Source organism: Flavobacterium jejuense (assembly GCF_006491595.2).
GTDB classification, from domain to species: domain Bacteria; phylum Bacteroidota; class Bacteroidia; order Flavobacteriales; family Flavobacteriaceae; genus Flavobacterium; species Flavobacterium jejuense.
Window position 1 is genome coordinate 171479 of the sequence record NZ_VEVQ02000004.1, and the last position, 57671, is coordinate 229149.

51 protein-coding genes and 1 tRNA gene (1 of these 52 cut by a window edge) are annotated in these 57671 nt (G+C 27.9%); 27 read left to right on the forward strand and 25 right to left on the reverse strand.

Annotated features, from left to right (window positions below; all coding sequences use genetic code 11):
• From FIA58_RS21875 to FIA58_RS07735, 4 genes are all read right to left on the reverse strand, one after another.
• A partial coding sequence (locus FIA58_RS21875; RefSeq protein WP_140961840.1) for a PorP/SprF family type IX secretion system membrane protein occupies window positions 1–2051 on the reverse strand: 2051 nt, incomplete at its 3' end.
• Window positions 2052–2068: 17 nt separating this feature from the next.
• A complete protein-coding gene (locus tag FIA58_RS07725) occupies window positions 2069–3556 on the reverse strand; it encodes a T9SS type B sorting domain-containing protein (protein WP_165928880.1) in 1488 nt (495 codons plus the stop codon).
• A 182-nt stretch (window positions 3557–3738) separates the two neighbouring features.
• A complete protein-coding gene (locus tag FIA58_RS07730; protein WP_140961844.1) occupies window positions 3739–5010 on the reverse strand; it encodes a hypothetical protein in 1272 nt (423 codons plus the stop codon).
• A gap of 26 nt (window positions 5011–5036) precedes the next feature.
• Window positions 5037–5471, reverse strand: coding sequence for a hypothetical protein (locus FIA58_RS07735; protein ID WP_140961846.1), 435 nt, complete (start codon window positions 5469–5471; stop codon window positions 5037–5039).
• A 552-nt stretch (window positions 5472–6023) separates the two neighbouring features.
• Here FIA58_RS07735 and FIA58_RS07740 point away from each other — a divergent pair.
• Window positions 6024–7172, forward strand: coding sequence for a DNA polymerase III subunit (locus FIA58_RS07740; RefSeq protein WP_140961848.1), 1149 nt, complete (start codon window positions 6024–6026; stop codon window positions 7170–7172).
• 4 nt (window positions 7173–7176) lie between these two features.
• On the forward strand, window positions 7177–7560 hold the full coding sequence (locus FIA58_RS07745) for a DoxX family protein (protein WP_140961850.1): 384 nt from the start codon (window positions 7177–7179) through the stop codon (window positions 7558–7560).
• Here FIA58_RS07745 and FIA58_RS07750 read toward each other — a convergent pair whose 3' ends face one another.
• The 6 genes from FIA58_RS07750 to FIA58_RS07775 all read right to left on the reverse strand — a co-directional run bounded on the left by FIA58_RS07750 (window position 7561) and on the right by FIA58_RS07775 (window position 18119).
• Window positions 7561–9837: a helix-turn-helix domain-containing protein gene (locus FIA58_RS07750; RefSeq protein WP_140961852.1), complete on the reverse strand. Its 2277-nt coding sequence runs from the start codon at window positions 9835–9837 to the stop codon at window positions 7561–7563.
• 94 nt (window positions 9838–9931) lie between these two features.
• Entirely contained in the window at window positions 9932–10528 is a 597-nt protein-coding gene (locus FIA58_RS07755) for an OmpH family outer membrane protein (protein WP_140961854.1), read from the reverse strand.
• A gap of 877 nt (window positions 10529–11405) precedes the next feature.
• Window positions 11406–12257: a class I SAM-dependent methyltransferase gene (locus FIA58_RS07760; RefSeq protein WP_140961856.1), complete on the reverse strand. Its 852-nt coding sequence runs from the start codon at window positions 12255–12257 to the stop codon at window positions 11406–11408.
• A 117-nt stretch (window positions 12258–12374) separates the two neighbouring features.
• Window positions 12375–14252, reverse strand: coding sequence for a tRNA uridine-5-carboxymethylaminomethyl(34) synthesis enzyme MnmG (gene mnmG, locus FIA58_RS07765; protein WP_140961858.1), 1878 nt, complete (start codon window positions 14250–14252; stop codon window positions 12375–12377).
• Between the two features lie 158 nt (window positions 14253–14410).
• Window positions 14411–14830 (reverse strand): rRNA maturation RNase YbeY, encoded by a 420-nt coding sequence (ybeY, locus tag FIA58_RS07770; protein ID WP_140961860.1) that lies wholly within the window; start codon window positions 14828–14830, stop codon window positions 14411–14413.
• Window positions 14823–18119, reverse strand: coding sequence for a hypothetical protein (locus FIA58_RS07775; RefSeq protein WP_140961862.1), 3297 nt, complete (start codon window positions 18117–18119; stop codon window positions 14823–14825). The genes ybeY and FIA58_RS07775 overlap by 8 nt, the downstream gene beginning before the upstream one ends.
• 172 nt (window positions 18120–18291) lie before the next feature.
• Between FIA58_RS07775 and gltX the strand changes: the two genes are divergently transcribed.
• Window positions 18292–19794, forward strand: a complete 1503-nt coding sequence (gltX, locus tag FIA58_RS07780; RefSeq protein WP_140961864.1) for a glutamate--tRNA ligase — start codon at window positions 18292–18294, stop codon at window positions 19792–19794.
• A 33-nt stretch (window positions 19795–19827) separates the two neighbouring features.
• On the opposite strand, the gene FIA58_RS07785 is transcribed toward gltX, so the two are convergent.
• Window positions 19828–20478, reverse strand: coding sequence for a PorT family protein (locus FIA58_RS07785; protein WP_140961867.1), 651 nt, complete (start codon window positions 20476–20478; stop codon window positions 19828–19830).
• Window positions 20479–20575: 97 nt separating this feature from the next.
• Between FIA58_RS07785 and FIA58_RS07790 the strand changes: the two genes are divergently transcribed.
• Window positions 20576–21553 (forward strand): SPFH domain-containing protein, encoded by a 978-nt coding sequence (locus tag FIA58_RS07790; protein WP_140961869.1) that lies wholly within the window; start codon window positions 20576–20578, stop codon window positions 21551–21553.
• A 451-nt stretch (window positions 21554–22004) separates the two neighbouring features.
• Here the strand turns inward: FIA58_RS07790 and FIA58_RS07795 are convergent, their stop codons facing one another.
• Window positions 22005–23687 (reverse strand): glutamine--tRNA ligase/YqeY domain fusion protein, encoded by a 1683-nt coding sequence (locus FIA58_RS07795; RefSeq protein WP_140961871.1) that lies wholly within the window; start codon window positions 23685–23687, stop codon window positions 22005–22007.
• Window positions 23688–23802: 115 nt separating this feature from the next.
• Here FIA58_RS07795 and folB point away from each other — a divergent pair, with 115 nt between their 5' ends.
• Together folB and FIA58_RS07805 are read left to right on the forward strand one after the other, a co-directional pair.
• Window positions 23803–24159 (forward strand): dihydroneopterin aldolase, encoded by a 357-nt coding sequence (gene folB, locus FIA58_RS07800; RefSeq protein WP_140961873.1) that lies wholly within the window; start codon window positions 23803–23805, stop codon window positions 24157–24159.
• 112 nt (window positions 24160–24271) lie between these two features.
• Window positions 24272–24342 (forward strand) — tRNA-Cys (locus FIA58_RS07805).
• 52 nt (window positions 24343–24394) lie between these two features.
• On the opposite strand, the gene FIA58_RS07810 is transcribed toward FIA58_RS07805, so the two are convergent.
• From FIA58_RS07810 to rnr, 4 genes are read right to left on the reverse strand one after another with little or no spacing between them, the layout of a single operon-like run.
• On the reverse strand, window positions 24395–25054 hold the full coding sequence (locus FIA58_RS07810) for a GldM family protein (protein WP_140961875.1): 660 nt from the start codon (window positions 25052–25054) through the stop codon (window positions 24395–24397).
• Between the two features lie 2 nt (window positions 25055–25056).
• Window positions 25057–25743, reverse strand: a complete 687-nt coding sequence (locus FIA58_RS07815) for a LysE family translocator (protein ID WP_140961877.1) — start codon at window positions 25741–25743, stop codon at window positions 25057–25059.
• Between the two features lie 45 nt (window positions 25744–25788).
• Window positions 25789–26454 carry a head GIN domain-containing protein gene (locus tag FIA58_RS07820; RefSeq protein ID WP_140961880.1) on the reverse strand — a complete coding sequence of 222 codons (666 nt, stop codon included), beginning with the start codon at window positions 26452–26454 and terminating at the stop codon, window positions 25789–25791.
• Window positions 26455–26505: 51 nt separating this feature from the next.
• Entirely contained in the window at window positions 26506–28683 is a 2178-nt protein-coding gene (rnr, locus tag FIA58_RS07825; protein ID WP_140961882.1) for a ribonuclease R, read from the reverse strand.
• Between the two features lie 115 nt (window positions 28684–28798).
• On the opposite strand from rnr, the gene FIA58_RS07830 reads away from it, so the two are divergent.
• The 6 genes from FIA58_RS07830 to FIA58_RS07855 all read left to right on the forward strand — a co-directional run bounded on the left by FIA58_RS07830 (window position 28799) and on the right by FIA58_RS07855 (window position 35381).
• Window positions 28799–29038, forward strand: a complete 240-nt coding sequence (locus FIA58_RS07830; RefSeq protein WP_140961884.1) for a DUF2007 domain-containing protein — start codon at window positions 28799–28801, stop codon at window positions 29036–29038.
• Between the two features lie 647 nt (window positions 29039–29685).
• The gene (gene rpiB / locus FIA58_RS07835; RefSeq protein WP_140961886.1) at window positions 29686–30117 is read left to right on the forward strand and encodes a ribose 5-phosphate isomerase B; all 432 of its coding nucleotides are present in this window, start codon (window positions 29686–29688) and stop codon (window positions 30115–30117) included.
• Between the two features lie 56 nt (window positions 30118–30173).
• A complete protein-coding gene (locus FIA58_RS07840; protein ID WP_140961888.1) occupies window positions 30174–31076 on the forward strand; it encodes a cation diffusion facilitator family transporter in 903 nt (300 codons plus the stop codon).
• A gap of 30 nt (window positions 31077–31106) precedes the next feature.
• Window positions 31107–32159, forward strand: coding sequence for a hypothetical protein (locus tag FIA58_RS07845; protein ID WP_140961890.1), 1053 nt, complete (start codon window positions 31107–31109; stop codon window positions 32157–32159).
• A 201-nt stretch (window positions 32160–32360) separates the two neighbouring features.
• Window positions 32361–33179, forward strand: a complete 819-nt coding sequence (locus FIA58_RS07850; RefSeq protein ID WP_140961892.1) for an NAD(P)H-hydrate dehydratase — start codon at window positions 32361–32363, stop codon at window positions 33177–33179.
• 78 nt (window positions 33180–33257) lie between these two features.
• A complete protein-coding gene (locus FIA58_RS07855) occupies window positions 33258–35381 on the forward strand; it encodes a Tex family protein (protein ID WP_140961894.1) in 2124 nt (707 codons plus the stop codon).
• Between the two features lie 3 nt (window positions 35382–35384).
• Here FIA58_RS07855 and FIA58_RS07860 read toward each other — a convergent pair whose 3' ends face one another.
• The 6 genes from FIA58_RS07860 to tatA form a co-directional block, all read right to left on the reverse strand.
• Window positions 35385–36212: a hypothetical protein gene (locus FIA58_RS07860; RefSeq protein WP_140961896.1), complete on the reverse strand. Its 828-nt coding sequence runs from the start codon at window positions 36210–36212 to the stop codon at window positions 35385–35387.
• A 55-nt stretch (window positions 36213–36267) separates the two neighbouring features.
• Window positions 36268–37314, reverse strand: coding sequence for an RNA polymerase sigma factor (locus tag FIA58_RS07865; protein WP_140961898.1), 1047 nt, complete (start codon window positions 37312–37314; stop codon window positions 36268–36270).
• A gap of 5 nt (window positions 37315–37319) precedes the next feature.
• The gene (locus FIA58_RS07870; protein ID WP_140961900.1) at window positions 37320–38306 is read right to left on the reverse strand and encodes a hypothetical protein; all 987 of its coding nucleotides are present in this window, start codon (window positions 38304–38306) and stop codon (window positions 37320–37322) included.
• Between the two features lie 136 nt (window positions 38307–38442).
• Window positions 38443–39129 (reverse strand): hypothetical protein, encoded by a 687-nt coding sequence (locus FIA58_RS07875; protein ID WP_140961902.1) that lies wholly within the window; start codon window positions 39127–39129, stop codon window positions 38443–38445.
• A 2-nt stretch (window positions 39130–39131) separates the two neighbouring features.
• Complete coding sequence (locus tag FIA58_RS07880; protein ID WP_140961904.1) at window positions 39132–39590, reverse strand: hypothetical protein; 459 nt, start codon at window positions 39588–39590, stop codon at window positions 39132–39134.
• Between the two features lie 132 nt (window positions 39591–39722).
• Window positions 39723–39923 (reverse strand): twin-arginine translocase TatA/TatE family subunit, encoded by a 201-nt coding sequence (tatA, locus tag FIA58_RS07885; protein ID WP_140961906.1) that lies wholly within the window; start codon window positions 39921–39923, stop codon window positions 39723–39725.
• A 131-nt stretch (window positions 39924–40054) separates the two neighbouring features.
• Between tatA and FIA58_RS07890 the strand changes: the two genes are divergently transcribed.
• The 12 genes from FIA58_RS07890 to FIA58_RS07945 are packed head-to-tail and all read left to right on the forward strand — an operon-like array spanning window position 40055 to window position 52166.
• The gene (locus FIA58_RS07890) at window positions 40055–40921 is read left to right on the forward strand and encodes a murein hydrolase activator EnvC family protein (protein ID WP_140961908.1); all 867 of its coding nucleotides are present in this window, start codon (window positions 40055–40057) and stop codon (window positions 40919–40921) included.
• A 4-nt stretch (window positions 40922–40925) separates the two neighbouring features.
• Window positions 40926–42413, forward strand: coding sequence for a GH3 auxin-responsive promoter family protein (locus tag FIA58_RS07895; protein ID WP_140961910.1), 1488 nt, complete (start codon window positions 40926–40928; stop codon window positions 42411–42413).
• 9 nt (window positions 42414–42422) lie between these two features.
• Window positions 42423–43340, forward strand: a complete 918-nt coding sequence (locus tag FIA58_RS07900) for a carboxypeptidase-like regulatory domain-containing protein (RefSeq protein WP_140961912.1) — start codon at window positions 42423–42425, stop codon at window positions 43338–43340.
• A gap of 1 nt (window position 43341) precedes the next feature.
• Window positions 43342–44211 carry a carboxypeptidase-like regulatory domain-containing protein gene (locus FIA58_RS07905; RefSeq protein ID WP_140961914.1) on the forward strand — a complete coding sequence of 290 codons (870 nt, stop codon included), beginning with the start codon at window positions 43342–43344 and terminating at the stop codon, window positions 44209–44211.
• Between the two features lie 44 nt (window positions 44212–44255).
• Window positions 44256–45947 (forward strand): DUF6909 family protein, encoded by a 1692-nt coding sequence (locus FIA58_RS07910; RefSeq protein WP_140961916.1) that lies wholly within the window; start codon window positions 44256–44258, stop codon window positions 45945–45947.
• A gap of 7 nt (window positions 45948–45954) precedes the next feature.
• Complete coding sequence (locus tag FIA58_RS07915) at window positions 45955–46923, forward strand: hypothetical protein (protein ID WP_140961918.1); 969 nt, start codon at window positions 45955–45957, stop codon at window positions 46921–46923.
• Window positions 46923–47936 (forward strand): dTDP-glucose 4,6-dehydratase, encoded by a 1014-nt coding sequence (gene rfbB / locus FIA58_RS07920; RefSeq protein ID WP_140961920.1) that lies wholly within the window; start codon window positions 46923–46925, stop codon window positions 47934–47936. The genes FIA58_RS07915 and rfbB overlap by 1 nt, the downstream gene beginning before the upstream one ends.
• A gap of 29 nt (window positions 47937–47965) precedes the next feature.
• Entirely contained in the window at window positions 47966–48829 is an 864-nt protein-coding gene (rfbA, locus tag FIA58_RS07925) for a glucose-1-phosphate thymidylyltransferase RfbA (RefSeq protein ID WP_140961922.1), read from the forward strand.
• On the forward strand, window positions 48829–49380 hold the full coding sequence (rfbC, locus tag FIA58_RS07930; RefSeq protein ID WP_140961924.1) for a dTDP-4-dehydrorhamnose 3,5-epimerase: 552 nt from the start codon (window positions 48829–48831) through the stop codon (window positions 49378–49380). The genes rfbA and rfbC overlap by 1 nt, the downstream gene beginning before the upstream one ends.
• Entirely contained in the window at window positions 49374–50291 is a 918-nt protein-coding gene (gene rfbD / locus FIA58_RS07935; protein ID WP_140961926.1) for a dTDP-4-dehydrorhamnose reductase, read from the forward strand. Before rfbC ends, rfbD begins: the two co-directional genes overlap by 7 nt.
• 4 nt (window positions 50292–50295) lie before the next feature.
• The gene (locus FIA58_RS07940) at window positions 50296–51402 is read left to right on the forward strand and encodes an acyloxyacyl hydrolase (protein ID WP_140961928.1); all 1107 of its coding nucleotides are present in this window, start codon (window positions 50296–50298) and stop codon (window positions 51400–51402) included.
• On the forward strand, window positions 51402–52166 hold the full coding sequence (locus FIA58_RS07945; protein WP_140961931.1) for a GIN domain-containing protein: 765 nt from the start codon (window positions 51402–51404) through the stop codon (window positions 52164–52166). Before FIA58_RS07940 ends, FIA58_RS07945 begins: the two co-directional genes overlap by 1 nt.
• Before the next feature lies 1 nt (window position 52167).
• Here the strand turns inward: FIA58_RS07945 and FIA58_RS07950 are convergent, their stop codons facing one another.
• The 3 genes from FIA58_RS07950 to FIA58_RS07960 form a co-directional block, all read right to left on the reverse strand.
• The gene (locus FIA58_RS07950) at window positions 52168–53082 is read right to left on the reverse strand and encodes an NAD-dependent epimerase/dehydratase family protein (RefSeq protein ID WP_140961933.1); all 915 of its coding nucleotides are present in this window, start codon (window positions 53080–53082) and stop codon (window positions 52168–52170) included.
• 2 nt (window positions 53083–53084) lie between these two features.
• Window positions 53085–54017 (reverse strand): glycosyltransferase family 2 protein, encoded by a 933-nt coding sequence (locus FIA58_RS07955; RefSeq protein WP_140961935.1) that lies wholly within the window; start codon window positions 54015–54017, stop codon window positions 53085–53087.
• A gap of 92 nt (window positions 54018–54109) precedes the next feature.
• Window positions 54110–55591: a glucosyltransferase domain-containing protein gene (locus tag FIA58_RS07960; protein WP_140961937.1), complete on the reverse strand. Its 1482-nt coding sequence runs from the start codon at window positions 55589–55591 to the stop codon at window positions 54110–54112.
• Window positions 55592–55698: 107 nt separating this feature from the next.
• Between FIA58_RS07960 and FIA58_RS07965 the strand changes: the two genes are divergently transcribed.
• The 3 genes in view from FIA58_RS07965 to FIA58_RS07975 are tightly spaced (at most 43 nt apart) and all read left to right on the forward strand, a layout consistent with a single transcriptional unit that may run on beyond the window.
• Window positions 55699–56253, forward strand: coding sequence for a hypothetical protein (locus FIA58_RS07965; RefSeq protein WP_140961939.1), 555 nt, complete (start codon window positions 55699–55701; stop codon window positions 56251–56253).
• A 43-nt stretch (window positions 56254–56296) separates the two neighbouring features.
• Window positions 56297–57109, forward strand: coding sequence for an FkbM family methyltransferase (locus tag FIA58_RS07970; protein WP_140961941.1), 813 nt, complete (start codon window positions 56297–56299; stop codon window positions 57107–57109).
• Window positions 57110–57112: 3 nt separating this feature from the next.
• Window positions 57113–57671 carry the start of an oligosaccharide flippase family protein gene (locus tag FIA58_RS07975; RefSeq protein WP_140961943.1) on the forward strand. It continues 716 nt past the right edge of the window, so only the first 559 of its 1275 coding nucleotides appear in the window; it begins with the start codon at window positions 57113–57115; its stop codon lies off the right edge, out of view.

Below are 57671 nucleotides of genomic sequence, written 5' to 3' on the forward strand. Positions count from 1 at the left end.
TCTTTAGCTAACCTTTCTTTTTCTGCTTGCTCTCTTGCCAATCTATCCTTCTCAGCTTGTTCTTTAGCTAATCTGTCTTTCTCAGCTTGTTCTTTAGCTAGTCTATCTTTTTCTGCTTGCTCTCTTGCCAATCTATCTTTCTCGGCTTGTTCTTTAGCTAACCTTTCTTTTTCTGCTTGCTCTCTTGCTAATCTATCCTTCTCAGCTTGTTCTTTAGCTAATCTATCTTTTTCTGCTTGCTCTCTTGCCAATCTATCTTTCTCGGCTTGTTCTTTAGCTAACCTTTCTTTTTCAGCTTGTTCTTTAGCTAGTCTATCTTTTTCTGCTTGTTCTTTAGCTAGTCTATCCTTCTCAGCTTGTTCTTTAGCTAATCTGTCTTTCTCAGCTTGTTCTCTTGCCAATCTGTCTTTTTCTGCTTGTTCCTTAGCTAATCTATCTCTTTCGGCTTCTTCTTTAGCCAATCTGTCTCTCTCCGCTTGATCTTTAGCTAATCTCATTTTCTCAGCTTGCTCTCTAGCCAATCTGTCTTTCTCAGCTTGTTCTTTTGCTAGTCTATCTTTTTCTGCTTGCTCTCTAGCCAATCTATCTTTCTCAGCTTGTTCCTTAGCTAATCTATCTCTTTCGGCTTCTTCTTTAGCCAATCTGTCTCTCTCTGCTTGATCTTTAGCTAATCTCATTTTCTCAGCTTGCTCTCTAGCCAATCTGTCTTTCTCTGCTTGTTCCTTAGCTAGTCTATCTTTTTCTGCTTGTGATAAAGCAGCTAACCTATCTCTTTCAGCTTGTTCTTTAGCCAATCTGTCTTTCTCTGCTTGAGCTAACGCTGCTAATCTATCTTTCTCTGCTTGTTCTCTTGCCAATCTGTCTTTTTCAGATTGAGATAATGCAGCTAATCTATCTTTTTCAGCCTGTTCTCTTGCTAAACGCTCTTTCTCAGCTAATGCCAATGCAGCTAATCTATCTCTTTCGGCTTGAGCTAATCTTTCATTTTCAGCTCTTTCTATAGCTAATCTTTCTCTTTCTGCTTTAGCTTTATCTATACGCTCTTGTTCTAATTTAGCAAAAGTTGTATTGACAGCTCCTTTCTTTTTTGCATTCCTTTCTCTTAATTTTTGTGCTCTTTTTCTATAATTGAAAGAATCATCATAATCATCAAATCTATAAGATAAAGAAAACTCATGACTTGAACCAAAAAATAACGAATTACTAATTGATAAATTGTAAGCATAGCCAATTAAAAATTTACTTGAAATTGCTACTCCTATACCTGCATTAGCACCATATAATGAATTATAGCCAGCTTCCACCCAACCCATTTCCTTTTGATCTAATAAAAAGTTTCCTGCAAGTGCTGTAGTACCATTACTATTATGGACACGTACCATTGTAGAAAAGTTGGCTCCATCAAGAAGATTATAATAACTGTCTAATTCTTTAGTATACATTAAATGTCCAGAAAAAGAACTCGATTTATTTTCTTTTACAGACTCACTAGTTGATAAATTATAAGAGATTATATTATCTGCAGCGATACCAATATCAAAATTATTGAAGTTTAAATTAACTCCTGGTTTTACAGAAATTACTGTTGTTGCACTTAGATTTCCAAAAAGAGGTTCAGGAGATTCTGTGATTGCTTTATTGACATCAATACTATTACTTGAAAAATAAGTATTAATACCAAATGTAAAATTAGCTTCTTTTTGTAGTGGTACATTTAAAGCATAATTTAAAAAACCTCCTGTGTTTTTTGAAATTCCAATGGATTGAGAATACCCACCAATACCAAATCTTGATTCGTTACTTAATCTTCCTTGGTAGTTTATTAAATATAAAACAGGAGCGTCTTCAAATTTCACCCATTGCCTTTTATTAACTAGATTTATAGTAGGAGCTGTTTCTCTTACATAACTAAAGGTAGGGTTTATAAGAAATCTATTTAATCGTATAGAATTATTTAACGATACATCAAAAGAAGTGTAAGCATTTTCCTGTGAGAATGCCGTTGTTGTAAAAAATACACATAAAATTACACTTAAGTACTTGCTTTTCAATTGATTTGTTTGTAGGGTTATTTAATGACAGTTAAAATTCCTTCTTTTATTACTTGACTATCTTTTGACATTTTATAATAAAAAAATGCTTTGGATTGAAAAGCTTCATCTACATTCTCAGGCCATGTATTTTGATAATTTTCAGTTACATAGACTTGTTTTCCGGAGGAATTATATATTTCGAGGCTTAGGTTATTAGAACTTGTTAAGTTGTAAGGAACTTTAAATTTATCGTTAACTCCATCATCATTGGGACTAATTAAATTAGGTATTTCGTCCACACTTGGTTCGATAACAAGTAAATTCAATTCAATTGTTGAAATACAACCTGAGTTTTCAGTTACTATTACTGTATATTGACCAGCAGCAGCTATGTTTAGAGTATTAGTTGTTTCTGTTAAAACAGTTCCATTAAATGACCATACAAAAGAAGGTGATATTGCATCTGTTGTTACAATTGCATTAAAATTTTCACCTAACTCTAACTCATAGGGTGTTCCTACATTTAATGTAGCATTAAAAGTTATATCATCTAAAATGTAAGCTTGACTATCAGGAACACTCACGGTACATGAACCATTATTTAATGATGCTGTATATGAACCCCCTTGTGTTGCTAAATAGGTATTTGAAGTTGCGTTTGGTATAAGTTGACCACCTAAATACCAACTTATAGGAGAACCATTAGCTACAGGATCACCTGAACTATCTTGTAAAAGTAATTCAACTCCTATTGATTCACATACTTCTGTCTCTCCATTTATAGTGTTAATTTGTAAAGCATTTCCTCCACTAGCGACTGAGACAGTAACTTGAACTGATTGTGCAAATGTATTAGGTGATGCCGAACTGGAACATTCTGAACCATAATTAACTTCAACATAGTACACACCTGCAGCAGAAACCGTTAAGTTAGGCCCTGTTTGATTTGCTATTATATCAAAAACATTACCATTCTTTTTTCTCCAAATATATGTTAAATATGGATAAGCTAATGGCGTTGAGTTTGGAGTTCCAGGATCTGTAATAGAAATTGTAAAACTAGAACCAGAACAAATTATCACATTTCCATTAGTTACATTTAAAGGTATACCTGCATTAAAAATTAGATCATACGCAGAAAATACTTGTGAAGTAGCAAAACTAGAAAGTGTAGTGCTTTTTACTCTTATTTTATAATTTCCACCATAAGTTTGTGCAGGAAAACTAAAAGTAGCTGAATAATTACCTGTTGTTGTTACAGCACCAGTAAAACTAATTGTTGGATTCAAAATCTGAACCTCTGTATTAAAATTATCATTAGACAAAAATAATTGAAACTGATTACTTCCACTTAAATTGGCATAATTAGTAACACTAAAGGTAAGTGTACGTGTAGGATTAGCAGCACTTTGGCAAAATGTTACATTTGGGTCAGTTAAGCTAAATCCAGGAAATTTAACATTAGAAATATTAGGTGTTTGAAAAAATAAATTAGCATTTTCATCAACGGTATTCGCATTCATATTGAATACAAATAAAATTGAAAAAACAAGTACAAACTTTATGTTATTGATCCACATCATTTACTAAATATTATTAATCATTTTATATTCGTTTATAATAACTAAACTGTTAAAATTGTAATTTATCAACTACAATTTTAACAGCTCTAAAATAATTTATTTTGTAACCTGTATTTATACTTTTAATTAATGCTACCTATTTTAATTCTAAAATCTGGAGTTTTTGGATTATTTGCATCTACAAACAAATCTTGAGAAGGTGTTTTGGAATATCTATTTCCGTAAGACTTTTTCCCATAATATCTTTCTAGGTCATCATTCGTTACTCCACCATTCTCTGAAACAATATTGTTTTTACAATTATTTATAAATATTTTTTGTAGTTGAATTTTAGATAATCCTTCTTCTTCGATAGGAATTTTACCATCAAGATATAATGCAGAAGCAAAACCCGTTACTACACTATTTTTAAAATCGAAAAGACAATCTTTGTGAATATAAATAGCTTCTTTAACAAGCCCATCTGCAACTTTACCATCAGATTCATTTACTATTGTAAAATTATCTAAACTTACATTTGTTACTGGTTTTGAAAAATCCGTTAAATCTTTGTTTATGAATGAATTAATAGTAACTGCTCTATAGTTTGAACTAGCAGAGAAATAAGGATTTCTTATAGCTAAACCGTTATTCACTTTAGCAATCGTTCCTTGTGTAAAATCAAAATCGCTACTCTTAGATCTATAAGATACTAACTTAGAGGCTTTAGGGTTTCCTCCTATAAATTTAAAGGCATTACCATTAGACATACTAATTTGGATTGATTCGAAAATAGTTCCAGATCCTACACCAACCAAAGTTAGTGCATCATATACTGCATACCTGTCTTTTCCTTTACCAGCAAATTCAATTCTTACATTTTTCATAACACCAGAATTATCTGCTGCGTTATCTCCACCACCTACAACAAAGTTACTTGGAATATTACTCTCTATACGAGACATACTTCCAAAAGTGTTTATTGGTGCATTCCCTAAGATAAAAATTCCTCCCCAATCTCCTGATTTACGAGCATTTACTGGCTTATCAGATGTGAATACGATAGGATTTATTACTTGTCCTTCAGCAACTATTTTTGATCCCTTTGTTATGATTATTGCACTAAACTCACTTGAACTTGCTCTAATTACAGTTCCTGGTTCAATTTTTAAGGTAGCATTATTAGTTACATACACTTCACCAACGAGGCTATATGTTTCAAGATTTGTTAGTGTTAAATCTGAAGATATATTACCTGTTAAGATTTTTGTTGTTTGTGGATAGTCTTTTCCAACTGGGTTAAAAGATGACCATCCATTTAACCAATTATTACCACCCACAATTCCCCAATTATCTTGAGCCTGTATTGAAAGTCCTGATAGGACTAGTGCAATTAATAAAATAGTTTTTTTCATAACTTAGATTTTGTTTTTTTTGTTGTCTACTCTACTTGAACTTGATGAACAAGTTTTAATACTTCTTCATAAAATAGAATGGCAGTAATTATATTACTAGTATCTGAGTAAGGCAAAATACCTTTTAAAAACTCAGCATTGTTTTTTAAAAATTCTTCTCTGTTTTCAGATTCAGTGTCCAACAATTTAATGTTTTCTTTTGAAGCTGGTATACCCAAATCTGTAAAAGTTACTCCTGATTTATTTGTTACTCCAAAATATTGAATGACACTAAATAAAATTTTAACCCTTTCCAAATACAACGGCATCAATTGTCCTTTTGTCATTGCTTCTAAATCTTTTCGATCATGATAAGAACCGATACCTCTGATATCAATAATAACTTTTTGGCCGTTTTGAGCTACCACATCAACTGATGCTAGTAAAAATAATGCAACTATGCATACGTAAAATTTTCTCATAATAAATTTTGTTAATTTTTCAGTAAATAGGCAAAACAACTACAAATATATGTATTTAAATGTTTTAACAAAATATTTTGATAAAAATGTTGATAAATATTTTAAAAAAAAATTTATCGTAACCCTTTTTTATTCATAATTATATTTGCCGTTAATTAATTTTTTAATCAATATATCAATTAATATCTAGGTATTCAAAATGCGTGCCAAAGTTTTTAAACTCATATAATTCAACTATATAATTGCTATAAAATATTTAAAATAAATATAAAACATTAACATATGAGCTTAAAATCCTTTTAATAATCCTAGATAAAAAGCAAAATTCTTAGATAATCATCAATGTACCTTTTTATAAAGTTACAAAATAATTTATATTGTTTTAGAATTAAATTGTTAAAAAAACTTTCTCTGTTTACCAATAAAAAAATAAAAAAAAGTCATTTAATTAAAAAACAGATTGTTAAAAACTTATTTTAAAAACTACGACTAAAAAAGCTCCATTTACGATAATAGTAGGTTTCTTAATAATGTTATTATTATATTTGTTTCATGCTTTTTAAAGATATTTTAGGACAAGATCATATAAAAAATCACTTAACCAAAAGTGTTTCTTTAGGTAGAATACCTCATGCTCAATTATTTGTGGGTCCAGAAGGTTCTGGAACATTAGCTATGGCAATTGCATATTCCCAGTATATATTGTGTTCTAATTCCAATAATGAAAACAATACGGGTAATCCAAGTTGTAATTTAAAGTTTGAGAATTATTCTCATCCTGATTTACATTTTGTATTTCCTGTTGCTACAAATGATAAAGTTAAATCTCATGCCGTAAGTGGCCATTTTTTGCAAGAATGGAGACAATTTTTAAAAGATACTCCTTACGGAGGTTTATTTGACTGGTTTAAAAGCATTGGTATTCAAAATAAACAAGGTCAAATAGGGGTTGATGAAGCTGCAGAAATAAATAAAGCTTTATCGTTGAAGTCTTATGAAGGAGGTTATAAAATTATGATTATCTGGATGGCTGATAAGATGAATACTGCAGCTTCCAATAAACTATTAAAGCTTTTAGAAGAACCACCTAATAAAACTGTTTTCTTATTAATAACAGAATCAGTTGATGATATTTTACAAACTATACTATCTAGGTGTCAAGTACTAGATTTTATTGGTTTAAGTGAAAGTGTTATTACTGAAGCCCTTGTTAATAAAGAAAATTGTGCCGAAAAAGAGGCACAGAAAATAGCCCATCAGAGTGAAGGAAATTTTAATAAAGCGATGCATTTATTAAAAAATGATACCGAAGATTTTCCTTTTGAATCTTGGTTTATTGAATGGGTGAGAAGTGCTTTTAAAGCCAAAGGAAATGCAGCAGCTATTCAAGATTTGATTACTTGGAGTGAAACTATAGCCTCATTAGGTAGGGAAGTTCAAAAGCAATTTTTACATTATTGTATTCATTTTTTTAGACAAGCTTTACTGTCTAATTATCAAGCTACTGATTTAGTTTTTTTAGAACCCAAAGAAAATAATTTTGATTTGAAAAAATTTGCTCCTTTCATAGATGGAACCAATATTACTCTTATATTTAATGAATTAGAACAAGCTATATACCAAATAGAAAGGAATGGTAATAGTAAAATTATTCTAACAGATTTGTCTATTAAACTAACCCGTTTATTACATAAAAAATAAAATTATGATACAAGTTACCCCTATTTTACTACTATTGTTATTGACTATTACTTTTTTACAATCTGGTTATGATAAAATTAAGGATTGGAAAGGTAATGTTTCTTGGCTAAAAGGTCATTTTACAGGAACTATTTTTGCTAATTATGTTCCGTTAGCCTTGTTTACTATTTTAATTTTAGAAATATTTTCTGGTGTCCTATGCATTTCTGGAATCATTGAATTATTTTCAAATACGACTTCTCAAATAGGGTACTATGGAGCTATTTTATCTTGTATAACTCTTTTATTTTTACTTTTTGGACAACGTATTGCAAAAGATTATGATGGAGCAAGAACTATTGTTATTTACTTTATTCCAGCTATAATGGCTGTATATCTTTTAGGGTAGTTATTTTAAAGTAGCTCTAAATAATTTTAATTCATCCCAAGAAAAAGCCTCTCCATAAGCTTCTTTTAATTGGGCCAACCCTTCATTTTCATAACTTTTAAAAGCTTTTGTTAATGCTATGATTTTATCATTAGAAAGAATTTCTGAAATTTCAATGACTTCCATTTGAATCAATTTGGTAAAATGGTTGTATATAGTAGCTTCAGTAAGCTTTCTTTTTTTAGCAATTTCAGGAATTGATAAATGTTCTTTAAATAACTCCAATGTTTCTTCAATAGTAGATTTTTTATCCTTTTTAGTTTTCTTTTTCTTTGGTCGTTCGTAATAAGATACTGAATGTTCCTCATCATCTATTAAAGTACTATTTTCCTTCTTAAAACGTTCTTTTACAAGTTCTAATTTATCAGATTTATAGTTTTTTATTTCATTCGAATATAAATTTTCTTTATTTATTTCTTTTTCTTCAAAGAGCAATTTTGCAATGATTCTTGCTTTCGCTAATTGTATAATAACAGAAAGTAATAATTCTTCTAGAACTATTAATTCGTTAAAATAAGCTTTAGCATTTTTTGTTCTTTTAATTTCTTCAATTTTAAATAACAAATCTTCAAAAATTGTATCTAAAGGTTTAAAGAAATAATTAAAAGCTGCATCACATCTTTCTTTAATAAATTCATTATCAATTATTTCCTTATTAAAAATGGATTGTAATTGCAGAAGGAATTTTTCTGAAGGAATTTCCAAAACTATGATTTTCTCATATTGAATAGTCACCCAATCTAAATGCTTTGCTTTAATTGATTTCGATTCTTCTGATTTATAGCTATAAAAATGATTTCTCCATTCTTGGATTACTTCTTTAAATTGAAAACCTTTACTCAAATATTCTAATATAAAGTATTGTTTTTCAATAACTAAAGAATTCTTCAAATCATCCTCAGTTGCTTTGTTAGAAGCATAATTAAGTACATTTTCATCGCTAGAAATTCCGTTCATTTGTAAAGGAGACAGTAAAACTAAACCTTCTAAAGATCGCAATCTAGAAAGTGCTACATAAGCTTGTCCTGGAGCAAAAACTTGTGAAACATCAAGTGCTGCTTTTTCAAAAGTTAATCCTTGACTTTTATGAACTGTTATTGCCCATGCTAATTTAATAGGGTAGTGGACAAAAGTACCTATAACCTCTTCTTCGATTTCTTTAGTACTTTCATTTACTTTAAACCGTACGTTTTCCCACTCATACTTTTCAACCTCAATTGTTTTATTCTCCTCAGGAAAATGAATTAAAATTTCTTCCTTTGATAAAGATTCAATAACACCCATTTTTCCATTAAAGTATTGTTTATCAATACTTAAGTCGTTTTTAATAAACATGACTTGAGCTCCAATTTTAAGTTCTAACTTTTCATCAATAGGAAATATTTTCTCAGGAAAATCGCCAACAATATCTGGTAAATAAGTATATAGTTTCCCTTTTAAATCCTGCAAAGATTGTTGATTGATCTCGTTCGCTTTTGCATTATGTGTTGTTAATGAAATATAACCTTTATTTTCCTTAGCATTAAAATTAGGCTCTACATATTTATTTAATAAAACAATATTTTCTCTTGTAATTTTATTCTTACGTAAGTTGTTTAATAATTCAATAAAAACAGTATCAGACTGTCTGTAAATTTTACTTAATTCTATGTACAAAGGAGGAAACTGTTGCATTACCTGAGCATTAAAGAAAAACATACCAGAGTAATAGTTTCTTAAAACTTGCCATTCAACTTGTTTTACTACTGGTGGCAGTTGCAATAAATCTCCAATGAAAATAACTTGAACACCTCCAAAAGGTTTTTCTATTTTTCGTGTCTTTCGCATCATAAAATCAATGGCATCAAGCACATCTGCTCGTAACATAGAAACTTCATCGATGATTAACAACTCCATATTTCTTATCACAGACCTTTTTATAGCATTCATTTTAAAATGACGTAATAAAGAAGATCTATTTTCGATTTTTATACTAGAAGAAAAACTTGTAATGTCTTTATGATCAGGAATAAAAGTAGCAAATGGAAGTTGAAACATCGAGTGAATAGTTACTCCTCCTGCATTAAGAGCAGCAATACCTGTAGGAGCAACAACAACTGTATTTTTATGTGTAGTATTAATAATTTCTTTTAAAAGCGTAGTTTTTCCAGTTCCTGCTTTTCCAGTTAAAAAAATAGATTTTTTAGTTTGATTTACAAATTGTAAAGTGTAAATGGCTTCAATAGATAAAGTATTCATATGGCTTATAATTTAAAAAACAAATATAAAGAAATGAAAATCAATAAAAAAGCCCCAATAAGGGGCTTATTCATATAATTAATTAGAAAAAAGACTATTTTTTTTCAGTTTCTTTTTCATCATTTTTTTCAGCTTCTTCCTTCTTAGCTTCACCACCATTTTTAGCAGTAAATTCGTCGTTTAATTTCTTTAAAACTTTTTCAGTAATATCATATGGATCTTTTGCAAATAAAATAGTAGCAGCATCACCTGTACCATAAATATAATCGTATCCTTCTTTTTTACCGTAATCTTTGATATAGTCTTTTAATTCTTTAACGATGGTTGTTCTAATACTATCACTTTCCGATTGAATTTGTCTTAATAAAGCATCTTGCTCCATAGAAAGTTCTTGTTCTCTTTGCTGTAATTCAGCACCCTTTTGTTGCGCCCAAGCCATACCTTTAATTTGTGCGTTTCTTTGAAAACCTGAAGCTTCTGTTTGAAATGCTTTTAATTTAGCCTCTAAAGGACGACCCATTTCTTGCGATTTCACTTTAAACTTTTCATCTTCATCTTTAAACTTCGCATAATCCTGAATTAATTTTGCAGTATCTATATAAGCAGTTTTAAAACTTTCTTTGTTATCTTCTTTTTTGTCGCAAGAAATTAGTGCAATTGCAACTCCTAAAATCAATAAGGCTTTTTTCATTTTTAATTATTATTATTTGCTTTAAAATATATATTTTGAAATTTTTGGTAAAAATAGTAATTCCTTGCTAAGTACCAAACTATGTGCTTTTTTTAATTATAACTAAAATTTATAAGATTTTACCTTTTTAATAACAAACAACTATTAAAAACAAGTTAAAATAAAGCGATTTAAGCAATTATTTTTTAAAAGTAATATACTTTGTTATTTTATTACAAAACACGTATTACCAATCTTTACAGTTCGTTTTAATGCTTTTTTAGACTTGTTTTTGGCAATAATTGTAGATTTTTAAGTTTATCAAAAGTTTTTACATAAAAAACAATAAAACTTTTACAAAATTATTTTCAATACTATCTAAAATTTAAAACAAAAAATCACACAAGAATTCTGTAAAAAGTTTTTTATGATACTTCTTTTTTTGCAATAAAAAAATAGAGTAGCGCTTTTATTCGATAATCATTAACTAATTTTTTGGAAGACATTTCTAAAGAAAACAAAAAAATGTATTCACGAAAAATTCGATTCTTTTATTTAGAAGCAGAAAAATATTTCTTCAAAACAAAATCAAACCTGCTTTCCACTATATCTTTTCTTTTTTTTAAGAAAAGGTTCAATAGTAAAAAAGAAAAGGATGTCGTTACTATCAGGGCTATTAAAAATGTTATGAATTTAATAGGCACTTTTCCAAATCTTTCAAATGAAATTTACATCAAATAACAAGTACTAGAACTTATTTAAAGCTTAATTTTTAAAAATAATTTCAGAGAATAAAAATGCTACAAAAATTGATAAATTATTCTGAATAATTAATAAAATAAAATTATCAGTAAAATATGAATTAGTTACTAAAAAAGTTAAAAATTGTGTATCGTTTTTATTTAGTATTATTTTTTAATAAATAAATATGAGAAGAAAATTCTCTTCTAAAAATTCCTAAACAATTAGAAGAAAGTCCTATAAGGAATCCTTTTATAAAATTCATTTTTCCATTTTTATATTTTTCTGATAGTAGAGAAACATAAAAACTATCAAACCACATAGGTTTCACGTGAAACAATTTTATATGCTGTTTCTGGAAAAGTTTTTGAATAGCAGTTCTAGAGAAATGCCAAAGATGTCTTGGTACATCATAAGCGGCCCAAAACTCTTTATAATATTTTGCGTCAAAAGAATTATAGTTAGGAACAGCAATAATTATTGTTCCATTTGGTTTTAATAATCTTTTCAATTGAATGATTTGATATTCTAAATTTGGTACGTGTTCTAAAACATGCCACATTGTTATTACATCAAATGAATGATCCTCTAATTTTTCTAATGAATCTGAAAAAGTCACTTTTTTTGAAATAGCAATTTCTTTCGCTTTTGAATTTGGCTCAATTCCAGTTATTAACCAACCTTGCTTTTTTGCTGCTACTAAAAAGTCACCAGTTCCGGCACCAATATCTAAAACAGTTCCTTTTTTATTGTATTTTGAAAGTAGACTGACTTTTTTTTGAATAGCATTTTTTTTGACTAATTGGTAAACTTTTTCAAATACTGTTCGTGTACCATCTGTGTGAGAAATATAATCTTCACTTTCATAATAGGAATCTAAATTATCTAAAGTAGGTTGTGGAACTGTTTTTAATAATTGCAATTCTTCATCCATAATCAAAGAAAAAGATTCTCCTGAAACAGAAAAATCTTTAACTTGAATATATTTATTATTGTCTTCGAAATTCATTTTTAATAAAAACTCAAAAGAGTAGTGGTAATAAGGTTTAACAAAGTTGTTTCACGTGAAACATTATTTTTAAACTTTTAGTAATTGCATCAAAATTAATAATTACTAAAAAGCTTTTTATCGTCCCATATAAATTAATAAGACTGAAATATCACTTGGAGAAACTCCACTTATACGAGAAGCCTGTGCTATCGTCTTTGGACGAATTTTATTTAATTTTTGTTTTGCTTCAATAGAAATGGATTTAATTTTATTGAAATCGAAATTATCTGGAATAATAGCATCTTCTAAACGATTCAATTTATCAGCATGATTTTTCTCCTTTTCAATATATCCAGAATATTTAACTTGGATTTCCGCTTGTTCTATAATTTCATTATCTAATTCATGATCTTCAATATAGCGTTTTACTTTTTCAAATTTGACAATATCTTCTAAATCAATTTGTGGTCTAGAAAACACTTTAAACATTTTATCAGGTTGTGACATTGGACTAGATCCTTTTTCTTCTAAAACAAGATTGGCTTCTTCTGGTTTCAAACTAGTTTCTCTAAAGAAAGTTACCATAGCTTCTGATTTAGAAAATTTCTCTTCCATTCGAATTAAACGTTCATCACTTGCTAAACCAATTTCATGACCTTTTGGAGTTAAACGAATATCTGCATTATCCTGACGTAATAGAGTTCGATATTCTGCACGAGAAGTAAACATGCGATATGGCTCTTCGGTACCTTTTGTAATAAGATCGTCAATTAAAACACCAATATAAGCTTCATTCCGTTTTAAAATAAAAGGTTCTCTTTCTTGTACTTTTAAAGCAGCATTTATACCAGCCATTAAACCTTGAGAAGCAGCTTCTTCGTAACCTGTAGTACCATTAATTTGTCCAGCAAAATACAATCCATCAACTAGTTTGGTTTCAAGAGTGTGTTTCAACTGTGTAGGAGGGAAGTAATCGTATTCAATTGCATAACCAGCTCTGAAAAACTTTACATTTTCAAAACCAGCAACAGAACGCATTGCTTTGAATTGAACATCTTCAGAAAGTGAAGTAGAAAAACCATTTACGTAAACTTCAACAGTATTCCATCCCTCTGGTTCAACAAATAACTGATGACGTTCTTTATCAGCAAAACGATTAATCTTATCCTCAATAGAAGGACAATATCTAGGACCAATACTTTTTATACGACCATTAAACATTGGACTACGATCAAACCCTTCTCTTAAAACATCATGAACATCATTAGAAGTATATGTCATCCAACAAGAACGTTGGACAGCTAATGGTTTTGTAATATTTGAATAAGAAAATTTATCTGGAACAGCATCTCCAGGTTGTTCTGTCATTTTTGAATAATCTAAAGAACGACCATCTACACGAGGAGGTGTTCCGGTTTTCATTCTACCAGATTCAAAACCTAATTGTAATAAATCTTCAGTTATACCAAAAGAAGCACTTTCTCCTGCTCTTCCACCACCAAATTGTTTATCACCAATATGTATTAACCCATTTAAAAAAGTACCATTAGTAAGAACAACACTCTTTGCTTTTATCTCAATACCCAAAGCTGTTTTAACACCAACAAGTTTTCCGTTTTCAGAAATAATACCAGAAACCATTTCTTGATAAAAATCTAAATTAGGAGTTTGCTCTAACATTAATCTCCATTCTTCTGCAAAACGCATTCTATCACTTTGTACTCTTGGGGACCACATTGCTGGTCCTTTTGATTTATTAAGCATCTTAAATTGAATTGCTGTTTTATCAGAAACAATTCCTGAATAACCTCCTAGTGCATCAATTTCTCTTACAATTTGACCTTTAGCAATTCCTCCCATAGCAGGATTACAAGACATTTGTGCAATATTTTGCAAGCTCATTGTAATCAATAGGGTAGAGCAACCCATATTTGCAGCAGCAGCAGCAGCCTCACAACCAGCATGACCACCACCAACAACAACAACATCGTATTTGTTTTGAAATAAACTCATTTATATTATAAACATTAAAGGTAAAATTAGATTACATTTATCTAAAATCGAAAGCAATTAAGTAATTAAAAATATTTTTAAATTTATGTTCCACGTGAAACATAACTCTATAGGTTTATATAATAGTTCCACGTGGAACTATTATATAATAAGTAAAATTAAAGTTCCACGTGGAACAAATTAATTTTTTCATCTTCTTTTTGTCTCATTAAAACAGTGTCTTTTTCTGTTTTATCTTTATAACCACAATAATGTAAAACACCGTGAGCCATAACTCTTTTTAACTCGTGCTCAAATGATACATTAAAATCATTAGCGTTATCTTGAACACGTTCAATAGAAATAAAAATATCTCCTTGAATTAGATTAGCTTCTGAGTAATCAAAACTAATAATATCTGTTAAAGTATCATGATTTAAATATTCAATATTTATTTTTAGAAGTTGTTCGTCATTGCAGAAAATGTAATTTATATCTCCTAAGAATTTGCTTTCTGATTTAATTATTGAAGCAATCCATGATTCATAAACATTTTCTTCTTCTAAAACAAAATCTATCTCGTAGTTAAAACTAATCATTGGTCTTGAAATATTGTTGTACTTTTTGATTATAATTCGGTTGCAAAGGTAAACTTTGTCTGTTTAATATTTCTATACTATTTAAATATTCTTTAAATTCTTTTGATAACTCTTTATTAGAACCATTGTAGTCTATAATATTTGATTTAGATTTACGTTTATTATCTTCTCCTTGCTGTTGAATTGCATTTTCTAATTTAAGTAATTCATGTTTTAAATTAAGCATCTTATTCAAGGTCTCGTTCTTAAAACCTTTATTAATTAATTGCTTTTCGATATCTTTCATTTGCTGTAAAGCGTTTTGCCCTAAACCAGACATTCCTTCTTTATCTAAAGCTTTTTGCAATGCATCTCTAAGTTTTTGTTGTTCCTTAATGATATCTAATACTTTTCCAGCATCTCCCTCTTGACCATTTTCTCCTTCACCTTCTCCAGATTTATTTCCATTATCACCATTATTTCCTTCTTTTAAACCAGGCTTTTCTCCTGGTTTATCACCTTCCTTCATTCCTTCTTTCATCTTTTCTCCTAAACCTTCTTGTTTTTTTATAATATCAGGAAGTTGCATTCCTTGACCTTCTCCTTTCTTTGGCTTTCCTGAACCACTTCCTTGCATTTTCATTTGATCACGAACGTTACTTAAAAAATCAGCTAAAGTATTTGCACCAGTTAAAACATATTGTTGATGAGAAGCTCCTTTGTAAATATTATTATCAGCTAACACTTCTAAAGATTTATCTAGATTATAATGTATATTTCCTATTTCATTTAAAATAGTTTCAGTAATCATTGGATTACGTAAAGAGATTGCAAACAAACTATCGTCTATATGTTTAAATTGGTTCTTTAAATCTTGTTGTTCTTTTAAAAGCTTGTTAAATTGTAAAGATTTTATAGCGACTTTCTTAGTTTGATTTAACAATTTCTCTTCATCAAAAGAAAAAGAAAGTAAGTTGTCTAAAATTTGACGTAATAATTTAGCATCTTCTTCCATTTGTTCACTTTCTCCACCAGACATAGACATGGTCATTTTCTGAGCCATTTCCTTCATTTTTTCACCACCTGATTTCTGTTTTTGTTGTGCTTTACTATTGTTTTCTTTTTGTAATTCTTCCTCTGATTTATCTAAATCATTTTGAACATCTTCTTGTTCGTTTTTATCATTCGGAATATCTAAGGGAGATTTTAAATCTTTATTTTCTTTGTCTAAATTCTCTAATTCTTTCTTAATAGCTTCAAATTGTTTAGTTAATTCTTTTTGTTTTTCTAGAGAATTATTCTTGTCTTTAGCTAAATTTTCTTCTTTATTTCCTAGTTCGTTTAATTTCTCGGAGATTTGTTCAGCTTTCTTTTCAACATAAAATCGTTTAGTCAATTCTACTAATTGTTCTAAATTTTTAGTTTGATTTTTACTGTTTTGTTTTAATTTATCAGCTTTTTCAAAAAGCCTGTCTTTCTCTAGTTTCTTAGATAATTCTTCTAATTCTTTAAGAAGCTTTTCATTCTCTTTGGATTGTTTTTCCGCTTCATCTAGACGTCTTATTAATTCCTCTTTATCTTTGTCTAATTCTTTAGGATTAAAATCTTCTAAATTCTCAGAAAGTTTTTTAGTGAATTCTTTCATCATTTCATCTTGTTCTTTTTGATGATTAATGAAATCTTCAACCTTCTTTTGATCTTTAAAATCTAAGTTTGATTTTTCTTTATTTATCTTTTGAAGTTTGTCTAATTCTTTAATTTGCTTGTCTTGATTATGTAATGATTTTTCTAGACTATTAATATTTTCATTCTGTTCTTTTAATAAATTATCTTCTAATTCTGTTTTAGTAAGCTCATAATGTTTAAAAATGGAAGATTTAGTACTTTTGTAGTTATTAATTTGGTCATTATCAAATACTTCAAAATAATATTCATAATTAATTCCTTCTTTTAATTGGATTCCATTTGGAAAACTATAAACAAAACGATCTACGGCTTCTTTATTAATGCTTAAACTATATTTATTTAAAACAGAAGGAATGTTTTTATCATAATAAACTAACTGCAATTTTGATAAACCATAATCATCAGCAATTTGACCAATGATAATTTTTTCTTTAATTCTTAAACTATCAGGAGCAAATTGAGTTGTAATTGTTGGAAATTGATCTTTTATAATATTAATTTGATATTGTAATCTTTCAAAATTAGAAATATTAGAATTAGAAGTTACAATTTCATAATTAGTGGCATTATTTACTCGCATTGAATAAGTGAAAAGATTATCTGAACTCTTAAAAGAATTACTTTTTGAAGCAGAAATAAAATCAATTTCTGAAGTAGAAGATGAAGCAATTTTCCAATTAATTAAAGTTCCTTCAGGTACAATAGCATTTCCAGAACCTTCAATAATTTCTGCATTTTTCTTTAAATAAGAAGGGTATTGCAAAAACATCTGGAAATTTGAAATAGATGGAACATCAATAACTTTTAAAATATGTTCTTTACTAACAATATTATTTGATTGTAAATAAAAACTGATATTAGTACTTACATTTTTAAAAGTAAAATTAAAAAAACCATTACCTCTATTTTCTAAAAAATATTCTTCATCTCCAATTACTATAGAAGCATTTTCTGGAACAATAGTCCCAATTGTTTTTACTGTTAAAGTAAAATCATTATTCTGTTGGGTTGATAATTTATCATTAATGATTACAAATTGGAATGGAGCGGGAGGAATGTATTGTGTTTGAAAATGAACTACTCTATCAAAACTATTAGAGATAATATTAGAGTTACCTGAAATAAAAAATAATACTAAGAGTAAAACAGGAACTATTACATAAGGCAAGAACTTTTTATTATTTGAAAAAGAAATAGCGTTTGAAAAAGGTATTGGTTTTAAATTATTTGCTTTTTGTTCTATAGAAGCAATCGCTAATTCAGAAGGAGTTTCAATAGAAGATAATTGCAAAAAATTTAAAAGAGAATCCTTAACATCATCAAAATGATCACCAATAATTTTAGAAGCTTCCTTATAATTTAAACCATGAGTTAATTTGAATAGTTTAAAAAGTGGAAAACAAATAAAACGAAATAATAAATACAATTCAACTAAAACGAATAACCAAAAAAGTAACGTTCTACCAATAATAGATAACCAAAGAAAATGTTCAATTAATAGAGTAAGGATAAAGTACAAGAGTCCTAAACCAATAAAAAGCAACGTTCCCTTTATTAATTCATTATAATAGAATTTTTTTATAAATAATTCGAGCTTACTGTAAATAATAGATTTTGCTTCCAATGTAACAAGAGTTTATAACCGATAAATTTACAAAAATTTAATTTTCAAACTGTTAATATTAATCAAATTAAAAATAACAAAATTTATTTATAATTTAAAAACATGAACTTAGATTGGTATTGTATCTTTGCTTAATATATTTTAAACAAAATTAAAATCAATTTTTTAAGAAATGTCAAAACCAGTTAGAGTACGATTTGCTCCAAGTCCAACAGGTCCATTACACATAGGTGGTGTAAGAACGGCTTTATTTAATTATTTATTTGCTAAAAAAAATGGTGGTACTTTCTATATACGAATAGAAGATACAGATCAAACCCGTTTTGTAGCCGAAGCTGAATCTTATATATTTGAAGCTTTAGAATGGTTAGGAATTGCACCTGATGAAACCATTGGAAAAAATGAAAAATTTGGTCCTTATAGACAAAGTGAAAGAAAAGATATTTACAAACAATATGCTGATCAATTAGTAAATTCAGGTTGGGCATATTATGCTTTTGATACAGCAGAAAAACTAGATGAATTAAGAAAAGAAGCAGAAGCTAATAAAAAAACATTTATTTATAATCATACTGTTAGAGAAACTTTAGATACATCCTTATTATTATCAAAAGAAGAAACAGAAAAAAGAATAGCAAATGGAGAACATTATGTTATTCGATTTAAAACACCAGTAAATGAGGTTTTAGAAATTGAAGATATTATACGTGGAACAGTAAAATTTGATACCAATCTTTTAGATGATAAAGTATTATTTAAAAGTGATGGAATGCCTACTTATCATTTGGCAAATATTGTAGATGATCATTTAATGGAAACTTCACATGTAATACGTGGAGAAGAATGGTTGCCAAGTGTTCCCTTACATTATTTATTATATAAAGCTTTTGAATGGGATGCACCACAATTTGCACATTTACCATTAATATTGAAACCTGTAGGAAACGGAAAATTATCAAAACGTGATGGAGATAAAATGGGCTTTCCAGTATTTCCTCTTGAATGGAAAACCGCAGAAGGAACCTCTATGGGTTACAGAGAAAACGGATTTTTCCCTGAGGCTGTAGTTAATTTTTTAGCCTTATTAGGTTGGAATGATGGAACAGAACAAGAAATTTTTTCTTTAGAAGAACTAATAGAAAAGTTTGATTTAAACCGAATTCATAAAGCAGGAGCGAAGTTTGATCCCGATAAAAATAAGTGGTTCAATCATCAGTATTTACAAAAACAAAATGATGAGCATTTAGCTGAGTTGTTTAAAATTGAATTGGATAAAAAAGAAATTTCAACTTCACTTGACTTAACAAAAATTGTTTCATTAGTAAAAGAGCGTGCTAATTTCGTTACAGAATTATACGATTTATCAGATTATTTTTTTGAAGCACCAACTTCCTATGATGAGAAATCGTCCAAAAACTGGAAAGAAGAAACTCCTGAATTAATGCAAAAAGTGATAGAGGAATTAAATAAAATAGAAGATTTCATTTCAACAAACATAGAAACTGTTTTAAAAGAATGGATGACAATAAATGAAATAGGAATGGGGAAAGTAATGCAACCGCTTCGTTTAAGTCTTGTAGGAGCTTTAAAAGGACCTCATTTATTTGATATTATTGAAATGATTGGTAAGGAAGAAACAGTCAAAAGGATAGAGAAAGCAATTGAAACTTTATAAAACAAGAAACCCAGCGATTTGCTGGGTTTTCTCTTAAAGATAAAAAGTAATCATACCACTTAGAATTCCATAATTAGCTTTGAATTTTTTGTCTCCATTTAATAATTTTAAATCGTCCTTTTTATTTAAATTATTCATAAAATTATTAACTCCATACTGATAAGCCACATGTAAACGCACATTTTTTATTCCAGCAGTAATTCCAGCATAAATATTTCCATTTATTTTGGTAACATCCACAATATCATTTGCTGTTAATAGAGGGCTATCCTTTAGAAACTTCAATTTATCTTTTTCATCAATACCTAATTTTCCATTCACTTGAAGTACGGGTCCAATTTCAACAGTCAAATGATTTTCAATAATCATATAACTACCAGTTAAAAAAACTTGCACTCCAGATAAAGTATACTTAATATCTTCAGCTCCTACTAATGGTTGCAAAGAAAAATTACTTTGAGTAAAGTGCATTCCAAAAGCCATTTGCCAGTCATTATAATAATTTCCTCTTAAAGAAAAACCAGCAGTCCAACCCATTTCTGGTTTTGCATTAAATTGATCAGAGAACAAATCCATTTGGGTTATACCACCCGAAATACCAATCTGGTTGCTATCTCTTCTCCCATATTGAGCGTGAATAGTGAAACAAAAAAATAGGGTTAATAAACAAATAATTTTTTTCATGTTATAAATTTTTAATAAAATTAAGGTTATTAATTAAATCGTGTAACTTTTTTCGATAAAAAGCGTATAATAACTATAAACCAATTAAACATTCATTATGAATCCCATTTTAATTATTTTCCTTGTTATAGGATTATTCATTTTATTAAGTTCATTCTTTACTGTAAAACAACAAACTGCTGCAATTATAGAGCGCTTTGGTAAATATGCAAGTACTAGAACTTCTGGATTGCAATTAAAAGTTCCAGTTGTAGATAGAATTGCTGGAAAAGTTAATTTAAGAATTCAACAATTAGACGTTATTATTGAAACAAAAACAAAGGATAACGTTTTTGTTAAACTAAAAGTTTCTGTTCAATTTAAAGTATTACAAGAAAAAGTGTATGAAGCTTTTTACAAATTAGAATATCCTCATGATCAAATTACTTCTTATGTATTTGATGTAGTACGCGCAGAAGTTCCAAAATTAAAGTTAGATGATGTTTTTGAAAGAAAAGATGATATTGCTGTAGCTGTAAAAAGAGAATTGAACGAAGCGATGTCTACTTATGGATATGATATCATCAATACGTTAATTACAGATATTGATCCAGATATTCAAGTTAAAAATGCTATGAACCGTATTAACGCTGCTGATCGTGAAAAAACTGCTGCTGAATATGAAGCAGAAGCTGGAAGAATCAGAATTGTGGCAAAAGCCAAAGCAGAAGCAGAAAGTAAAAGATTACAAGGGCAAGGTATTGCAGACCAAAGAAGAGAAATTGCTCGAGGTTTAGTAGAATCAGTTGATGTACTGAATAGAGTAGGTATTAATTCTCAAGAAGCTTCTGCACTAATAGTTGTTACTCAACACTATGATACACTTCAAGCTATCGGTGCAGATACAAATTCAAACTTAATTTTATTACCTAACTCTCCACAAGCTGGTAGTGAAATGTTAAATAACATGGTAGCTAGCTTTACAGCGAGTAACCAAGTGGGAGAAGCTATGAAAAAAGCAAATAGCAATAAAAGAATAAAATCTGGTAAAAAAGATATTTTTGGAGGAACAGAAGAAAATGAATCTGAAGAATAGATATTAAATTCTAAAAAAAATTCTTAACGACTACTTTGAAAAAAGTGGTCGTTTTTTTATAATCTACTTTTTAAATCATTAAACAAAAAAACTATAAATTAAAAAAAATGCTTTTTAAACTTTAAATAAAATAAAAAATAAAAATATTCTTTTTCATCCTTTAAAAAATGTAAAAATTAAATATTTTTTTATTAAAACTTAAAATAAAGCTATTTAAACAATTATTAAAGTATATAATATAAAAATACTAAGGGTAAAAAATAAAATAGATTTAAAACAAGATATGAAAGTTAATTTTAAAAGTAAAAATCTATTATTTTTATAAAACTAATAGATTTTTTATATAATTATCATTTACTATAAATTATAAAATAAACATCAGATAAAACTATTTAAATAAAAAGACTGCTAGATTTTTATTTAGCAGTCTTTTTTATTTAATGGGATAAAATTATTGAACACTAACTTTTGCCCAAGTATCACGTAAACCAACTGTTTTGTTAAAAACTAATTTTTCAGGTGTTGAATCTCTATCCACACAGAAATAACCTAAACGTTGAAATTGAAAATGATCTAATTCATTAGCGCTTTGTAAACTTGGTTCCACAAAACCAGTAATTACCTCTAATGAATTTGGATTAATATATTCTTTAAAATCAACATCTTTATTTCCATCAGGATTTTCATGTGTAAATAAACGATCATAAACACGAACTTCAGCTTCAATAGCATGATTAACCGAAACCCAGTGAATAGTTCCTTTTACTTTTCTTTTACTTGCTTCAGTTCCACTTCCAGACTTTGAATCTACATCATAAGTACAATGAATTTCAGTAATATTTCCTTTTGAATCTTTTATAACAGATTCACCTTTTATGATATAAGCGTTTTTTAAACGAACTTCTGTTCCTAATGTTAATCTAAAGAATTTCTTATGTGCTTCTTCTTGAAAATCTTCTCTTTCTATATATAATTCTTTAGAAAAAGGCAATTGACGATAAGTCATTACTTCATCTTCAGGATTATTTTCTGCTTCTAAAAACTCTTCTTTTCCATCTGGATAATTAGTAATTACCAATTTTACTGGATTTAAAACAGCCATTACACGTGGTGCTACTTTGTTTAAATCTTCACGAACACAAAAATCTAATAATGAAACATCTATTAAATTATCTCTTTTAGCAATCCCAATTGTATTTGCAAAATTACGAATAGCTGTTGCTGTAATACCTCTTCTTCTCATTCCTGAAATGGTACTCATACGAGGGTCATCCCAACCCGTAACATGCCTTTCTTCCACTAATTGTAATAATTTACGCTTAGAAACAACTGTGTGGGAAAGATTTCTACGAGCAAATTCACGTTGTTTTGGTCTAACCTTAGAATCATCATAAATTTGATTTAAAAACCAATCGTATAATTCTCTGTGAGGTAAAAATTCAAGCGTACAAAATGAGTGCGATACTTGTTCTAAATAATCACTTTCACCATGAGCCCAATCATACATTGGATAAATACACCAATCATTACCTGTTCTATGATGATGTGCGTGCATAATACGATAAATAATTGGATCACGCATTAGCATGTTATTAGCATTCATTGATATTTTAGCACGTAAAACATGGGCACCTTTTTCAAATTCTCCATTTTTCATACGCTCAAACAAATCCAAATTCTCTTCAATAGAACGATTTCTATAGGGAGAATCTGTTCCAGGAGTTGTTGGAGTCCCTTTTTGAGTCGCCATTTCTTCAGAAGACTGACTGTCTACATAAGCTTTATCTTTTTGAATCAAAAGAACTGCCCAATCATATAATTGTTGAAAATAATCAGAAGCATAACATTCTTTTTCCCAAGAATAACCTAACCATTCAACATCTCTTTTGATAGCATCTACAAATTCTTGTTCTTCTTTTGAAGGATTTGTATCGTCAAAACGAAGGTTAACTGGAGCTTTATAATCGATTCCAAGACCAAAATTCAAACAAATAGCACTAGCATGACCTATATGTAAATATCCATTAGGTTCTGGTGGAAAACGAAAACGTAATTTATCTTGGGATAACCCTTTTTTTAAATCTTCTTCAATGATTTGCTCTATAAAATTCAATGATTTTTCTTCCGTTGACATAATAATTTTCAATGTTTTGACAAAGATAGAAAATGTTTAATTGTTTAAAGTTTAAAGTTGTTTAAAAGTTAAAAAAACATCCTAACTTTGAACTTAAAATAGAAAATTAAACAATATGGGAACTATCATACTACAAAATATTCGCACGTATTCTTATCATGGATGCTTAATTGAAGAAGGAAAAATAGGAAGTGATTACAAAGTGGATTTAGAAATAAAAACTAATTTAAAGAAATCAGCTAAAACAGATGAATTACATGATACAGTTGATTATGTAGATTTAAATCGAATTGTAGTAGAAGAAATGGCTATTAGAGCTAAATTATTAGAACATGTAGCCCAACGTATTATGGATAGAGTATTGAAAGAAATACCTACTGTTACTAAAGTAAAAATTGGAGTATCAAAACTAAATCCACCTATTGGTGGTGATGTGGAAGCCGTGACTATATGGATGCAACAGAAAAGATAATTTTTTTATTAAAACCTTAAAAAACAGAAAAATAGTACACAAAAGAGAAATATTTGGAATTTGTTTTTTGAATATTGAAATTTTTATATCTATATTTGCACACCTAAGAAAGGGCGTCGTGGCCGAGCGGCTAGGCACCGGTCTGCAAAACCGTCTACTCCGGTTCGAATCCGGACGATGCCTCTAAAACCTCCAAGTAAACTTGGAGGTTTTTTTATGTTTAAGAATTATGATCTTAATCAATTATTTTAAATTCGATTGGAGCAGTCTTACAAATCATAGCTTTTATATTATGATCAAATTTTGTAACCAAAATAACAAATCTAGATCCCTTTTTATATTTATTTAAAATATTAAATATTTCATCATTAATAGTATTGCCAATTACTTCAATATTTTTTCTCTTTTTACTTAAAGGAATAATACTGAACTCTTTTATAGTAAATTCAAAATCTAATAATCTATCAGCAAAATCCATTGATAAAGTAGCATTTTTTAAGTCATTTCTTGATAACTCGATAAGACAACCTTCACAATCATTATCATTAATCATAACTATTGGACCTCTAATATCTTTTATTCTAAAAAATATACTTTCATAAACAATAGAATCATTATTTAGAGTAATTTCTAATTTAACTTCAGTTTGTAAACCTTTATCTGGAAATAAATAATATTTATTTTCACTTCTCTTTTCTAAACCTAAACCATTTGCTTTAAATAATTTAGCATTTGGAACATATATTGTAATAGGGTTTTTTAGACCTCTATAAACAACATTTTCAACTTGTTCATTTTTAACAAAAGAATATTTCTTTATTGAACTTTTTAAACTATCTTGTGCAATACTATTCAAACAAAAAAGAAAAGAAATAAGGAATAAAGTAACTTTCATATTTATTCACTTTTAAATAATTCAAATTTCTTTTGTAATTTTTCTTTTTCATTAGGAAATATACCTTGTAATACAAAAAACAGTCCAAAAAGAAGAATAACAATACTGATTACTCTTTTAATTTTATAAATATTTTGAGGAGTTAGTTTGTTTTTTAATTGTTTGGCTAATAATATTTTAGCTACATCAAACAATAAATAAAAAAATAAAATAGCAGCAAAGAAAATTGTAATTCTTTCGGTATTCATATTCATTTTTGGTCCATGAGTTATAATAATCATTAACCAAAAACCTAAAACACCAATATTAATAAAGTTCACTAAAAAACCTTTGAAGAATAAAGCAAAATAATTATTTTTCTGAATATTATCTTCATCTTCAACAATCTCTTGTTGTTTCTTATAGCTTCTTTTTAATAGAATAAAAGACACTAAACCATATCCTAACATAATTAATCCTCCAATTATGAAAAGTGTAGGGTTATCTTTTAATTGTTCTAAAAGCTGATTAGTACTCAAATAAGCAATTAAAATGAATAAAACATCACCAAAAACAATACCTAAATCTATAGTAAAAGCAGCTCGAAAACCTTTGGTAATACTTGTTTCTAATAAAACAAAAAAACCAGGTCCTATAGAAAAAGCTAAAAGCAATCCCCAAGGAATTGCTGATAAAATATCTTGCCACATAAAAGTTTAAAATCGCGTTTAAAAAACGAAGTTAAGTAAAAAAAACTACTTCACTTGTTCTATAGTTCCACCTGCTATCGTTTTCTGGTTAATTTGCTTAGGTTTTCCGTGAATTAAAATAGTTCCACCAGCTCTTACCTTAGCATCTACTAAATCAGTAGCATAAACGTCTGCTTGTCCACCTGCATTTCCTGTAATTGTAGTTTGTTTCGTAATTAAATCTTTAGCTTCGTATTGCGCACCAGAATTTACTAAAATATCTGCATAATCAACATTTCCAGATAATTTTAAAATACTTCCTTGTGAAGCTCTTGCTTTTAACTTATCAACATCTAAATTAATTTTAATCTCAGCTCCTTCTTTAGCAATAATATCAAAAAGTAAACCATCAAAAATTTCATTAGAAGAAACTCTTGAACCTTCATTAGCTTCTATCGCATCGATTGATGTATAATAAACGGTAGCTGAAATATTATCGCCTTGTAATAAATTCCCAAAGCTCATTCTAATTTTAAGTTCACCACTTTTATTGACTAATTCAACATCTTCTTTTTTATCTCCTTTTAAAACTACTTTATTTTCAGTACTTTTTATTAAATAAACATCAATTTTATCAAAAGCGGTTACTTTTGAAAATTCTCCAACTTGCTTTTCTACTTGAGAAAAACCAAATGCACTTATAAATAATAAACTATAAACTAATTTTTTCATGTTTCTATTTTTAAAACTAATTACTATTCACTAACAACTAATTACTTAAAATTATTCTTTCTTTTTTATATACCAAAAATCCAATTGTTTCTTTACTAAATCAGCATTTTTGACTTTGACATACACTTCGTCTCCTAATTGTAAAATATTCTTTGAAACTTCACCTACTAAAGCATATTGTTTGTCATCAAACGTGTAATAATCATCTTTTATTTCGCGAATACGACACATTCCTTCACATTTATTTTCGATAATTTCCACATAAATTCCCCATTCAGTTACACCAGAAATTACACCTAAAAATTCTTCATCTTTATGATCTTGCATGTATTTCACTTGCATATATTTGATAGAATCTCTTTCTGCTTGAGCTGCTAAATTTTCCATATCTGAAGAATGACGACATTTTTCTTCATATGTTTCTTCATCAACACTTTTTCCTCCATCTAAATAATATTGTAACAAACGGTGTGCCATAACATCTGGATAACGACGAATTGGTGATGTAAAATGACTATAATAATCAAAAGCCAATCCGTAATGACCAATGTTTTCAGTAGAATAGACTGCTTTACTCATGGTTCTTATCGCTAAAGTATCTACTAAATTTTGTTCTTTTTTTCCATTAACATCTTGCATTAATTGGTTTAAAGATTTAGAAATATCATTTTTGTTACGTAAATCTAATTTGTATCCAAATTTTGAAATTAAAGCCTGAAGATTGAATAACTTATCTTCATTTGGTTCATCATGAATACGATAAATAAAAGTTTTCTTCTGTTTACCAATAAATTCTGCTACTTTTCTATTGGCTAATAACATGAATTCTTCAATTAAATGATTAGCATCTTTTGAAACTTTGAAATAAACTCCTGTAGGTTCAGCTTCTTCATTTAAGTTAAATTTTACTTCTACTTTATCAAAAGAAATAGCGCCACTTGCCATTCTTTTTCTACGAAGTATTTTTGCTAATTCATCCATTTTTAAAGTAGCCTCTACAATTGCTTGAGGTGCTTTGTATTCTTTTCCAGTTAAAGAAATTTCTGCTGGAATTGTATCACTTTTGCTTTCAATAATACTTTGTGCTTCTTCATAAGCAAAACGTTGATCACTATAAATAATCGTTCTACCAAACCAAGAATTCATGATTTCTGCTTTTTGATTTAATTCAAAAACAGCTGAAAAAGTATATTTTTCTTCATGAGGTCGTAGCGAACAAGCAAAATTAGATAATACTTCAGGTAACATTGGCACTACTCTATCAACTAAATAAACTGATGTAGCTCTATCATAAGCTTCTTTATCTAATATTGTATCTTCTTTTAAATAATGGGAAACATCAGCAATATGAACTCCTATTTCATAATTTCCATTTTCTAACACTTGAAACGATAAAGCATCATCAAAATCTTTAGCATCTTTTGGATCAATTGTAAACGTCAAAACCTCTCTCATGTCTCTACGTTTTGCAATTTCTTCTGGAGTAATGGAAGTATCTATTTTATTAGCATAAGCTTCTACTTCGATAGGAAAATCATAAGGTAAACCATATTCTGCTAAAATTGCATGAATTTCTGTATTATGCTCTCCTGGTTTTCCTAATACTTTTATTACGGAACCAAAAGGTGAATCGGCTTTTTTAGGCCAATCTTCCATATTCACTAGAACCACATCTCCATGTTCAGCTCCATTTATTTTTCCTTTCGGAATAAAAATATCAGTGTACATTTTAGCATTGGTTGTGGTAACAAAAGCAAAGTTTTTTTGAATATCAATTACACCAACAAATTCTGTTTTAGCTCTTTCTAATATTTCTAAAACTTCAGCTTCAGGTTTACGAGAACTTCTTCTGTTATAAATATATGCTTTAACTTTATCATTGTCTAAAGCATGATTCAAATTAATAAACGGAACATAAACATCATCTTCTAGTTCATCACAAACAAAATAACCCGATTTTCTCGAAGTCATATCAATAGTTCCTTCATAATATTCTGACTTGGAAATAATTTGATATTTTCCTACTTCAGTTTCATGAATTTTATCTTGTGCTTTTAATAACTTTAAATCTCTTATAATTTCGTTTCGACTTTTGGTATCACTTAATTCTAATGCAGCTGAAATTTGTTTGTAATTAAAGGATTTAGATGGTTCTTTTGAAAGTATTTTAAATATTTGTGCGGTAAAATCTTTATTCTTTTTACCAAATTTTTTTGGTTTCTTACTCATTGTATCTTTTCTAATTAATGTGGAAAGTTACGAAGAAGAAATTAGATGGAAGAATTTAGAATTTAGAATTAATAAAAAAATAACTTATTTGTATCTTTAAACAAATGATTTTCAAATGAAACAATTTATAACAGTTGCAATTTTTAATTTTCCTCATGAAACATTTATTCTAAAAAATCTTTTAGAAAATGAAGGCATTTCTCACTTTTTTGAAAATGAAACGTTAGTTGCTATTGATCCATTTGCTTCTATTGCTTATGGAGGCATCAAATTAAAAGTACATCCAAACGATCTAGAAAGAACAAAAGTAATTTTAGATCGATTTAAAAATGACAATCATTTAAAAATTGTTTAGTTTTAAAATTTTGAAAGTTTTCAACAATTATTATATACAACAAAAAAGATTTAATTAAATTTTAAAAAAATTGATGGTTATGATAGCTTGTTAATATGTAGTATAAGTTTTAGATAATAGCTTTAATTTTTAAGTTTTACATAGTTATACATAGTTATACAATTCTATTAACAGCTCTTTTTTTTAGTAAAGTATTGATTTTTAATTTAGAGACAATTTTGTTTTTTTAGTTATTAACAACTGTTAATTTCTATTTTTGTAACAGTTTTGTAAATAACTTCCATTACTATTTTTGTTAATAACTATGGTTAATAAACTCATAAGTTTGGAATAAAAAAGTAAAACTATTTGTGATTTATACATTCCAATTTTGGATTATAAAAAAAATGCTACGGTTCTTAAAAAACTTCTCTTTTTTTGTCTTTAGTTATTAACATAGTTTGTTAATTTAAGGTTACCTGATTATCAATGGATTGTAAAATACTATTAACAATGGTGTGAATTAACTTTAACTTTATATTTAAGTAACTAAAAATAAAGAGTTTATATAATTCTAATAAATTTAATTAGACAACCAATAAAGAATGTTTACATAAGAACAGTATATTCCTTATTTTTGTAGCAATAAACAACACAACAAGATTATTATGAAAATTTCAATCGGTAACGATCACGCTGGTCCAAATTATAAAAAAGCAATTGTTCAATTTTTAGAAGAACAAGGTCATGAAATTATTAACCATGGAACAGATACTTTTGAAAGTGTAGATTATCCCGATTTTGGTCACGAAGTAGCTTATGACATTCAAATAAAAAATGCTGACCTAGGGATTGTGATTTGTGGTTCAGGAAACGGAATTGCAATGACAGCAAACAAACACCAAGACGTTAGAGCTGCACTTTGCTGGACAAAAGAAATAGCGGAATTGGCTCGTTTACATAATGATGCTAATGTAATTAGTATTCCAGCTCGTTTTACTTCTATAGAACAAGCCGTTCAAATGGTAGAAACTTTTTTAACAACTCCTTTTGAAGGTGGTAGGCATGCTAATAGAGTAAATAAGATTGCTTGTCAATAAATAAGATTAAGATTTTTCGAAAAATCGAAAAATAAAACTTTTGAAAAAGCTATATAATGCCTCACAATCACCATCACAAACATCAAGTAGAAGGAAAAAATTTATTACTTTCTATCATTTTTAATGTCATTATTACTGTTGCTCAAGTGATTGGAGGAATTCTTTCGGGAAGTTTGGCTTTAATATCAGATGCTTTACATAATTTCTCCGATGTTTTATCATTAGTATTTAGTTTTGTTGCTCATAAATTATCAAAAAGAAAAGCTTCTTTAAATCAGACTTTTGGTTTTAAAAGGGCTGAAATTTTAGCTGCTTTTGTAAACGCAGCAACTTTAATAATTGTTGCTTTTATTTTAATTTATGGAGCTATCGAACGCTTATTTCATCCTCATAAGATTGAATCCATATTGGTAATATGGTTAGCTCTTTTAGGAATTATTGTTAATGGATTTTCAGTATTGTTATTAAAAAAAGATGCCCATCATAATATGAATATGAAATCGGCTTATTTGCATTTATTAACCGATATGATGGCTTCAGTAGCGGTATTAATTGGTGGTTTATTAATGTTGTTTTATAAAATTTATTGGATAGATAGCATAATGACTTTCTTAATAGCAATTTATTTGATTATTGTTGGATTCGATTTATTAAAAAAAGCCACAAAAATTCTAATGCTTTTTACACCCGATGACATTGATATTAAAAGTATTGTGAGAGAAGTTCATAAAATAAAAGGAGTAAATAAATTGCATCACATTCATGTATGGTATTTAAATGAAGAAGAGTTACATCTTGAAGCTCATTTAGACTGTTCAGAGGATATAAAAATGAGTGATTTTAATGAATTACTTCATGAAATAGAAGAGCTTCTTTTAGAAAAATTTGATATCAATCACATTAATATTCAACCCGAATTTAAAAAAGAAGATCCAAAAGATTACATCGTACAAGATTAATTTTTCTTATAAAAGTAGTATCTTACCATTATGAGTAACGAGAAACAACAATTAAAAAAAGAATATTTTCCCATAAACGAACAACTTCGAAGTTATCTTGATAAATACAAAAGGTTAACCAAAACAAATGTTTTTTATGACGATTTGTTGCGTTTTCAAGGTGCTATTTCAGTTTTTGATAAAGAAGGAAAAGACACACTTTGGGTTAGGGTGTATTATAACGAATACGAAAGAGCAGAGATAGATAAAAACCTTAAAAAAATATACACGCTTTTACATTCTGATGGTAACGAAAGTAGTTTTGCATTTTTAAATGTCGACCAAATTGATTTTTGCACTTTTGGAAATTCAAAACCTTTTCGGATTAAAGTTAGAAACATCTTAAATGATAATTATACTCATTTTTACATAAAAAAAGCAGATGCTTCCCGAATTTACGGCCTCGAATTAGAACACATTTTATCACCTAATAGAATCAATTATTTAGTCTTTAGAGATACCATTATTGAGGAACATATTGTAGGCATTCCTGGAGATATTTTTATCGAAAACAACCTAAAAGAATGTACCGAACACGAGAAAGCTCAAATTGCCAAACAATTTGTAAAATTTAACGAAAGGTGCATGATTGGTTTATTGGGAGATATGCGTTCTTATAATTTCGTTATTATTCCTATTTATGATTTTGACCAATTGGTTTTTAAAATAAGAGCCATTGATTTTGATCAGCAAAGTTATGAAGGGAGTTTTAAATTGTATAAACCACACCTTTTTAAAGAAAATTTTCAATACAATCAATTAGTTCAAAATAAATTAAGTCAGAGTTCTATCGAACAATATCAAAATGAAGAACGTTCCGTTTTGGTAAAACGATTAAGAGATTCTAAAACGAGAATTCACGATTTATTACAAGCAATGAAATCAACAGCATTAGCACCAAAAGAACATGTTGAGCAATTGGGAAAAGAGATTTATGATTATACGCTTGATGTCAATTTTAAAAAAGCAGATTCAATGGGAGAAATCGTTGAAGCCGCTTTAAATTTCATGAAGAGAAACTTCCGATTTGAAGGAGATGATTAATAAAAATCGTAGTTTAATTAGTATTTTTAGAAGCACAAAAATTGTCCTTCGTTAGAAAATTACACCCGCTATTCGTTCTATCTTTTCTTTTTTTCCTAAAAAAGAAAAGGATGCCACTACTATCGGGGCTATTATAGACGTTTATAATTTCTAGACACCATTTCAATGAAAGTTTAATTTCGGTAAAAAAACTATAAAAAAATGAAAATTGTTGATTTAGCATTTATAAAAACCATTTACACAAAGAGAAAAGAAAATACTCATAAAGGAAATTATGGTCATGCACTTTTAATTGCTGGAAGTTCTAATAAAATGGGAGCGGCTTTAATTGCCTCAAAAGCGTGTCTAAGATCTGGTGTTGGTTTGTTAACGGTTTCCATTCCTAAAGACGAAAAACTGGCTCTACTTACTTTTTTACCAGAAGCTATGATCCATTTTCGAGAGGCTATAACAGATTTTTCAGTATACAATGTAGTAGGAATTGGCCCAGGATTAGAGCAAAATGAATCGGCTCAAAAAGAAGTTTATGCGTCATTATTAAAAGCAAAAGCTCTAGTTATGGATGCAGATGCGTTAAATATTTTGGCCATAAATCAAGATTGGTTCAGTCAATTACCTGTAAATACTATTTTAACACCACATCCTAAAGAATTTGACAGATTGTTTGGTATTCATCATTCAGAAGAAGAAAGAAGAAATACAGCTGCTGAAAAAGCAAAACAATATAATTGTGTACTTGTTTTAAAAGGACATCAAACTTTTATTACAAACGGAACTGATTCTTTTGAAAACACAACTGGAAATTCAGGATTAGCAAAAGGGGGTTCTGGCGATGCTTTAACAGGAATAATCGTCTCTTTTTTAGCACAAAACTACTCACCTATTCAAGCTACTATTTTAGGAGTTTACCTTCATGGATTAGCAGCAGATATCACTTTAAATTCCCAAAGTAATGAAAGTATGTTAATTACAGATGTGATTGAAAATATAGGCCTAGCTTTTAAAAAAATTCAAGAATAAATTACAGATAATTTCGTTACTATTTACTACCAACTAAAGTAATTTACATAAATTGCACTTTAGAAATTTTATATAAAAATGAACCAAATACAATTCATAAAAGCTGTTGTTAATACAGCTGATAAAAACATACAAGCTACTTTACAATTCCTTTCAGAAGATTGTACAATTCCTTTTATTTCACGTTACCGAAAAGATCAAACTGGAAATTTAGATGAGGTTGAAATTGAAAACATTGCCAAACTTGCCAAACAATATGACGAAATCGTAAAAAGAAAAGATTCGATTTTAAAAACCATTGAAGAACAAGGACAATTGACTTCAGAATTAAAATCGAAAATTCAAAATAGTTTCGATTTACAAGAAATCGAAGATTTGTATTTGCCTTACAAAAAGAAGAAAAAAACCAAAGCTGATGTTGCTCGAGAAAATGGTTTAGAACCTTTAGCAAAAATCATTATGGCTCAAAATAATGATGAAATTGAGTTCGAAGCCTCTAAATACATTTCCAAAAATGTAGTAAATGAAGATGAAGCTTTACAAGGAGCAAGAGATATAATTGCCGAATGGATTAACGAAAATATTTATGTTAGAAAGAATTTGCGACGTTTGTTCCAAAGAAAAGCTACAGTAACTTCCAAAGTGGTTAAAAAGAAAGCAGAGGAAGAAGAAGCTCAAAAATTCAAGCAATATTTCGATTGGTCAGAACCCATTTCAAAAGCACCTTCACATCGATTATTAGCGATGCTTCGTGCTGAAAAAGAAGGTTTTATCAAACTAAAAGTAGAGATTGAAAACGAAGAAGCTATAGATTTTATTGAAGAAAACATTTTAAAAGGAAGAAATGAATCTACAGAACAAGTCAAAATTGCGATAAAAGATAGTTACAAACGGTTATTAGAACCAGCAATTTCAAATGAAACTTTACAAGAAGCGAAAGCCAAAGCTGATGAAAAGGCGATAGACGTTTTTGCTGGCAATTTAGGTCAATTATTATTGGCTCCACCATTAGGAGAAAAACGAATTTTAGCGATTGACCCTGGTTTTAGAAGTGGTTGTAAAGTGGTTTGTTTAGACGAAAAAGGAGATTTGTTGTACAACGAAACCATTTATCCACATGCACCACAAAATGAAAGCGGAATGGCTATGAAAAAAATACGTTCTATGGTAAATGCGTATGGTATTGAAGCGATTTCCATTGGAAATGGAACAGCCAGTCGAGAAACTGAATTTTTTATTAAGAAAATCGCGTTTGACAAACCCATTCAAGTGTTTGTGGTATCAGAAGCAGGAGCATCAGTCTATTCAGCATCAAAAATTGCAAGAGACGAATTTCCAAGTTTTGATGTAACAGTTCGAGGTTCAGTTTCTATTGGAAGAAGACTTTCTGATCCTTTGGCTGAACTAGTAAAAATTGATGCCAAATCCATTGGAGTTGGACAATACCAACATGATGTGGATCAAAATAAATTAAAAGAAGAACTAGATAATACTGTTGTCCGTTGCGTGAATTCAGTTGGAATTAATATCAACACAGCTAGTAAATCACTATTAAGTTACGTTTCTGGAATTGGAGAAAAAATGGCTGAAAACATTATAGCGTATCGTTCCGAAAATGGTCCTTTTGAAGACAGAAAACAAATTAAAAAAGTACCAAGATTAGGAGAAAAAGCTTATCAACAAGCAGCGGCTTTTATTAGAATTAAAGACGGAAAAAATCCTCTAGACAACTCAGCCGTTCATCCTGAAGCCTATAAAATTGTGGAAAAAATGGCCAAAGATTTAAAAATTTCGGTTAACGAATTAATAGCCAATAAAGAAAAAATCAGCCAAATAAAATTAGAGAATTATATCACTGAAGAAATCGGAATGTTAGGTTTGAAAGACATTGTAAAAGAGCTTGAAAAACCAGGATTAGATCCAAGAAAATCGGCCAAAGTTTTCGAATTTGATCCTAACGTAAAAACCATAAAAGATTTACGAACAGGAATGATTTTACCAGGAATTGTCAATAACATTACCGCTTTTGGTTGTTTTGTAGATGTAGGAATCAAAGAAAGTGGTTTGGTACATATTTCCCAACTAAAAGAAGGTTTTGTTTCAGATGTCAATGAAGTAGTAAAACTACACCAACATGTTCAAGTAAAAGTTGTTGAGGTGGATGAAACAAGGAAAAGGATTCAATTGACGATGATTCTTTAATTTTTAAAAATGATATAAAAAGCTAATTCCAAATGTATTTTGAGTTAGCTTTTTATCTATTGAAAAAGTTTCTTCTTTACGTTTAAAAACTATATTTTTTGCATTAGCAAATGAATAAGTAAGCCCTATAGACCATTTTTTATAAATCGCATATTCGAGTTGGAATAAGTATCCGAAATATAATGTTTTAGCATTAAATTTTTGTGATTCATCTAGAGTTAAGGGAAGACTTTCAGAAGAGCCTTTAAATGTGGATTCATAATTGCTAATAGCACCAAAACAACCAATGGATGGAGTAAATTTTTTTATTTTCCAATAGAATTGTATTGGCATTTGAAATTGAAAACCTTTTGTAACTAATGATTCAAATAACTTTGGACTACTTTCATCATCAGTAAAATAAAAACCGTTTAAAAAAGAATCTGAAGTAGCATTGTCTAATTGAGAGGTATTCATTGTCAAATAAGTTTCAAAACCGGTTCCTATAGAAAAATCAGGATGAAAAATCGCTTTTTTAACAAATAAACCTATTCCAAGATTAAGTTGATTTTTAGCATCAAATTCTTTTAATAAAGTATTTGAATTAAATCCTAAATATAATTTAGAACCGAAATTCCAATTGAAAATAAAATTCTTTTTCTTTTCTTCAATCACTAAAGTATCAACGGGAATAATTGTTTTTTTGTTGTTTTGAAAAATTGTAATTTGTGGTTTTTCACCTCTTTTTAATGGTTTAATCGAAATCTTGTTGATTTTTATTTTCTCTAAAGGTTTTTCAATATAGATGGTGTCACGTACGATTATTTCCTCATAAATATAAACGGTATCCACTTTTTTTTCTTGAGAAAAGCTGAAATTTAGCACAAATATGAGCAGAAAATAAAGATTATTTTTTTTCCACATAAACGGTATCTTTTTTAATAATTTGTCTTTTTACTATTACTATTTCTTTAGGTTCTTCCATACTTAAAGAATCTTTTTGCCAAGTAATTTTTGGAGTTATTTTCTTTGCTTTTACTTTAGGTTTAATTTCATTTTTAATTAAACTGTCTTTTTTAACAAAAAGGGTTTCATGGATTGAATCTTCTGTAATCACTTTTACCTGTTTTTTATTTACAATAGGTGTTTTAACAGTTGTAATAGGTACATTTTCTTCTTTATAAAAAAAAAGAATAAGTAATACAACTCCTAATAGTACAACACCAGTTTTCATATAATTTGAAAAAGCATTCGATTTTATTAAAAAAAACATTGCTATATTTTCAATTTTTTTAGAGGAATCAAAAGCTTTTTTAGGTGTAATTTCAAATGTATTAAAGCTTTTTTTATAATAATTAGCAAATAATTGATTTCCAAAACCAAAAAACAGTAAAAAAGCAATTCTTCTTTTTTTCTTTTCGTCAGTTTTATTTTTCAGCTTATCAACTAGGAATTGTTGCACATTTTTTCTAGCTCTTGACAAACTGGATTTAGAAGTTCCTACTGATATTTGTAATAACTTACTAATTTCTAAATGTGAAAATTCATCAATAATATACAAATTGAAAACCGTTTTATGATTTTCGGAAAGAGAATCTATGGCTTCCAGTAAATCTTCATGACTAAAATCAGAAGCTAAAATAACCGATCTTTTATCTAATACTACTGTGTTCATTTCTGTTGTTTCATCGATATATTCCAAATTAGTTGTATCAGCATAAGAAGTTAATTTTTCATTTTTCAAATAAGAAATAGCTCTGTTAATCACAATTCGGCATAACCATCCTTTTAAGGCTGTTTTGTTTTTTAAATCACTTTCTTTTTGAATAGCCACAATAAAAGAGTCTTGAACAATATCTTCTGCAGTTGCAATATCTTTTATGTATCTACGACAAATCCCCAAGAGTTTTGGGGAAAATGCAGTGTATATTTCATGCCAATTCGTTTTTTGCATTTAAATTAATTTTGGACAATAAATAAATCGTTAAACTGATTATTTCCTGTACTTGTCATTATTGTAACATTGTTTATTTTTAATTTATAATTACTTCCTATTAAATCAGAACCAATAATTACATATAAATTACTATCTAATACTTTAAGTTTAGAAACAGATGCACTTTCAGTGTAAATTAAAGTACCATTTTTATATATTTTGTTATCTGTTCCTGCATAATAAATATCGTTATTTTCAAAGTCTAATTGAGTAATAGTATCATTATCATTAAAAATAACACCAACATTGTTATTACTTATCATATTGTAATAAAAACTAGTAGTTAAAAAATCAAAACCATATACATAAATATCATTATTATTAATGGCAAAATCAATTACAAAAGAGTTGGTTATAGTAGTAAAAACTCCATTTTTATAATATCCACCAAAATTTTCACTATTCATAAATTGAGAATAACCAGTTACGTAAATATCGTTTCCGAATACTTTAATTTTTGATTGTGTTATTTCAAAATTACCACTAAAAACATGTAGAATAGTCTTAGTATTATTTTTCCAATATACATGTTTGTTTTCAATATTTGTAGCTGAAGTAGATACTGTAAATCCTGTAAAATATATATCATTACTTATAATTTCCATATCTGTAATTGCAGTTACAGCATCAAATAAATCGCTAAATTGAGATGTTAAGTCTGTTAAAACTCCATTTTTCCAGTATAAATAATTGATATTAAAATTAGTATCGAAACCAAAGCCTAAAACATAAACATCATTATTAATAACAATTATTTTTGTGGCTCTAACTGATGTAAAACCACTAGAATTTAATAATGTTATCTGACTGTTTTTCCAATAGCAAGCTTCACCATTATTGGAACCAGCTACATAAACATCTACAGAATTTTGAGTACTTGGGTTAATTATATCGTCATTATTACAACGAATAGACAATATAATAATTAGGAATAAAATTAATTTTTTCATCTTATTATTTATTAAAGGCTCTTTTAATAATGACCTAAAAAAGTAAAAAGGTTGCAGTAAGGTAATAAAAAAATCCAAAATCCAATTTTAGTAGTAAAATTGAAGTTTGGATTTTAAATATTTGATTTTTTTTAATTTAGCTTTTAGCTTTCAAATTTGGATAAAGAGAACTTATTTTAGTATAAAACTGCTCTCCTACAACTTGATTTTTTGTTAACCTATTAGAGTAATTATTCCCAAACATAGAAGTAATGTCAGCATTAAAAATTAACGTATTATGAACAGCTATGGTACTTTTTTGACCTTCAATATCAAAAGTAAATAAATATTTATTACCCATACTTTCTTTTGCTTTTGATGTAGCATTTTCAGATGATTTTTTGACATCTAATGTAACTATAGCTTGGTTCAAGCGTTCAGCGTTAAAAATTAAATGTTCTTTTAAATCTCCTTCTACGTCGGTACTAAAATAATGCATTTTTCCTTCACTTAAAACAACAAAAGAAGGCGTTTCTACCGTTGTATATTTTACAGTGCCTAAAGTCATTGCAGATTTTAAAACATCTTTACCAATATCTTTAGCTCTATCCATTCCTGTATAAGGTATCGAAGCAGATGTAAATGCATCAATTGAAGCGTTTTTCATCCATTTTTTTATGTAAGGATATTCTTTTTCTAAAAGTTCTTTTTGATATTGATCACTATATACTCTTTCTTTCTCTAAATCTTCATTATTAACATGATTTTTATTTTTTTTCATCATGTAAAACATCATAAAAAAACCAATAGAAAGAACAATTCCTGAAACTAGAAATGGACTCATAATTAAACTTCTTTTGCTTCAACGCTATCTTCTTTTTTACCTACATAACTCCAAATGATACCTGCAACTAATAAAAGAACTATTATTTTACCACCATATTTATTATAAAAAGGAACTTTTAAAACATCTTCTTTAGTGATATTGTTTTCTTTTAAGATAGCAGCTATTTCTTCTTCTGGAACTTCATAGTACGTTTCTAACTTTTCATTGTATAAAACCAATTTAGGATCTTGAGTAATCCACAAAGGTAAAATCCAAGCAATATTAAACTCTTCATGTAATGTAGCTAGCTCTAAATATTCTTTACTTCCCTCACTAGTTTCATACATTTCATTATCTGGTAGTTCAGATACAATGTTAATAACTTCTTTTTTACCAAAAGGAATTTTTGCTCTTCCAAAAGAATTAGTGACCCCAAAAATTAAGAGACCAAATAAAAGTACATGTTTAATTTTTTTCATGTTAGAAATATTTTTATTAGCTGTAAATATATATTTTAAATAAAATATGTAAAGTGTAAAGCAAATAAAAAACCTGAATATTAACATAATTTTATGTTAATATTCAGGTTTTCATTATCTAATTTAACAAGATTATTCTTTAGAATCGTCTTCTTTTTTTGTCAATTTTTGATCTTCTTCTTTCATAGCGTTTTTAAATTCCTTTACTCCACCACCAAGACCCTTCATTAATTCTGGAATTTTTTTCCCACCGAAAAGTAATAAAAGAGCTAGACCAATAATTACCCACTGACCAGGACCCATTACACCTAAAAATATTGTTAATGCATTCATAATTTCAATAATTTATGATACAAAGATAACAAGAAAATGATAAACCTTTATTTTTTAACTAATAATTATACTGTTTAACTTAAAAAAACCTTTGTATTTCTTATATTTGTAAGTAAATAATTAAAAGTTTAATGGCAAAAAAAAGAAGAAAAAGACAATTACTTTTAAACAAGTTATTCAATAAAAGAAGGTTAGTTATTCTTAATGAAGATACTTTTGAAGAAACATTCTCTTTAAAACTAAATTTAATGAATGTTTTTGTTGTTGTAACTTTATCTGCTATTTTTTTAATTAGTATTACTACTTATATAATTGCTTTTACGCCTTTAAGAGAATATATTCCTGGTTATGCTTCCACACAGTTGAAAAAAGACGCTATGAATTTAGCTATAAAATCAGATTCACTTCAAAAATCAGTTGAATTAAATGACATATACATTAATTCGATAAAAAAAGTATTAACAGGAGATTTAGAATATGCAAAATTGAATAAGGATTCTTTAATTGCCTCTGAAAAACAGAATATTGATGAAAACACTATAGTTACTTCTGAAGTTGAAAAGGAATTGAGAAATAAAGTAATTCAAGAAGATAAATACAATGTTTTTGAAAACGCTAAGCCTAAAGTTAATTTTGTTTTGTTCTCACCTGCTCAAGGAACAATTACAGAAAATTATAGTGCAAAAAATAATTTTTTAGCAGTTAAAGTTGCTTTGGCAAATAATACACCAATTAAATCTGTTGCTTCAGGTACTATTATTTTCTCTGAATGGACTCCTTCTTATGGATATGTTGTAATTGTAGAACATCAAGAGGGAATATTATCTGTTTATAAAAATGCAGCTTCTGCAACAAAAAAACAAGGAGATACTGTTAAGTCAGGAGAAGTTATTGCTTTAGCAGGTACTTCAAATAAAGATGAAAGTATAAATCTTCGTTTTGAACTTTGGAAAGATGGTTTTCCAATCAACCCTACACAGTTTATTAATTTTCAATAAGACTATGTCAATTAAGACTTTTGCAGCAAAAATTTTCGCAAAACAAGTACATCAGAAAAATCAGAAATGGATTAAAAATCCTATTGAAACACAGAAAAAAGTATTTCAACAATTAATAGCAGCAGCTAAGGAAACACAATTTGGTAAAGACCATCATTTTAGTAACATTACGTCTTTTGAAGATTTTACTAAAAATGTCCCAGTAAGAGACTACGAACAATTAAAACCTTATGTAGAAAGAGTTGTAAAAGGTGAAGAAGATATACTTTGGAGAGGAAAACCTCTTTACCTTGCTAAAACCTCGGGAACAACTTCTGGGGCTAAATATATTCCACTTACAGAAGAATCGATGCCTTATCATATTCAAGCAGCCCGAAATGCTATTTTATCATATATAAACGAAACCGGCAATGCAGATTTTGTAGATGGAAAAATGATTTTTTTACAAGGAAGCCCTATTTTAGAAGATAAAAATGGAGTAAAATTGGGAAGATTATCAGGAATTGTAGCACATTTTGTTCCAAAATATTTACAAAAAAATAGGATGCCAAGTTGGGAAACTAATTGTATTGAAGATTGGGAAACCAAAGTAAATACAATTGTTGATGAAACTATAAAAGAAGACATGGCTGTTATTTCAGGAATTCCTTCTTGGGTACAAATGTATTTCGAAAAACTAAAGGAAAAAGCCAATAAACCTATAGGTGAAATTTTTAAAAATTTTAATTTATTTATTTATGGAGGTGTTAACTATGAACCATATAGAGCTAAATTTGAAAATTTAATTGGTAGAAAAGTGGATTCAATTGAACTTTTTCCAGCATCTGAAGGTTTTTTCGCCTATCAAGATTCACAAAAAGAAAAAGGAATGTTATTATTATTAAATGCAGGAATTTTTTACGAATTTATTAAAGCTTCCGAATTTTATACTGATGATCCAAAACGTTACACAATAGGAGAAGTTGAGTTAGGAATCAACTATGTGTTAATTATTTCAACAAATGCAGGTCTTTGGGCATATAATATTGGTGATACAGTTCAGTTTACCAGTTTAAAACCTTATAGAATTATTGTTTCTGGTCGAATAAAACATTTTATTTCAGCATTTGGAGAACATGTTATTGCTAAAGAAGTTGAAAGTGCTTTACAAGAGGCAACTGCAGGAACTACTATTTCTGTAAATGAATTTACAGTTGCACCACAAATTACTCCTAAAGAAGGACTACCCTATCACGAATGGTTTATTGAGTTTGAAAATGAACCAAATGATATAGAAGCATTTGCCTTAAAAATAGATCTGGCTATGCGAAAACAAAATGTATATTATGATGATTTAATTGTGGGTAAAGTTTTGCGTACAATTGTCATTTCAAAAGTTAGTAAAAATGGGTTTCAAGAGTATATGAAATCGATAGGAAAATTAGGAGGTCAAAATAAGTTACCAAGATTGAGTGATAACAGATCAATTGTTGAAAAATTAAAAAGAGTTTAGATTAAAGACATGAAACAAAAAAGATTGTTAACCTTATTTTTATTATTAATTACATTTTTTCTTTCTGCACAGGTGAAAGGAATTGTAAAAGATAGTCTTACAGGAAAACCTATTTCATTTGTAAATATTTGGGTAGAAAATGAAAATATAGGTACTACTTCTGAAATAGATGGAACATTTTTGTTAGATATTAAAGAAGAAAAAAACATAATCTTTTCAGCTATAGGTTTTAAAACTAAAAATGTAAAATCCACAGCAATTGAAAATGTTCAATTAGTTGGAAAAGTATATGATTTAAATGAAGTTGTCTTAACGTCATCTAAAAAAACAAAGCAAATTAAAATTGGAAACTATGACGCAAGCGGTTTCCGCTATCGATTAGATTTTAATTCTAATGCTGTTTTTTTCGAAGCTACTGAGGATGTATTAAAACATCCTTATTTAAAAGAAATAAAGTTTCATACAATTTCAGATATCGATAAAGCTATTATAAGAATTAGAATCTTAGAAAGTAATGTTGATAAAACACCTGGAGACGATATTATTAATGAAGAAATTATAGTTGAAGTAAAAAAAGGAAGTAAAGCTAATAAAAAGGATTTTACAGATTTAAATATTAAAATACCTGAAAATGGTTTTTATATTGTTTTTGAAAAATTATTAATTGAAGAAAACAAATATTATAGTGAAAGAACTTATAAAGACAATTTGGGTAATAAATATAAAAGAAAAGAGTTTTCATATCAACCAAATTTAGCATATGTACCGTCAGAAGAGAATAATTTTTGCTATTCGCCCAACTCAACTAATTGGAAACGTCGTTCAAAAATAGAATTAAAAAAACCAAAAAGTTATGAGAACCTTTTAATGAGAAAGTATCATAATAAATATTTAATACCTTCATTAGAAATTATAATGAGCAATTAGAATGAAATACATATTAATCTTCTTGCTATTAACTAAATTTTCTCTTTCTGCTCAAGTGAAAGGAATTGTAAGAGACAGTCTTACTGGTCAACCAATTCCATTTGTAAATATTTGGGTAGAAAACGAAGAAACTGGAACCACATCAGATTTTGATGGAAGTTTTTCTATAAACGTTAAAGGAACCAATAAAAAATTAGTTTTTTCAGCTTTAGGATTTCTTAAAAAAAGCGTTAAGGTTGTTAATGCAAAAGAAGTTTATTTAAAAGCATCAGTAATAGAATTAAACGAAGTAGTTCTTTTAAATAAAAAAGACACAAAAGAAATAGAAATTGGAAAAACACCAAATACTATTTTACAAACATTTGATAATGGACCTAAAATTGAAGCAAAATATTTTCCATACAAGGATTTTTATAAAAAGATAAAGTTTATCAAAAAAGTTAGTATTCATACTGATAGTAAGATAGAAAAAGCCACTATAAAAATTCATTTTTATAGTGTTAACGAAGACGGTTCACCAGGAAAAGAATTATTAAATAAAGATTTTTTAGTATCTATAAATAAAGGAATTTTAAAAAACAAGTTTGATATATCTGATTACAATTTGGTAATACCAACAAATGGTATTTTTGTGGCTTATGAGAAATTAATGATTGAAAGCAATAAATTAGAAAGACAAATAATAGATCCGTATACAAAAAGAGAAAAAACCCAAAAAACATATTATCCATTGGTTTTATATAATTATGTAGAGAGAGATTTTTTATATAGTTTTTTTGGTGGAAAATGGAATAAAAAAACAAATGAAAAAGATCCATTGGATAAATTAACAATTTTCGAACCGGCTATTAATCTAATATTAACCAATTAAAAAATAAAAATCTTACCTTTGTTGGTTAGATAAACAAAATATTAATGAAGGACATTAAAAACATTTCGCGTTCAAGAGCGCAAGAGTCGTCAGCAGCTATTGAACGACTGTATATTACAATGAGACATTTATTTAATAGAGGTTTTTATAAACCAATGGGTGTTTCTGGAGAAACTTTAAGAGAAGCATTACTTTCACTTCGACCTGAAATTTATGGAAGTATAGCCGAAGAAAAAGTAGAATTAAATGGATTATTATATGTAATTGAAAGGCTTCCAATTGGAATTGAAGAATGCCGCTATATTAATCTAACTTCGGATGAAGGATATTCAAATTCTCATTTTAAACCAATTGTTCCACCTAAAAGAAGAAGAAATTGTTATCGTATAGACGATGAACAAATGAATGTGGAAATTACTAGAGGACGTTCTGATATTTATGATATTTTAACGCATTTAACATTTATTTTTATAGAATCTCACAAGATAAAAGATAGAGTTTTAATTGCTGATGATGGTTCGGTTACAAGAGATTGGCAAAAGCTAGAACAAGTAGTGAATCAAACCAAAAAACTAACGTTAATTGAAAGAGAAAAAGCAATTTCTCATGCGGCAAATGTATTAGGAAGAACATTTGCTGAGGTAAAAGATATTTATGATGATTTTGCTACTTCAGAAGCACCGGATCGTTTTATTCATGTAGTATATTGGTTAGGAAAACTTGCGATTGAAGAAATTGTAGATAATAATAAACGTACAATAACGTTTAGTCCTATTTTGAGAGAAAGATTAGGACATCATATATATGGAGATATTTGGGCAACCAATATAAAAGAAGTCTTATTAACTAATAATTTAATTGAAAGACCATTACATATTATTAGTGCTAATATGCATAGTGTAATGAATTCAATTTTTGCTGAACCTGTAATAGGAAAAAAATATAAAGAAACTTCTGAATTCCAAATTTTTGAAGACTTGAGTAGTTCTAATAATAAAGAATTACGTAAAAAAGTAGAAGATTATGCCTTTAAACAAGGAATGATTTCTATTCCAGACACATCAGGAACAAATATAGACGTTCAAATTTTTGACACAGCCAAAATAGATTTAAAGAAGACAATATTCTTTAATTCAAAAAATGGAGAAGAAAAACCAGTTTTAATAGTAATGGATTATGCTTTTGGAGAGCAAGCTTTTGAAACAATAGATGAATTATTAAAGCCATTTAAAACAGATAAAAAAAGTAAGTTACTTTTAAATGTTGAATCGGTTTCTATAATGGGTAAAGCTGGAATTTTACAAGGAGGAAAAGGAGATATTATGATTCCAAATGCTCATGTAAATGAAGGAACAGCGGATAATTATCCTTTTGAAAACGAATTAACTGCTAAAATGTTTGAGGGTAATGGTATACCAGTTTTTTCGGGACCTATGATTACTGTTTTGGGAACATCCCTACAAAACAGAGATTTATTGAAGTTCTTTCATGAATCAACTTGGGAGGCTATTGGTTTAGAAATGGAAGGCGCATATTATCAAAAAGCTATTCAATCTGCTTCAAGAATTAGAAAAAGTATTAATGCTAATGTAAAGGTGCGTTATGCTTATTATGCTTCTGATAATCCTTTAGAGACAGGTAGTACACTGGCCTCAGGAGGTTTAGGAACAACAGGTGTTAAGCCAACTTATCTTATTACAATTAAAATACTAGAACAAATTTTCAACGTAAACTAAATTCTTTATGAGTACAAATTCTCAAGACCAAGAAATTGATTTAGGACAAGTTTTCCAAAAAATAAAAGATTTTTTCAATTTTTTCTTAGATTCAATTTTTGATTTTATTCTTTTTATTAAAAGAAATATAATTGTATTAATTATTTTAGTTGCTATAGGGTTTGGTGTTGGTTTTTTTTTAGATAAGAACAATAAAGCTTATAGCCATACTATTCTAGTAACTCCTAACTTTGGAAGTTCAGATTATCTATATGCAAAAATTGATTTATTAAATGCAAAAAATAAAGAAAAAGATACTTTATTTTTAAATTCAATTGGCATTAAGGATATTGAAAATTTTGGTAAAATAGAAATTGAACCAATAATAGATGTTTATAAATTTATTGCTAATAAACCAGAAAATTTTGATTTAATTAAATTAATGGCGGAAGATGGTGATCTACAGAAAATTATTGAAAATGATATCACTAGTAAAAACTACCCCATTCATAATATTAAATTCAGTACCAAAGGAACAACAAACTATAAAAAGACTGTTGAGCCTATTTTAGCTTTTTTAAATACCTCAGAATATTATGAATCTATAAAGAAACAAAATTTGCAAAATATACAAGAAAAAATTATTGCAAACGATAGTACTATAGTTCAAATAAATTCTTTATTAAATGAGTTTGCAAGTACTTCTTCGAATAATCAAAAAAATGATAAACTAGTATATTATAATGAGAATAGTCAACTAAACGACATTATTGAAACGAAAGAAGCATTAGTTGAAGAACAAGGAAATAATAGAATAAACTTAATTAATTCAGATAAAATAATAAAAGAAATTAGTTCAACTATTAATATTAAAAACACAGAATGGATTAAAAATAAAATGAAGATAATTATTCCTTTTGTTTTATTATTTTGCTTTTTTTTACTAATAGTCTTTAGAAATTTTTATAAAGATCAAATAGCCAAAAGAAATTATTAATGAAGTATATTTTAATTACAGGTGGAGCAGGTTTTATAGGGTCAAATTTTATTCCTTATTTTTTAGAAAACAATACAGAATACCATTTAGTCAATTTAGACGCATTAACTTATGCAGGTAATTTAGAGAATCTTAAAGAAGTTGAGAATAATTCTCGTTATACTTTCATAAAAGGAGATATTTGTGATAGCCATTTTATTGAAGATTTATTTAATAAATATCAATTTCATGATGTTATTCATTTTGCAGCAGAAAGCCATGTTGATAATTCTATCTCTGGACCAGAAGCATTTATTAAAACTAATGTTTTAGGAACTTTTAATCTTTTGGATTCTTCAAGAAAATTATGGATGAATGGACCTAATGAGTATAAAGATATTTTTAAAAAATCACGTTTTCATCATGTTTCTACAGATGAAGTTTATGGAACACTAGGAGAGACGGGTCTGTTTGAAGAAACTACACCTTATGCTCCAAATAGCCCTTATTCTGCCTCAAAAGCAGGATCAGATATGATTGTAAGAAGTTATTTCCATACTTATGGAATGAATGTGGTTACCACTAATTGTTCTAATAACTATGGTCCAAAGCAACATAATGAAAAATTGATTCCAACTATAATACGTAAAGCAATTGCTGGTGAAAATATCCCTATATATGGAGATGGTAAAAATATTCGTGATTGGTTGTACGTTATTGATCACTGTAAAGGAATTGAATTAGCTTTTAAAAAGGGTATAGAAGGAGAAACTTATAACATTGGAGGTAGAAATGAACGTAATAACTTATACATAGTTGATACTATTTGTGAAATTTTAAATAAAAAACTACCTAAGGAAGAAAGAAGATATCAAGACCTAATAACATTTGTAAAAGACAGACCAGGACACGATAGAAGATATGCAATTGATGCAACAAAAATTGAAAATGAATTAGGTTGGAAAGCAGATGAAAATTTTGAAACAGGTATAGAAAAAACTGTAGAATGGTATTTAAAAAAGTTTCAATTTTAAGTTTATTTTAACCTTATAAATTATTGATTATGAAAGGAATAATTTTAGCTGGTGGATCAGGAACACGTTTACATCCATTGACATTAGCAGTTAGTAAACAGCTAATGCCAATTTATGATAAACCCATGATTTACTATCCATTATCAACATTAATGTGGGCAGGAATTCGTGAAATTTTGATTATTTCAACTCCACAAGATTTACCTTTGTTTGAAAAATTATTAGGGGATGGTTCTATATTAGGTTGCCGTTTTGAATATGAGGTCCAAGAAAAGCCTAATGGGCTAGCAGAAGCTTTTATAATTGGAAAAGAGTTTGTAGGTGACGATAAAGTTGCTTTAATTCTTGGAGATAATATATTTTACGGAACTGGCTTAGCAGAATTGTTGCAAGCTAATAGCAATCCAGAAGGAGGAATTGTTTACGCTTATCATGTTCATGACCCTGAACGTTATGGAGTTGTAGATTTTGATAATGGAGGAAAAGTTCTTTCCATTGAAGAAAAACCAACTAATCCTAAATCTAATTTTGCCGTTCCAGGGATTTATTTCTATGATAATGAAGTATTAGAAATTGCTGCTAATATAAAGCCAAGTCCTAGAGGTGAATTAGAAATTACAGATATTAATAAAGTTTATTTAGAAAAAGGTAAATTGCAAGTTTCTATTTTAGATAGAGGTACCGCATGGTTAGATACAGGAACTTTTCAATCTTTAATGCAAGCTGGACAATTTGTTCAAGTAATAGAAGAAAGACAAGGATTAAAAATTGGAGCTATTGAAGAAGCAGCTTACAAAATGGGGTTTATCAATTCCAAACAATTAAAAAAAATAGCAGAACCCTTATTAAAAAGTGGTTATGGCACCCATTTAATGAGCTTAATTAAAGAATAATGCAGTTTACTGAAACAAAATTAAAAGGATGTTTTATCCTTGAGCCAAGAATAATAAAAGATGAACGCGGTTATTTTATGGAGAGTTTTAATGAAAAAACATTCTCAAAAGGAGTTGAACAGGATGTACATTTTGTTCAAGATAATCAATCTTTTTCTACTAAAGGGGTTTTAAGAGGGTTACATTATCAAACAGGCATATATGCACAAGCAAAATTAGTTCGTGTCTTAAATGGAGAAGTACTTGATGTTGCAGTTGACTTAAGACCTGATTCTTTAACTTTTGGACAGTATGAATCGGTTGTTTTAACTGGCGAGAATCAGAAACAATTTTTTGTTCCAAGAGGATTTGCACATGGTTTTTTAGTTTTAAGCGAAACAGCAACGTTCTTTTACAAATGTGATAATTTCTATAATAAGGAAAGTGAAGGAGGGGTGATTTTTAATGACAAGACCATTAAAATAGATTGGAATTTCCCTTTAGAAAAACTAATTATTTCAGATAAAGATAGAGTATTGCCCATAATTGATAATGCTAAAAAGGTATGGTAATCTTAGTTACTGGAAGTAATGGTCAATTGGGTCAGTCAATACAGTCGGTTGTTGGGAAATATTCCTCAATCGATTTTATTTTTTGCACTTCTTCACAATTGGATATTACTAATAAAGAAAACTGCACTAAATTTTTTAAAAAATACGATCCAGATTATTGTATAAACGCTGCTGCATATACAGCTGTTGATAAAGCAGAAAGTGACCCTGAAAAGGCTTTTGAGATTAATTCAAATGGAGCTCAAAATTTGGCTGAAATTTGTAAAGAACACAATACAGTTTTACTTCATGTTTCAACTGATTTTGTTTTCGATGCTTATTTTTCAGATGGAATAGCATTTTATGATCGAGAATTACGTTTGCCATTAAAAAGTAACTTAGGATTACAAGAAATAGACGTTCCTTTTCCTAACGGAATTTATGGTTTAACAAAACTGCAAGGAGAGCAAGCTATTCAAAACACATGGGAAAAACATTTTATCGTTAGAACATCATGGGTATATTCAGAATTTGGAAACAACTTTATGAAAACAATGTTGCGTTTAGCCTCAGAAAGGGAAACATTATCAGTTGTAGAGGATCAAATTGGTACACCAACTTATGCGGTTGATTTAGCAGAGGTTTTAATAAACATATGTATCATTTCAAGTGGGTTCGAAAAGGCAGAACTTAATTTCGGTATATATAATTTTAGTAATGAAGGAAGCTGTTCATGGTATGAATTTGCAAAAGAAATATTTAAACAAAAAGAAATAACTATTGAGTTAAAACCAATTTCAACTTCTGCTTATCCAACACTTGCAAAAAGGCCAGCTTATAGTGTTTTAGATAAAAGCAAAATAAAAGCAAAATTCAATTTATCTATTGAGGATTGGAAAACAAGTCTTTCAAAATGTCTTCAAAAGGTATAATTAAATGAAAAAAAGTATTTTCCTTTTATTATTTTTAGTTTTTACTTTTTCTTTTTCACAGAAAAAAGAAAAAAATAAATCTTATTTTGATGCTCAGTTTTTTAGAGGAAATATCTACAAGCACACAAATGATATTACTCATTTAATTTCAGGTCATCCTGATGGATTTATGTTGAGTTACAACTGGAAAACATTTGGTAAAAAAGAATGGGAGCAAGTTTATAATTATCCTGATTATGGTATATCTTTTCATTATTTAGATTTCAAAAACAAGTATTTAGGACATAACTTTGCTTTAGGAATTCATTATAATTTTTATTTTTTTAACAGGAATCTAATGTTAAGAATATCTCAAGGAATAGGTGTAACTTCTAATCCTTATGATAAAGAAACAAATAATAAAAATAATGCTTTTGGAACAAGAGTAATGGATAACACATATGCTTTGTTACAATATAAAAAAGAAAATATTATTGATCGGGTAGGTTTACAAGCAGGTTTTATGCTTACCCACTTCTCTAACGGTAGGTTTAAGGCACCAAATAGTGGAATTAATACAATAGTTTTAAACTTAGGATTAAATTATAATTTGGATGAAAAACAAGAGTTTATTATAGATTCTTTACCTTCAAAAGAAAAATACAAAGAGAGAATTAAATACAACATAGCTTTTCGAACAGGAATTTCTGAAGGACCAGTTCCAGCATTAGGTCAAAGACAGTTTTATCATTTAGGTTTATATGCAGATAAGAGAATTGGCAGAAAAAGTGCTCTACAATTAGGTACAGATGTTTTTTTCTCAAGGTATTTAAAAGAATATATTAATTTTGTTTCTGTAGCATTTCCAAAAGAACATAAGGATTATACAGATCCAAATACAGATTACAAAAGAATAGGTTTATTTGTAGGGCATGAATTATTTATTAATAAACTATCTATTGAAACACAATTAGGATATTATGTTTACAAACCATTTGATTACGAAACGGATATTTACCAGAGAATTGGTGCAAAATATTATCTTTACAAAAATTGGTTTACAGGAGTTGGTTTAAAAACTCACGGTGGAAGAGCAGAAGCTATTGAGGCAACTTTAGGAATAAGATTATAATGAAACAGTATAAATATATAGCAATTATTAGTTTATTATTTATAATAACGAGCTGCGGTATTTCTGAAGATTGTTTTAAAGGGAATGGGAATAGAATCTCACAAAATTTTCCTTTAGAGAGTTTTACAAAAATAAAAATATATGATGGAGTAGGTTTGATAATAAAAGAAGGATTAGATTATGAAGTAAGAGTAGAAACAAGTGAGAATATTATTGATGAATTAGATGTGAAATTAGAAGGAGATATGCTGGTTGTGAAAGATAATTCAACTTGTAATATTGTTAGAGATTATGGACAAACGAAAGTTTTTATTACAATTCCAGACGGGACAAACCTTCCATTAATTCAACAATTAGAATTGCATTCTAAAACAGAACAAAATATTCAAAGTGAAGGCGTTTTACATTCTCCAATTATTAGATTATTTTCTTTAGACGAATCAGAAGGTTCAGGAACAGGAGATTTTTACATTAGTGTAGATAATGGACAATTAGTAGTTGAAACAAATAATGTTTCAAATTTTTATATAAATGGACATTGTGATGAAATGTTATTAAACTTTTATTTTGGAAATGGACGATTATATGGGGAAAAATTAGATGTAGAAAAAATAAAAGTTTTCCATAGAGGGTCTAATGATATGATTGTAAAGCCGATTCAGAAAATAGAAGGAACTATATATGCAACAGGAAATGTTATTTTAAAAAATGTTCCATCAGTTATTGAGGTAGAAGAAGTTTTTCGAGGTAGAATAATTTATTAGTTTAGACTTCTTTTTTTAAGAAGTCATAACAGGATTTTATACCTCCAAATATACTTGTAAATTGAATTGAAGGAAACATTGATTTTATTTTAGAGTTATCTAAAGAAATAAACGGATTATCGCTATTTCTCTGCTCCATATATTGCACTTTATACTCTTCTTTTACAATTGAATCTATTATGTTTAACAGTTCATTTATACTTAAATTATCATTTGATGAAAGATTGTAAATATTTGATTGTTGTAGTTCAGTTTCTAATGATGTTAAAAGAAAACTAATAACATCTTTTATATATATATAATTTCTAATCGTTTCACCATTTCCAAATATATTAATATTCTTTTTGTGGATAATGTTTTCTAAGAAAGTATTAATTATTCCAAGACCTTTACTAGTATCTTGATTTTCACCATATATATTTGAAACTCTAAAAATATCATAATTTAAATTATTTTTTTTCTGGTAATAATTTAAATAGTATTCCATTGTTAGTTTGTTAATTCCATAAGGAGAAAAAGGTAATTTATTTGTTTTTTCATTTAGTTTTTCGTTAGAAGAACCATAAACAGTACCTGCACTCGAAATAAAAACAACTTTTTTTATATTCGAAAGGCTAACACATTCTAAAAAATTAAGAAAAGGTAAAAGATTTTGTTCTATTTCAATTTTTGGATTTTCCCAAGAAGTCACAGGAATAGATGCAGAAGCTAAATAGTAAATTAGATCAAGGTCCTTTATTTCTTTAATAGTTTCCTCTTTATTAGAGACATCAATTTTTATATATGGTAAGTTCAACTTTGTTAGATTAAAATCGGATTTGCCAAATAGTTTTAAATTTATGCTTTTATTTTTCGACATAGTTAAACACAAATGTTTACCTACAAAACCATTACATCCAATAACTCCTACATTCATTATTATAAATTTATAGTTTCTTCAATTACAGTAAAAGGTCTATCTCTAACTTCATCATAAATACGAACAATATATTCGCCAATTATACCTAAACAAATTAAAATCAATGAACTAAAAAAAGAAATGATTATTATTAGAGAGGTATAACCTTTAACAGGAATTAAGTTTATAAAATATTCAAAGAGAATATATCCAGAAAAGATAATAGCAAAAGCTAATCCAATTGATCCTAATATTGTTATTAATCTAATCGGAAAATTTGAAAATGAAAAGATACCATCTTTTGCTATTTTAAATAGTTTCTTAATTGTATAACCAGACTCTCCTTCAATTCGTGCTTGACGTTCATATTCTACCCCAATTTGTTTAAAACCAATCCAAGCCCTAATTCCTCTTAGAAAAGGATTTTTTTCTTGAAGCTTTAACATGTTTTTTACAACCTTTTTATTCATAACACAAAAATCACCACTGTCTATTTGGATTTCAGTGTTACTAATTTTTTTTAAAATCTTATAAAAGGTTGAATAACTTAATTTTTTTATAAAAGATTCTTTTCTTTTTTTTCTTACACCATAAGCAACATCATATCCAGAATCTAAGTAAGAAAAAAACATTGGGAGTAAACTGGGAGGGTCTTGTAAATCATCATCAATAATTGCTACATATTCTCCTTTACAATAAGTTAGTCCAGTTTTAACAGCAATTTGATGTCCAAAATTTCTTGAAAGTTTGATTCCTTTAATATATTTGTAAACTGATGCTAATTCATTTATTTTGTTAAAACTTAAATCTTTACTACCATCATCTATTAAAACAACCTCTATGTCCCAGTTATTCTTAATTTTTTCAACATGAATTGCTTCTATTAGTAGGTGTAAAAAACTTTCAGAATTATAAACAGGTACAATAATAGAAATTTTGGTATTATTAATCATTTTTAATAGATAATTTGTTTGTAAAAATAATGCTTTTAATTATATTTAATACAATGATTCTTATTTACATTAAAATACTACTTTTGGTTTTTTTATTCAATAGGTAATTGTACTCCTTTTGTGTCACCAATTTTTACAATTACAACATTATTTATTTTCTTTACTGAATCTGGATTTGGCCAAAGAGGCATTGGTTGAATTGAATCTTTAATTTTATCAAATGTCTCTTTATTATCTAAAAATTTATAATAAGCAATATCATTAAATTTAAAAAAATTTATAATTCTCCAGTTGTTTCCACCATCCCAACTAAATAATGAACCACCGAATACTTCAGAATTTGGAAGTCTTAATTTCTCATGATTTGATTCAGGTAAAGCACCATAAAAATAAACATAATCTTCATTCTCATCAAAGTTAGAAAATTTATCATTTATAGTGTTATTTATTTTTTTAGCAACTTCTATATCATGTTTGAAAATCTTGTTACTAGAGTAAAATAAATTTGTTATGAAATATATATTAGTCAATACAATTATTAGAATTAGAAAAAGAATATTTCTAATGTATTTTTCTCTAATTAATTTTAAAGTGGAAATAATGATAAAACCAAATACAATTCCTGAACCAACATATAGTCGAGGAGGGTTAGTACCATTTGAAATAAAGAATGAGATAATAAAAGGCCCTATTAACAAAAACAATAAGCAAAAAGATTTTAAAACAAAAAACCTTTTTTGTTTTATAAAGAAAATGAAAAGAATTAATGAGGCAATAGTTGCAATCATAAAAGTTTTATCGCCATAATAAAAATTACCCCATATATTATCAACCCATATATTATAAAATGATATAATTCTATTATTTGAATCTCCAGAGGTGTATGATGATAGATAGCCACTTTCAATAGGTGGACAAAATATTTTAATAGAAATATAATAAAGAATTACTGACACAATAAGTAAAATAATAAAATAAAATAATTTTTTAAAAGCATCTTTAAATTGGAATTCATCATTAATATTTACACAGAAATATATGGCATAAGTAATTATAGGAATAAAAATTAAAGCTTGGTAAATAGAAATTGTAAACATTATTAATAAACAAGAAAAAACTAACTTTAACAGAGAAGTATTATTTTTTGTGTTTTTTATGCCTTCATTAAATAGATTAACAGCTACTACGGAACAAAAAAAACCAAACGGAACAGCATCTGCTTGCATAGTAAAAGCTAATTGATATGCATGTTGAGGAAAAGTAAGAAATAAAGTACAAAAAATATAACTATAAACTCCTTTTAACTTAAAAATTTTGGTTAATTCAACAGATGAAAGGCTTAAAAAAATTAAACCAAAAAGAAGTGTAAAATAAGGAAGATGACCTTCAAAAATTCTGTATCTAAAGAGGTTTGTTCCCCATCTTCCTAATGACATTGAATAATCTGAATAAGCAGGTGATTCGCTATCTATAGCCAAGCTATAATTTGTTAAAGCAAACCCATAACTGATTATACTAACAAAGATAGAAAATAAAATGAGGTTGAATTTTTTTGTTAAAAGGGTATTCGTCATAATTTCTTTATTTTAATCAAAAATAGAAATAAAATAACTACAAAAAAAAATACTATGATATATATTAATGTGAAGTAAAAATAACTATTTTTGTAGAAATTTTTTTAATGATGAAATCAAAATTTATTACATTAGGAATTTGTATCATTTGTTTTTTAATTTCTTGTAAATATGAAAAAAAAACGGACTCTAAAGAGGTTGTTGACAAAAAAGAAATAATAGATAATTCGTTTAAAGTTATTCTTGATGTTATAGTTAAAGAGAATGATGATTTTAGTATTTTTTATACTGAAGATGGCTCATCTGATTTTACAAAAATACCACCTATTTGGTTAACAGTAAAAGGATCTGAATATAGTCAAAAAGTTTTATTTTCCTTACCTGAAGATGTAATACCTACTCAATTAAGAATTGATTTTGGAATTAATGAAAATCAAAAGGATATAATATTGAATAGTGTTGAAATGAAATATATGGAAAATGCTAAAAAAATTGGTTGTCCACAGTTAGTGTCATATTTTAGAGCAGATGATTCAAAATGTACTTTTGATCATGTGACTGGGAAAATAGTAGCTAAAATAGTAGACGGGAAAAGACAATTTCCCTCTTTATACCCTCACGAAACAGTTTTACAACCTGAGATAGAAAAATTGATACAATAAAATTTTATTTTTTAGTATTAGTATAGAATTAAAATAAAAATAAATGCGAAGAATAAAAATATTGTTTTTTTGGATTTTTTTTAATAAAAACAATATTAGTTTTTCTGAATTAATACGATTTTTAATTAAGCCAAAAGTAAGTTCTATTGCTAGAAAATATATATATCAAATTATAAAAAACGGTGATTACGAAATCTCTTTTAATAATTTAGATAAAAAATTATATTGGCCCTCAAAGTTTTCAATTTCAAGATTAAACCAAGTTATTGCAGAATCTTTTGACATTGAAGATTGGCATTATTATCAAAAAACACACACTGAAATTAATGTAGACGAAGTAGTCTTAGATATTGGTACTGCTGAAGGATTGTTACCTCTTTCAGTAGTAGATAAATGTAAATACATTTATATGATAGAACCCAGTACCTTATTTTGTAACTGTCTTAGTAGAACCTTTTCTGATTATAAGAATAAAACGACTATTTTTAATGTTGCAGTAGGTAATGAAGATGGTATAATTAATTTCGATGAAAATTCATTAGATGGAATGATATCTAATGAAAACACTTCATTTTCTAATGAAATACCAATAAATAAAGTTGATACATTGTTAAATAATCAAATTATTACGTATTTAAAGGCTGATATAGAGGGTTTTGAATTAGAAATGTTAAAAGGAGCAGAACAGACAATAAAAAGAAACCAACCAAAAATTGCTATAACTACTTACCACACCCAGAATAATCCAAAAGAAATAATAGATTTAATAAAAAGTTTTGTGCCTGAGTATAATTATTATGTAAAAGGGATTTATGAGAAAACACCAAAACCTGTACTAATACACTTTTGGATATAGAATATGATTGAAAACAAGTTTACATCTTTTTTTTTAAATAAAAAAAAAACAAATTTTTTTATATATGGATTTGGACAAGTTTTTAATTTAATTAGCCCTTTACTGGTTGTTCCTAAAATTGTATTTGTTTGTGGAGTTAGTGCATTTGGAAAAGTTAGTTTATCTTTTTCTTTATGTTTATTTCTCATACTAATTGTTGATTATGCCTTTGATATAAAAGGAACAAAAGAAGTTTCTGAAAATAGATATAATGCCCATAAACTTCAAGAAATTCTTAACACTACCATTTTTACAAAAATTGTTTTATTTATACTTGCATTTATACTTGCTATACTAGTAATTTTCTTTTTTAAACTTTTTTACCAAGAAAAGAATTTATTTTTAATGTCGTTAGTTATCGTTTTTGCACAAGTCTTTAATCCAGTATGGTTTTTACAAGGAGTAGAAAACTTTAAACTTATAACTATATTAAATATTGGTTCTAAATTACTTTATGTTTTGTTAGTTTATCTGCTTATTAATACAAAAGACGATTATTTATTTATAAACCTTTTTTTAGGTT

What these genes read in the sequence shown, in the direction of transcription:
- folB (WP_140961873.1), top strand. Translation starts at nt 23,803, where the DNA reads ATGGGAACTATCATACTACAAAATATTCGCACGTATTCTTATCATGGA.
- FIA58_RS07820 (WP_140961880.1), bottom strand. Translation starts at nt 26,454, where the DNA reads ATGAAAAAATTAGTTTATAGTTTATTATTTATAAGTGCATTTGGTTTT.
- FIA58_RS07895 (WP_140961910.1), top strand. Translation starts at nt 40,926, where the DNA reads ATGTCAATTAAGACTTTTGCAGCAAAAATTTTCGCAAAACAAGTACAT.
- FIA58_RS07965 (WP_140961939.1), top strand. Translation starts at nt 55,699, where the DNA reads ATGATGAAATCAAAATTTATTACATTAGGAATTTGTATCATTTGTTTT.
- FIA58_RS07830 (WP_140961884.1), top strand. Translation starts at nt 28,799, where the DNA reads ATGAAACAATTTATAACAGTTGCAATTTTTAATTTTCCTCATGAAACA.
- FIA58_RS07890 (WP_140961908.1), top strand. Translation starts at nt 40,055, where the DNA reads ATGGCAAAAAAAAGAAGAAAAAGACAATTACTTTTAAACAAGTTATTC.
- FIA58_RS07940 (WP_140961928.1), top strand. Translation starts at nt 50,296, where the DNA reads ATGAAAAAAAGTATTTTCCTTTTATTATTTTTAGTTTTTACTTTTTCT.
- ybeY (WP_140961860.1), bottom strand. Translation starts at nt 14,830, where the DNA reads ATGATTAGTTTTAACTACGAGATAGATTTTGTTTTAGAAGAAGAAAAT.
- rfbB (WP_140961920.1), top strand. Translation starts at nt 46,923, where the DNA reads ATGAAGTATATTTTAATTACAGGTGGAGCAGGTTTTATAGGGTCAAAT.
- FIA58_RS07870 (WP_140961900.1), bottom strand. Translation starts at nt 38,306, where the DNA reads ATGAAAAAATTAATTTTATTCCTAATTATTATATTGTCTATTCGTTGT.
- rfbC (WP_140961924.1), top strand. Translation starts at nt 48,829, where the DNA reads ATGCAGTTTACTGAAACAAAATTAAAAGGATGTTTTATCCTTGAGCCA.
- FIA58_RS07910 (WP_140961916.1), top strand. Translation starts at nt 44,256, where the DNA reads ATGAAGGACATTAAAAACATTTCGCGTTCAAGAGCGCAAGAGTCGTCA.
- FIA58_RS07735 (WP_140961846.1), bottom strand. Translation starts at nt 5,471, where the DNA reads ATGAGAAAATTTTACGTATGCATAGTTGCATTATTTTTACTAGCATCA.
- mnmG (WP_140961858.1), bottom strand. Translation starts at nt 14,252, where the DNA reads ATGAGTTTATTTCAAAACAAATACGATGTTGTTGTTGTTGGTGGTGGT.
- FIA58_RS07740 (WP_140961848.1), top strand. Translation starts at nt 6,024, where the DNA reads ATGCTTTTTAAAGATATTTTAGGACAAGATCATATAAAAAATCACTTA.
- FIA58_RS07875 (WP_140961902.1), bottom strand. Translation starts at nt 39,129, where the DNA reads ATGAGTCCATTTCTAGTTTCAGGAATTGTTCTTTCTATTGGTTTTTTT.
- FIA58_RS07915 (WP_140961918.1), top strand. Translation starts at nt 45,955, where the DNA reads ATGAGTACAAATTCTCAAGACCAAGAAATTGATTTAGGACAAGTTTTC.
- FIA58_RS07850 (WP_140961892.1), top strand. Translation starts at nt 32,361, where the DNA reads ATGAAAATTGTTGATTTAGCATTTATAAAAACCATTTACACAAAGAGA.
- FIA58_RS07815 (WP_140961877.1), bottom strand. Translation starts at nt 25,743, where the DNA reads ATGTGGCAAGATATTTTATCAGCAATTCCTTGGGGATTGCTTTTAGCT.
- FIA58_RS07855 (WP_140961894.1), top strand. Translation starts at nt 33,258, where the DNA reads ATGAACCAAATACAATTCATAAAAGCTGTTGTTAATACAGCTGATAAA.
- rnr (WP_140961882.1), bottom strand. Translation starts at nt 28,683, where the DNA reads ATGAGTAAGAAACCAAAAAAATTTGGTAAAAAGAATAAAGATTTTACC.
- FIA58_RS07725 (WP_165928880.1), bottom strand. Translation starts at nt 3,556, where the DNA reads ATGAATGCGAATACCGTTGATGAAAATGCTAATTTATTTTTTCAAACA.
- FIA58_RS07810 (WP_140961875.1), bottom strand. Translation starts at nt 25,054, where the DNA reads ATGAAAGTTACTTTATTCCTTATTTCTTTTCTTTTTTGTTTGAATAGT.
- FIA58_RS07785 (WP_140961867.1), bottom strand. Translation starts at nt 20,478, where the DNA reads ATGAAAAAAATTATTTGTTTATTAACCCTATTTTTTTGTTTCACTATT.
- FIA58_RS07945 (WP_140961931.1), top strand. Translation starts at nt 51,402, where the DNA reads ATGAAACAGTATAAATATATAGCAATTATTAGTTTATTATTTATAATA.
- FIA58_RS07750 (WP_140961852.1), bottom strand. Translation starts at nt 9,837, where the DNA reads ATGAATACTTTATCTATTGAAGCCATTTACACTTTACAATTTGTAAAT.
- FIA58_RS07905 (WP_140961914.1), top strand. Translation starts at nt 43,342, where the DNA reads ATGAAATACATATTAATCTTCTTGCTATTAACTAAATTTTCTCTTTCT.
- FIA58_RS07845 (WP_140961890.1), top strand. Translation starts at nt 31,107, where the DNA reads ATGAGTAACGAGAAACAACAATTAAAAAAAGAATATTTTCCCATAAAC.
- rfbD (WP_140961926.1), top strand. Translation starts at nt 49,374, where the DNA reads ATGGTAATCTTAGTTACTGGAAGTAATGGTCAATTGGGTCAGTCAATA.
- FIA58_RS07955 (WP_140961935.1), bottom strand. Translation starts at nt 54,017, where the DNA reads ATGATTAATAATACCAAAATTTCTATTATTGTACCTGTTTATAATTCT.
- FIA58_RS07865 (WP_140961898.1), bottom strand. Translation starts at nt 37,314, where the DNA reads ATGCAAAAAACGAATTGGCATGAAATATACACTGCATTTTCCCCAAAA.
- FIA58_RS07745 (WP_140961850.1), top strand. Translation starts at nt 7,177, where the DNA reads ATGATACAAGTTACCCCTATTTTACTACTATTGTTATTGACTATTACT.
- FIA58_RS07795 (WP_140961871.1), bottom strand. Translation starts at nt 23,687, where the DNA reads ATGTCAACGGAAGAAAAATCATTGAATTTTATAGAGCAAATCATTGAA.
- tatA (WP_140961906.1), bottom strand. Translation starts at nt 39,923, where the DNA reads ATGAATGCATTAACAATATTTTTAGGTGTAATGGGTCCTGGTCAGTGG.
- FIA58_RS07970 (WP_140961941.1), top strand. Translation starts at nt 56,297, where the DNA reads ATGCGAAGAATAAAAATATTGTTTTTTTGGATTTTTTTTAATAAAAAC.
- FIA58_RS07950 (WP_140961933.1), bottom strand. Translation starts at nt 53,082, where the DNA reads ATGAATGTAGGAGTTATTGGATGTAATGGTTTTGTAGGTAAACATTTG.
- FIA58_RS07880 (WP_140961904.1), bottom strand. Translation starts at nt 39,590, where the DNA reads ATGAAAAAAATTAAACATGTACTTTTATTTGGTCTCTTAATTTTTGGG.
- rfbA (WP_140961922.1), top strand. Translation starts at nt 47,966, where the DNA reads ATGAAAGGAATAATTTTAGCTGGTGGATCAGGAACACGTTTACATCCA.
- FIA58_RS07755 (WP_140961854.1), bottom strand. Translation starts at nt 10,528, where the DNA reads ATGAAAAAAGCCTTATTGATTTTAGGAGTTGCAATTGCACTAATTTCT.
- gltX (WP_140961864.1), top strand. Translation starts at nt 18,292, where the DNA reads ATGTCAAAACCAGTTAGAGTACGATTTGCTCCAAGTCCAACAGGTCCA.
- FIA58_RS07790 (WP_140961869.1), top strand. Translation starts at nt 20,576, where the DNA reads ATGAATCCCATTTTAATTATTTTCCTTGTTATAGGATTATTCATTTTA.
- FIA58_RS07840 (WP_140961888.1), top strand. Translation starts at nt 30,174, where the DNA reads ATGCCTCACAATCACCATCACAAACATCAAGTAGAAGGAAAAAATTTA.
- FIA58_RS07760 (WP_140961856.1), bottom strand. Translation starts at nt 12,257, where the DNA reads ATGAATTTCGAAGACAATAATAAATATATTCAAGTTAAAGATTTTTCT.
- FIA58_RS07730 (WP_140961844.1), bottom strand. Translation starts at nt 5,010, where the DNA reads ATGAAAAAAACTATTTTATTAATTGCACTAGTCCTATCAGGACTTTCA.
- FIA58_RS07960 (WP_140961937.1), bottom strand. Translation starts at nt 55,591, where the DNA reads ATGACGAATACCCTTTTAACAAAAAAATTCAACCTCATTTTATTTTCT.
- rpiB (WP_140961886.1), top strand. Translation starts at nt 29,686, where the DNA reads ATGAAAATTTCAATCGGTAACGATCACGCTGGTCCAAATTATAAAAAA.
- FIA58_RS07900 (WP_140961912.1), top strand. Translation starts at nt 42,423, where the DNA reads ATGAAACAAAAAAGATTGTTAACCTTATTTTTATTATTAATTACATTT.